48 protein-coding genes are annotated in these 57,114 nt (G+C 71.2%); 31 read left to right on the top strand and 17 right to left on the bottom strand.

Translation table 11 applies throughout. From position 1 onward, the window contains the following. Positions 1-34: 34 nt before the first annotated feature. The 3 genes from ABT001_RS00240 to ABT001_RS00230 all read left to right on the top strand — a co-directional run bounded on the left by ABT001_RS00240 (position 35) and on the right by ABT001_RS00230 (position 3,570). Complete coding sequence (locus ABT001_RS00240) at positions 35-1,936, top strand: hypothetical protein (protein WP_351270016.1); 1,902 nt, start codon at positions 35-37, stop codon at positions 1,934-1,936. A 78-nt stretch (positions 1,937-2,014) separates the two neighbouring features. Next, positions 2,015-2,440 (top strand): hypothetical protein, encoded by a 426-nt coding sequence (locus ABT001_RS00235; RefSeq protein ID WP_351270013.1) that lies wholly within the window; start codon positions 2,015-2,017, stop codon positions 2,438-2,440. Further along, the gene (locus ABT001_RS00230) at positions 2,437-3,570 is read left to right on the top strand and encodes a glycoside hydrolase family 26 protein (RefSeq protein WP_351270010.1); all 1,134 of its coding nucleotides are present in this window, start codon (positions 2,437-2,439) and stop codon (positions 3,568-3,570) included. The genes ABT001_RS00235 and ABT001_RS00230 overlap by 4 nt, the downstream gene beginning before the upstream one ends. Here the strand turns inward: ABT001_RS00230 and ABT001_RS00225 are convergent. The 3 genes from ABT001_RS00225 to ABT001_RS00215 form a co-directional block, all read right to left on the bottom strand. Further along, positions 3,545-5,530 carry a lipopolysaccharide biosynthesis protein gene (locus ABT001_RS00225; protein ID WP_502967388.1) on the bottom strand — a complete coding sequence of 662 codons (1,986 nt, stop codon included), beginning with the start codon at positions 5,528-5,530 and terminating at the stop codon, positions 3,545-3,547. The genes ABT001_RS00230 and ABT001_RS00225 overlap by 26 nt on opposite strands. Then, on the bottom strand, positions 5,523-6,671 hold the full coding sequence (locus tag ABT001_RS00220; RefSeq protein WP_351270699.1) for a DegT/DnrJ/EryC1/StrS family aminotransferase: 1,149 nt from the start codon (positions 6,669-6,671) through the stop codon (positions 5,523-5,525). The genes ABT001_RS00225 and ABT001_RS00220 overlap by 8 nt, the downstream gene beginning before the upstream one ends. Before the next feature lie 200 nt (positions 6,672-6,871). Continuing rightward, the gene (locus tag ABT001_RS00215; RefSeq protein ID WP_351270008.1) at positions 6,872-7,855 is read right to left on the bottom strand and encodes an RNA polymerase sigma factor SigF; all 984 of its coding nucleotides are present in this window, start codon (positions 7,853-7,855) and stop codon (positions 6,872-6,874) included. 291 nt (positions 7,856-8,146) lie between these two features. Between ABT001_RS00215 and ABT001_RS00210 the strand changes: the two genes are divergently transcribed. Both ABT001_RS00210 and ABT001_RS00205 read left to right on the top strand, forming a co-directional pair. Further along, positions 8,147-8,515, top strand: a complete 369-nt coding sequence (locus tag ABT001_RS00210) for an STAS domain-containing protein (RefSeq protein WP_351270006.1) — start codon at positions 8,147-8,149, stop codon at positions 8,513-8,515. Positions 8,516-8,718: 203 nt separating this feature from the next. Further along, positions 8,719-9,213, top strand: a complete 495-nt coding sequence (locus ABT001_RS00205) for an ATP-binding protein (protein ID WP_351270003.1) — start codon at positions 8,719-8,721, stop codon at positions 9,211-9,213. 70 nt (positions 9,214-9,283) lie between these two features. Here ABT001_RS00205 and ABT001_RS00200 read toward each other — a convergent pair whose 3' ends face one another. Next, positions 9,284-10,774, bottom strand: a complete 1,491-nt coding sequence (locus ABT001_RS00200; RefSeq protein WP_351270000.1) for an oligopeptide:H+ symporter — start codon at positions 10,772-10,774, stop codon at positions 9,284-9,286. A 488-nt stretch (positions 10,775-11,262) separates the two neighbouring features. On the opposite strand from ABT001_RS00200, the gene ABT001_RS00195 reads away from it, so the two are divergent. Together ABT001_RS00195 and ABT001_RS00190 are read left to right on the top strand one after the other, a co-directional pair. Beyond that, positions 11,263-11,940, top strand: coding sequence for a response regulator transcription factor (locus tag ABT001_RS00195; protein ID WP_351269997.1), 678 nt, complete (start codon positions 11,263-11,265; stop codon positions 11,938-11,940). Positions 11,941-11,954: 14 nt separating this feature from the next. Further along, positions 11,955-13,223: a sensor histidine kinase gene (locus ABT001_RS00190; RefSeq protein WP_351269995.1), complete on the top strand. Its 1,269-nt coding sequence runs from the start codon at positions 11,955-11,957 to the stop codon at positions 13,221-13,223. A 17-nt stretch (positions 13,224-13,240) separates the two neighbouring features. On the opposite strand, the gene ABT001_RS00185 is transcribed toward ABT001_RS00190, so the two are convergent. Then, positions 13,241-13,759, bottom strand: a complete 519-nt coding sequence (locus tag ABT001_RS00185; RefSeq protein ID WP_351269992.1) for a GtrA family protein — start codon at positions 13,757-13,759, stop codon at positions 13,241-13,243. A 172-nt stretch (positions 13,760-13,931) separates the two neighbouring features. Here ABT001_RS00185 and ABT001_RS00180 point away from each other — a divergent pair, with 172 nt between their 5' ends. Genes ABT001_RS00180 through ABT001_RS00170 form a run of 3 tightly spaced genes read left to right on the top strand, consistent with a single transcriptional unit; the run spans position 13,932 to position 16,807 of the window. Next, positions 13,932-15,071 carry a 5-(carboxyamino)imidazole ribonucleotide synthase gene (locus ABT001_RS00180; protein ID WP_351269989.1) on the top strand — a complete coding sequence of 380 codons (1,140 nt, stop codon included), beginning with the start codon at positions 13,932-13,934 and terminating at the stop codon, positions 15,069-15,071. Beyond that, positions 15,068-15,604 carry a 5-(carboxyamino)imidazole ribonucleotide mutase gene (purE, locus tag ABT001_RS00175; RefSeq protein WP_351269986.1) on the top strand — a complete coding sequence of 179 codons (537 nt, stop codon included), beginning with the start codon at positions 15,068-15,070 and terminating at the stop codon, positions 15,602-15,604. The genes ABT001_RS00180 and purE overlap by 4 nt, the downstream gene beginning before the upstream one ends. Positions 15,605-15,613: 9 nt before the next feature. Next, entirely contained in the window at positions 15,614-16,807 is a 1,194-nt protein-coding gene (locus ABT001_RS00170; protein ID WP_351269984.1) for a dipeptidase, read from the top strand. Positions 16,808-16,857: 50 nt separating this feature from the next. Here the strand turns inward: ABT001_RS00170 and ABT001_RS00165 are convergent, their stop codons facing one another. Next, positions 16,858-18,201 (bottom strand): UDP-glucose dehydrogenase family protein, encoded by a 1,344-nt coding sequence (locus ABT001_RS00165; RefSeq protein ID WP_351269981.1) that lies wholly within the window; start codon positions 18,199-18,201, stop codon positions 16,858-16,860. Between the two features lie 174 nt (positions 18,202-18,375). On the opposite strand from ABT001_RS00165, the gene ABT001_RS00160 reads away from it, so the two are divergent. Next, entirely contained in the window at positions 18,376-19,533 is a 1,158-nt protein-coding gene (locus ABT001_RS00160; RefSeq protein ID WP_351270696.1) for an acyl-CoA dehydrogenase, read from the top strand. 111 nt (positions 19,534-19,644) lie between these two features. Here ABT001_RS00160 and ABT001_RS00155 read toward each other — a convergent pair whose 3' ends face one another. Next, positions 19,645-20,079: an ATP-binding protein gene (locus ABT001_RS00155; RefSeq protein WP_351269979.1), complete on the bottom strand. Its 435-nt coding sequence runs from the start codon at positions 20,077-20,079 to the stop codon at positions 19,645-19,647. Positions 20,080-20,242: 163 nt separating this feature from the next. Between ABT001_RS00155 and ABT001_RS00150 the strand changes: the two genes are divergently transcribed. Both ABT001_RS00150 and ABT001_RS00145 read left to right on the top strand, forming a co-directional pair. After that, positions 20,243-21,121, top strand: coding sequence for a helix-turn-helix domain-containing protein (locus ABT001_RS00150; protein WP_351269976.1), 879 nt, complete (start codon positions 20,243-20,245; stop codon positions 21,119-21,121). Next, positions 21,118-21,327 (top strand): DUF397 domain-containing protein, encoded by a 210-nt coding sequence (locus ABT001_RS00145; protein WP_351269974.1) that lies wholly within the window; start codon positions 21,118-21,120, stop codon positions 21,325-21,327. The genes ABT001_RS00150 and ABT001_RS00145 overlap by 4 nt, the downstream gene beginning before the upstream one ends. 59 nt (positions 21,328-21,386) lie before the next feature. Here the strand turns inward: ABT001_RS00145 and ABT001_RS00140 are convergent, their stop codons facing one another. After that, on the bottom strand, positions 21,387-22,661 hold the full coding sequence (locus ABT001_RS00140; protein ID WP_351269971.1) for an LCP family protein: 1,275 nt from the start codon (positions 22,659-22,661) through the stop codon (positions 21,387-21,389). A gap of 119 nt (positions 22,662-22,780) precedes the next feature. On the opposite strand from ABT001_RS00140, the gene ABT001_RS00135 reads away from it, so the two are divergent. Further along, a complete protein-coding gene (locus ABT001_RS00135; RefSeq protein WP_351269969.1) occupies positions 22,781-23,329 on the top strand; it encodes an acyl-CoA thioesterase in 549 nt (182 codons plus the stop codon). A gap of 131 nt (positions 23,330-23,460) precedes the next feature. Here ABT001_RS00135 and ABT001_RS00130 read toward each other — a convergent pair whose 3' ends face one another. Further along, complete coding sequence (locus tag ABT001_RS00130; RefSeq protein WP_502967387.1) at positions 23,461-24,969, bottom strand: LCP family protein; 1,509 nt, start codon at positions 24,967-24,969, stop codon at positions 23,461-23,463. A gap of 178 nt (positions 24,970-25,147) precedes the next feature. Between ABT001_RS00130 and ABT001_RS00125 the strand changes: the two genes are divergently transcribed. After that, positions 25,148-26,170 carry a glycosyltransferase family 2 protein gene (locus ABT001_RS00125; protein WP_351269964.1) on the top strand — a complete coding sequence of 341 codons (1,023 nt, stop codon included), beginning with the start codon at positions 25,148-25,150 and terminating at the stop codon, positions 26,168-26,170. A gap of 69 nt (positions 26,171-26,239) precedes the next feature. Here the strand turns inward: ABT001_RS00125 and ABT001_RS00120 are convergent, their stop codons facing one another. From ABT001_RS00120 to ABT001_RS00110, 3 genes are all read right to left on the bottom strand, one after another. After that, positions 26,240-27,871, bottom strand: a complete 1,632-nt coding sequence (locus tag ABT001_RS00120) for an LCP family protein (RefSeq protein WP_351269962.1) — start codon at positions 27,869-27,871, stop codon at positions 26,240-26,242. A 374-nt stretch (positions 27,872-28,245) separates the two neighbouring features. Next, positions 28,246-29,550, bottom strand: a complete 1,305-nt coding sequence (locus tag ABT001_RS00115) for an LCP family protein (protein WP_351269959.1) — start codon at positions 29,548-29,550, stop codon at positions 28,246-28,248. Between the two features lie 235 nt (positions 29,551-29,785). Continuing rightward, positions 29,786-30,538, bottom strand: coding sequence for a TIGR03089 family protein (locus ABT001_RS00110; protein WP_351269957.1), 753 nt, complete (start codon positions 30,536-30,538; stop codon positions 29,786-29,788). A 139-nt stretch (positions 30,539-30,677) separates the two neighbouring features. Here ABT001_RS00110 and ABT001_RS00105 point away from each other — a divergent pair, with 139 nt between their 5' ends. The 3 genes from ABT001_RS00105 (at position 30,678) to ABT001_RS00095 (ending at position 34,360) form a co-directional block, all read left to right on the top strand. Continuing rightward, positions 30,678-32,111: an N-acetylmuramoyl-L-alanine amidase gene (locus ABT001_RS00105; RefSeq protein ID WP_351269955.1), complete on the top strand. Its 1,434-nt coding sequence runs from the start codon at positions 30,678-30,680 to the stop codon at positions 32,109-32,111. A 78-nt stretch (positions 32,112-32,189) separates the two neighbouring features. Beyond that, the gene (gene manB / locus ABT001_RS00100; protein ID WP_351269953.1) at positions 32,190-33,281 is read left to right on the top strand and encodes a mannose-1-phosphate guanylyltransferase; all 1,092 of its coding nucleotides are present in this window, start codon (positions 32,190-32,192) and stop codon (positions 33,279-33,281) included. Between the two features lie 80 nt (positions 33,282-33,361). Beyond that, positions 33,362-34,360: a DNA-3-methyladenine glycosylase family protein gene (locus ABT001_RS00095; protein ID WP_502967386.1), complete on the top strand. Its 999-nt coding sequence runs from the start codon at positions 33,362-33,364 to the stop codon at positions 34,358-34,360. A 21-nt stretch (positions 34,361-34,381) separates the two neighbouring features. On the opposite strand, the gene ABT001_RS00090 is transcribed toward ABT001_RS00095, so the two are convergent. The 3 genes from ABT001_RS00090 to ABT001_RS00080 are packed head-to-tail and all read right to left on the bottom strand — an operon-like array spanning position 34,382 to position 37,204. Continuing rightward, positions 34,382-35,707: a coenzyme F420-0:L-glutamate ligase gene (locus ABT001_RS00090; protein WP_351269950.1), complete on the bottom strand. Its 1,326-nt coding sequence runs from the start codon at positions 35,705-35,707 to the stop codon at positions 34,382-34,384. Beyond that, positions 35,704-36,660, bottom strand: a complete 957-nt coding sequence (cofD, locus tag ABT001_RS00085; RefSeq protein ID WP_351269947.1) for a 2-phospho-L-lactate transferase — start codon at positions 36,658-36,660, stop codon at positions 35,704-35,706. Before cofD ends, ABT001_RS00090 begins: the two co-directional genes overlap by 4 nt. A gap of 43 nt (positions 36,661-36,703) precedes the next feature. Then, entirely contained in the window at positions 36,704-37,204 is a 501-nt protein-coding gene (locus ABT001_RS00080) for a cysteine dioxygenase (protein WP_351269944.1), read from the bottom strand. A gap of 652 nt (positions 37,205-37,856) precedes the next feature. Here ABT001_RS00080 and ABT001_RS00075 point away from each other — a divergent pair. The 3 genes from ABT001_RS00075 to ABT001_RS00065 all read left to right on the top strand — a co-directional run bounded on the left by ABT001_RS00075 (position 37,857) and on the right by ABT001_RS00065 (position 43,705). Further along, positions 37,857-38,120 (top strand): WhiB family transcriptional regulator, encoded by a 264-nt coding sequence (locus ABT001_RS00075; RefSeq protein WP_018846780.1) that lies wholly within the window; start codon positions 37,857-37,859, stop codon positions 38,118-38,120. Between the two features lie 279 nt (positions 38,121-38,399). Next, positions 38,400-42,179 carry a glycosyltransferase family 2 protein gene (locus ABT001_RS00070; protein ID WP_351269940.1) on the top strand — a complete coding sequence of 1,260 codons (3,780 nt, stop codon included), beginning with the start codon at positions 38,400-38,402 and terminating at the stop codon, positions 42,177-42,179. Continuing rightward, on the top strand, positions 42,176-43,705 hold the full coding sequence (locus ABT001_RS00065) for a DUF5719 family protein (protein ID WP_351269939.1): 1,530 nt from the start codon (positions 42,176-42,178) through the stop codon (positions 43,703-43,705). The genes ABT001_RS00070 and ABT001_RS00065 overlap by 4 nt, the downstream gene beginning before the upstream one ends. A gap of 21 nt (positions 43,706-43,726) precedes the next feature. Here the strand turns inward: ABT001_RS00065 and ABT001_RS00060 are convergent, their stop codons facing one another. Further along, positions 43,727-44,155, bottom strand: a complete 429-nt coding sequence (locus tag ABT001_RS00060) for a metallopeptidase family protein (RefSeq protein ID WP_351270691.1) — start codon at positions 44,153-44,155, stop codon at positions 43,727-43,729. A 324-nt stretch (positions 44,156-44,479) separates the two neighbouring features. On the opposite strand from ABT001_RS00060, the gene ABT001_RS00055 reads away from it, so the two are divergent. The 9 genes from ABT001_RS00055 to ABT001_RS00015 all read left to right on the top strand — a co-directional run bounded on the left by ABT001_RS00055 (position 44,480) and on the right by ABT001_RS00015 (position 54,551). Continuing rightward, positions 44,480-44,854 (top strand): DUF3499 domain-containing protein, encoded by a 375-nt coding sequence (locus tag ABT001_RS00055; RefSeq protein ID WP_351269936.1) that lies wholly within the window; start codon positions 44,480-44,482, stop codon positions 44,852-44,854. 164 nt (positions 44,855-45,018) lie between these two features. Continuing rightward, entirely contained in the window at positions 45,019-46,635 is a 1,617-nt protein-coding gene (locus tag ABT001_RS00050; protein ID WP_351269935.1) for an L-lactate permease, read from the top strand. Positions 46,636-46,696: 61 nt separating this feature from the next. Then, positions 46,697-48,064: a phosphomannomutase/phosphoglucomutase gene (locus tag ABT001_RS00045; RefSeq protein ID WP_351269933.1), complete on the top strand. Its 1,368-nt coding sequence runs from the start codon at positions 46,697-46,699 to the stop codon at positions 48,062-48,064. A 263-nt stretch (positions 48,065-48,327) separates the two neighbouring features. Then, positions 48,328-48,510: a Trm112 family protein gene (locus ABT001_RS00040; RefSeq protein ID WP_073752985.1), complete on the top strand. Its 183-nt coding sequence runs from the start codon at positions 48,328-48,330 to the stop codon at positions 48,508-48,510. Positions 48,511-48,550: 40 nt separating this feature from the next. Then, entirely contained in the window at positions 48,551-49,687 is a 1,137-nt protein-coding gene (locus ABT001_RS00035) for an SIS domain-containing protein (RefSeq protein WP_351269931.1), read from the top strand. Positions 49,688-49,746: 59 nt separating this feature from the next. After that, complete coding sequence (manA, locus tag ABT001_RS00030; RefSeq protein ID WP_351269929.1) at positions 49,747-50,991, top strand: mannose-6-phosphate isomerase, class I; 1,245 nt, start codon at positions 49,747-49,749, stop codon at positions 50,989-50,991. 87 nt (positions 50,992-51,078) lie between these two features. Beyond that, the gene (locus tag ABT001_RS00025) at positions 51,079-52,074 is read left to right on the top strand and encodes a cation diffusion facilitator family transporter (RefSeq protein WP_351269927.1); all 996 of its coding nucleotides are present in this window, start codon (positions 51,079-51,081) and stop codon (positions 52,072-52,074) included. A gap of 262 nt (positions 52,075-52,336) precedes the next feature. Beyond that, positions 52,337-53,794, top strand: a complete 1,458-nt coding sequence (ahcY, locus tag ABT001_RS00020) for an adenosylhomocysteinase (RefSeq protein WP_351269925.1) — start codon at positions 52,337-52,339, stop codon at positions 53,792-53,794. A gap of 124 nt (positions 53,795-53,918) precedes the next feature. Next, positions 53,919-54,551, top strand: coding sequence for a hypothetical protein (locus tag ABT001_RS00015; RefSeq protein ID WP_351269923.1), 633 nt, complete (start codon positions 53,919-53,921; stop codon positions 54,549-54,551). Positions 54,552-54,577: 26 nt separating this feature from the next. Here the strand turns inward: ABT001_RS00015 and ABT001_RS00010 are convergent, their stop codons facing one another. Further along, positions 54,578-55,501, bottom strand: a complete 924-nt coding sequence (locus ABT001_RS00010) for an RDD family protein (protein WP_351269921.1) — start codon at positions 55,499-55,501, stop codon at positions 54,578-54,580. A 119-nt stretch (positions 55,502-55,620) separates the two neighbouring features. Between ABT001_RS00010 and ABT001_RS00005 the strand changes: the two genes are divergently transcribed. Continuing rightward, complete coding sequence (locus tag ABT001_RS00005; protein ID WP_351269920.1) at positions 55,621-56,628, top strand: stage II sporulation protein M; 1,008 nt, start codon at positions 55,621-55,623, stop codon at positions 56,626-56,628. Positions 56,629-57,114 lie beyond the last annotated feature (486 nt).

Genomic DNA, 57,114 nt, shown 5'->3' with positions numbered 1-57,114 from the left:
CGGCCGCGACCACATCCGTGGGGGGAGTCGCACCGTGCCACAGCATGTGCCCGCACCCGTCAAGGGGGACACCGCGGGAAGCGCCGAGCCGGTGCTCGCGCCCGGGCAGCCACCCGGGGCCGCCCCCGGCGGGACGGCCCGCGGCCTCCCCCGAGCGCTGAGACCCCGGACCCTGCTCACCTGGCTGCCGTTACTCCTGGCGGCCGGTCTCTGGACCTTCTCGCTGCCGTCCGTCGGATTCCGCTCGATGGGCGAGTACGGCCTCCTCGACCGGCTGCCCGTCACCTATTACCTCTCCCTGCTCGCCCTGACGGCGGGCTTCCTGGTCAGCCTCCGCCGCGCGGGTACGGCCCCGTGGTGGCCCGCCGCGTACTGCGCCGGCCTGCTGATGGCCCTCAAGGGCGTACCCGCCGTCCTGTACGACTCGGAGCGCTACCCCTGGGCCTCCAAGCACGACGCCGTCATCAACCACCTGCTGGCCAACGGCGAACTGCGGCCGAACGAGGGCCTGTCGGGCAACATGTCGGCCTACGACCAGTGGCCAGGCTTCTTCACGCTCAACGCCGGACTCGTCCGCGCCTTCGGGGCCGAGAGCGCCGCCACCTATCTGAACTGGGCCCCGGTCGTCCTCGGCCTGCTGATGATGCCCGTCCTGATCCTGATCTACCGCACCTTCAGCGAGGACCGGCGCCTCGTGTGGACCGCCGTCTGGATCTTCCAGCTCGCCAACTGGGTGGGCCAGGACTACCTCGCCCCGCAGGGTCTCGCCTTCCTCCTCCACCTCGCCGTCCTCGCCGTCGTCGTACGGCACTTCGTGCGCCCCGGCTCCGCCGGGCGGCTGGGCTCGCGCGCCTGCCCGGACCCCGCAGCCGCACCTGTACCGCCGCCCACCGGCACCCGGCAGCGCGCGGTCGGCGTCATCGTCCTCGCGCCCTTGGTGCTGGCCGTCAACGCGGTGCACCAGCTGACCCCGGTGATGCTCTGCGTCACCCTGCTCGCGCTCAACCTCACGCGTCGCTACCGCAACCTCGGGCTCCTCTCCGTGGCCGTCCTGCTCATGCTCGCCTGGGACCTCACCCTGGGCCGCCCCCTGTTCGTCGAGACCCTGGGCACCCTGCGCGACTCCCTCGGCGACCTCACCCAGAACTCCAGGGCCGGATACGCGGGACAGCTCACCGGGGCCGGTCCTGAGCTCGCGGGGCGGGCCAACGTCCTGATGGTGCTGGCCGTCGCCGTCCTCGCGGGCACGGCCGTCCTGCTGCGACGCCGCCTCGCGCACAGCGCCCTGCCGCTGCTGCTGACCTCCGTCGCCCCCGTACCGCTGTTCGTCGTCAACGACTACGGCGGCGAAATGCTCTTCCGCGTCTACCTGTTCGCTCTCCCTGGCGCCGCCTTCTTCGCCGCGGCGGCGCTCGTACCGGCGGCCGGAGGCACCGGGACGCACCGGGTGCGGCCGGCCGTACGGAGGATCCGCGCAGTCGCGCTCCCGGTGTCACTGGCCGCCCTGCTCACCGGCTTCATGCCGTCGTACTACGGCAAGGAGCAGATGAACTACACCCCGCCCGCCGAGACCGCCCTCGTCACCCGCGCCATCGACCGGGCCCCCGAGGGCGCACTGATCCTGGCCACCACAGGCTCCTTCCCACGGGCGCTGCACCGGTACGACCGGCTGGAGCACTGGTTCTTCGCCGAGCAGGAACTCCCCGCGAACGTCGAGATGCTGAAGGACCCGGCGCGCTACCTCTCGACCCGGCTGCCGTCCGGCACCACGGCATACGTCATCCTCACCCGCACCCAGGACATCTACACCGCCGGTGAGGGGCTGCTGCCCCCGGGCGGCTTCGCCGCGCTGACCGCCGACCTCATTGCCTCGCCGCTCTTCGGCGTGGTGGAGCGGACCCGGCACGGCGTGGTCCTCCGCTACGACAGCCCCTGAGACCCGTCCGCACGGCAGCCCGCATTCCGCACGCAGCCCGAATTCCGTACGGCAGAACCGGATCAGGAAGGCGACCACGTGTCCGAGAACCGGCAACCGGCGTTCCCCACCCGCCGGACCCTGACCAGAGCCGCCCTGGCGCTGTCCGGCTGGGTGGCGCTCGCGGTGACCGCGCTTCCGGCGGGCTCACCCCTGCGCTGGGCGCCCGTACTCCTCTTCGTCTGCTTCGGCCCCGGCCTCGCCCTGCTGTATCCGCTGCCCGGGCCGCTCAGGCCGGGCGCCCGGCTCGAAGCGGCCGCGCTCGCCGCGCCCTTCGGCCTCTGCGTGGCCGCCATCGCGGCCACGGCGCTGTTCCTGGTGGAGGGCTTCTCGGGGACCGCGTTCCTGGTGTCGCTCGCCGCGTTCACCACCCTCGCCTCCGTCCTCCCGGGCCTTCCGCTGCGCGCCGCCGCCACCCCGGACGCGGCCGGACCGGCCCATGTGACACCTGCGAGGCGCGGGTGACCCGCCGTCGCGCACCGGAGGAGCGCAGCCCCCGTACGTACCTCGTGCTCGCCCTGGTCGCCGTCGCGGCACTGCTGGCCGGGCTCCTCGCCTGGAGCGGCACGCGGTCCTCCGCCGAGGGCGACGGCCCGGCCCCGTCCGTCGACGCGCTCCCCGCCGACGCCGCCACCGGCCCGGTGCCCGGCGGGACGTGCGCCCCCACCGCCACCCTCGTGCCGCCGTGCGGGGCGTGGTGGGGCGCCTATGTGCCGTACGCCGAGAACGGCTCGCTCAAGGACGCGGTGTACGCCTTCGAGGAGAAGATCGGCCGGAAGCTCGACCTCCTGTACACCTACCACGACATGTCGAACACCGACCTCGACGGACAGCTGCTGACCCCCGACGAGCAGATCCTCGGCCGGGACAGGCTGCTGATGCTGGCCTGGGAGTCCACCGTGTGGCGCGAGCCCCACCACGCCGACTGGACCGAGGACCAGCTCGGATGGTCGAACATCGCCTCGGGGAAGCACGACCGCGAGATCATCGACCCGCAGGCGCGCCGCATCAAGGCGTACGGGAAGCGGGTGTTCTTCTCCTTCGACCAAGAGGTCGACGCCCGCGTCGGCGACGCGGGCACCCCCGAGGAGTACGTCGCCGCCTACCGCCACATCCACGACCGGTTCGAGGAGCTGGGTGTGGACAACGTGGTGTGGGTGTGGACGGTGTCCGGCTACCTGCCGTCGGGGAAGCTCTTCGAACGGCTCTACCCCGGCGACGACTACGTCGACTGGATCGGCATGGACCAGTACAACTACTTCACCTGCCACGACACCACGGACTGGAAGGACTTCGACCGCAGCCAGCGGCCGACGTACGAGTGGCTGCGCACGCACATCAGTGCCGACAAGCCGCTGATGTTCGCGGAGTTCGCGACGGTGCCCGATCCGGCGGACGCGGACCGTCAGCGTGAGTGGTACGAGGCGATCCCGGAGGTGGCCAGGACCATGCCCGAGGCCAAGGCCCTGGTGCACTGGAACCGTGCGGTCCCGGGCGAGGGGTGTGACCTCACGGTCGACGAGGGCCCGGGCCTGGAGGGGTACCGCACGGCCGGCCAGGACGACTGGTTCAAGCAGCCGGTGCCCGGCCGCTGACCCGCGCGCGGACGCCGTACGTCACCGCCGTGACCGCGAACAGCCCCACGGACACGGGCAGTCCGGCCGCGGCGAAGGCGTCCTGCGCGACCCACCCGGCCACCCCGAGCACCCACACCGCGGCGGCCGTGACCCGCCAGTGCGCCCCCGCGGCCCGCAGCAGGACCGCGGCGAGCGCCAGACAGAGCAGCTGGAGCACGAACGGCAGGGCGCGCAGCACCGCCACCGGGGAGTCCAGCCCCGCGGCTCCGGCGAGGAAGCCGGCGAGCGTGCCGTGCCACTCCCACGAGGCGGCGGCCGGCCGGATGCCGAGGAACAGCGGGGCGGAGTGCAGGGCCGCCACGGTCACCAGCAGGGCCGCGCCCAGCAGCGCGGGCCTGGGGCGGCGCAGGGAGACGGCCGCGCTGTGCACGACGATCATGAGGACCCCGGCGGTCACGGTGACCGGGGGGAGGGCACCCATCAGCTCCGCACCGGTCAGCCGCGTCCGCCCGGCGTGCGCAGCCTGCGACAACGGCACCCAGAACAGTCCGGCCGCGAGTCCCAGCAGTCCCCACAGCAGGAGCGCGTCGGCCGGCCGTCGAGGGGCGGGCCGCGCCGCGAGCCGGGCCCAGTCCGTCCCGTACCCGTCGCGCTCCGGCGCCCGCCGCCGGGGCCGGCCGGCCAGGGCCGAGCGCATGCCCAGGGCGGACACGGCCGCCACCACGCTCATGGCGATCAGCATCGCCCAGCCGGCCCCGGCGATCCCCAGCGGGCCGAGGAGCACGGCCGCGCTGCCCAGGACGAGGACGCACATCGTGCCCTGCAGGGCGGCGAGCGCCCCGGTGCGGCCCTGCACCCGCAGTACGCCGATGTACAGCTCGACCACGACCCGTGGCAGGGCCGCCGCGGCCAGCAGCCGTAGGACCAGGGTGCCGTGGGCCGCGTAGTCCGCGCCGAAGGGGGCGAGGATCCGCGGGGCGAAGAGGACCAGCAGGAGGACGACGGGAACCAGCAGGACCGCCATGCGGCGCAGCGCCCCGCGTACGCCTTCGGCCAGGTGGCCGGGGCTGTGAGAGGCGTGCGCGGTGAGGGAGGAGGCCATGTTGATGGCCATGAACTCCATGGTGCCGCCTACGGTGTAGGCGATGTAGAAGAAGCCGTTGTGCGCGGCGTCGAAGCGCACGGCCACCATCACGGGCAACAGGTTGATCATGGCCAGGCTGAAGAGCGCGCCGACCGAGTCCCCGGCGAGGAACCTGCCGATCTCGCGCATCCGTGGAGGCTCGCGGTCCCGGTCGGCTCCGGCCTGGCGGGGGATCAGTCTGCGGAAGACCAGCCAGCCGAGCGGCAGCACGGACAGGGCGATCGCCGCGGCCCAGGAGACGAAGACGCCGAGCACGGGCAGGGCGGTCGCGAACGCGGCGAGGAGCAGCAGCTTGCCGACGGAGAACACGGCGTTGCCGACGGGCACCCAGACGGCCTTGCGCAGCCCGGTCAGCACCCCGTCCTGGAGCGTGAGGATCGCCCAGGCGACGCAGGACCCGGTGAAGACGAGCCCGGCGGACAGGGTGCCGAGCGGGGCGTAGGAGTCACCCCACAGGTCCAGGGTGAGCAGGAAGACCACGCAGGCCAGGGTGACGACGACCGAGCTGACCAGGTAGGTACGGGCGACCAGGGATCCGGTGGCGCGCCCGGCGCGGGGCACGTAGCGCACGACGGCGCCGATCATCGTGGTCGCGGTGACCGAGGCGAGGAGCCGCATGGCGGCGATCGCGGCGGAGCCCTGGCCGACGGCCTCCTCCGTGTAGTAGCGGGCGGCGACCAGCCAGAAGCCCAGGCCGAGGGCGGCGGAGACCCCGGTGGAGAGCATCAGGGCGTAGGCGTTGCGGAACATCGAGGCGCCGCTCGCGCCGTCCTCCGGCGTGGGTGGGGGCGCCGCGCCGGCCTGCGGCGGCCCGACTCTCGTGGTGTCAGTCACCGTGCGGCTCTCTCGCCGTCCCGGTGCCCGCGGAGGTGAGGATGTCGATGACGGGACCGGCGCGCAGCGGGTCGACGGGCAGGGCGTGACGGGCGAACCAGGCCGCTCGGGCGGGGGCGGGGGACGGGTCGGTGAACGTCTCGCCCGCGTAGGTGTCGAGCGGCGGGTCGTAGAGATAGCCGGTGGTGACGCGGTGGCGGGCAAGTGCGGCGACGGCCGCGTCCCGGTCGGCCACCAGCAACGGCACGCGGAACAGGGGCTGTACGGTGGCGCCGGCCTGGATCCGAGGCGCCCAGCGGGTCGACAGGAGGCGCTCGGTGCCCGCCCGGTGCGCGGTGAGCCGTTCGTCGAGGCGGCCCAGCAGGTGTCCCAGGCGCCGCAGCCTCAACCGGCCCGGTGCGATGCGGTAGTCGTGCATGTCGACGCGGACCCAGGAGTGGAAGGCGGTCGGCGAGGGCGCGGAGTCCAGTGCCTGTCTCAGCTCCGCGGGCCGTAACGGCATCCGGATCGCGTCCCGTTCCTGGAGACCGAGCAGCCGCAGGACCCACCAGGCGGCCGGGGCGAGCCGCAGCCCGCGTACGGCCGACTCCGCGTACGGGCGAACGGCGTAGGCGAGTTCGGCGGTGAGGCGGGCCGGGTCGAGCAGCGCGTCCCGGGCCCGCTCCAACGGGGCGCGCAGGGCGGGGTCGGCGAAGGCGAGGAAGCCCCCGGCCTTCGCGCCGACGTGTTTGGAGAGGCTGAAGGCGGCCGCGTCCCCGTACGAGCCGACAGGCTTTCCGTCCGTGACGCTGCCGATGGCGTGCGCCGCGTCCTCGATCAGCGGGATGCCGAGGCGGTCGCAGCGCTCGCGGAGCGGCCGGGCCGGGTCGGGATGTCCGTACAGATTGGTGGTGAGGACGGCGGAGAGGCCGTTCCACACGGTGTCGGGGACGGCGTCCATGTCGATCGAACCGTCCGTGGCGGACAGCGGGGCCTGGACGGGCCGCAGGCCGGCGGCGAGGACGACGAAGAGGATGACGTCGTCGTTGACCGGGGACATGAGGATCTTCCCGCCGGGTTCGCACCAGTGGCGGAGCGCCAGATAGAGGCCCAGCCGGCAGGAGGGGACGTACAGGCACTCCCGGCCGAGCCGGGCGCCCATCGCCGCTTCCAGCGCTCCGGCTGCTTCCGCCACGGCACGGTCCGCAGGACCGCTCTCCCCAAGAGCCATGTGTGTTCCCCCCAGAACCCTGCCCAATGTCGCCCAGACCGTGGCACTTCGTCAACAATGCGGAAGGACCCGCCCGTCGGCCTGGGCAGGTCCTTCCGCAACGACGTACCGATGGTTCCGGTGACGCCGGGTCACTCCTCCACGGTCAGGCCCTTCCTGAGCTTGACCAGGGTCCGCGAGAGCAGCCGGGACACGTGCATCTGTGAGATGCCGAGCTCTTCGCCGATCTCCGACTGCGTCATGTTGGAGACGAACCGCATGGAGAGGATCGTGCGGTCGCGCAGCGGGAGCGAGGCGATGAGCGGCTTGAGGGACTCGACGTACTCGATCCCCTCGATGCCGTGGTCCTCGTAGCCGAGGCGGTCCGCGAGGGCGTTCTCGTTGCCGCCGTCGACGTGGTCGTCGGGCTTGGCGTCCAGCGAGCTCGCGGTGTAGGCGTTGCTCGCCGCCATGCCCTCGACGACCTCGTCCCTGCTGAGACCGAGGCGGTCGGCGAGTTCGGCGACCGTGGGCGCCCGGTCCAGCTTCTGGGCGAGCTCGTCGCCCGCCTTGGCCAGGTCCAGCCGCAGTTCCTGCAGTCGGCGCGGGACGCGCACGGACCAGCTGGTGTCGCGGAAGAAGCGCTTGATCTCGCCGACGATGGTGGGCATCGCGAACGTCGGGAACTCGACGCCCCGGCTGAGCTCGAAGCGGTCGATCGCCTTGATCAGGCCGATCGTGCCGACCTGGACGATGTCCTCCATGGGTTCGCTGCGGGTGCGGAACCGGGAGGCGGCGAACTTGACCAGGGCCAGGTTGAGTTCGACGAGGGTGTTGCGCACGTACGCGTACTCGTGGGTGCCCTCGGTGAGGGTTTCGAGCCGCGCGAAGAGCGTCTTGGACAGTGCCCTGGCGTCCAGCGCGCCGATCTCGGCGTAGGGCGGGATCTCGGGGAGTCCGTCGAGGCCCTCGCCACCCTCGCTCGCGAGGTGGTCGTCGGCGGTCGTTTCGGTGGTGCTGATGCTGGTACGCGGGCCGGGTACGGCGCTCGCGGCAGCGGAGTCGGAATCGGTCGGTCCCTGAGGACATGCCGACGTCGCGATGTGGGTACGCGATACGTCGAGCCGGGGTGACATGGTTCTCCTCCATCGTTCTCGGCATATGGCTGCCGATGCCCATACGTGTTCCTGCGGTGAAGCGGCGCCTCCGAAGCCGATCGAATTTCCGGTTGTGGTGTCGCTACTACCCTTACCCGGTTCCAGCCGTGAGTTACAAGCGCCAAATGCGCCTATATGTCTGGTTTGTTGAGTTCTTCGACTACCGTGTGGCGAGGGAAACGCGTAATGTTTTACGCACGTCGGGGGCAGCCACGATGAAGCCGCGTACACAAGGACGCGGGCAGTGACGGACGGCGAAGAGGGACGGGCATGGACCGCGGGACGGTCGGCAGTGCGAACCGGGGTCGGCTACAGGTCGAAGTCCGGTCCGAGGGCCGCAGTGAAGTCGTGACACCGGTGGGTGAGCTCGATCACCACACCGCGGATCTGCTGCGGGAGCCTCTGGAGAGTGCGGTCGAGGCAGGGCGCACGCGCCTGGTGGTCGACTGCTCGCGACTCGACTTCTGTGATTCCACCGGGCTCAATGTGCTGCTCGGTGCGCGTCTGAAGGCCGAGGCGGCCGGGGGAGGGGTCCACCTGGCCGGAATGCAGCCCGTGGTGGCTCGTGTCTTCGAGATCACGGGGGCTGAGGCGGTCTTCACCGTTCATGCCTCTCTCGAAGACGCCCTGCGCAGCTGACAGCGGCGTTCTCCATGTCCGTACCCGGCTCCGCCGAGCCACCGCCGTCGCGCGGATCACGCTCCTGGCGTAGCCGAAGTGGGTGTCGTCACCATGCGACCGGGCAGAAGACACCCCGTCGGGGTCTTGGGACCCGCACACTCTGTACCTGATCAGTATCTGTTCGATGGCAACACACGGTGAATCGGTGAGGTGAAGCGCTGATGAGCACCACCCGGCAGCATCCGCCGGGCGGCCTCGGCCGCGAGCCGGACGGCACAGGCCCCGCCTCTGCCGTGCCCGCTGACCGGCAGTGGCGCACGCTCTCGCTGAGACATGCCAGCGGCATCGTGCCGATGGCCCGCGACTTCGCCCGGCAGGCGCTCTACGACTGGGGCTGGCTCCCCGCGTCGGGAGCCGACCGGCGGGCGGCCGCCGAGGACGTCCTGCTGGTCGTCTCCGAGCTCGTCACGAACGCCTGTCTGCACGCGGACGGCCCCGAGGAGCTCCGTATCGCCTGCTCCTCCAAGGTGCTCCGGGTCGAGGTCGTCGACGGCGGTGCGGGACAGCCCGCGCCCCGCACTCCGCACCGCGCGGGGCGGCCCGGTGGACACGGCATGTTCATCGTGCAGCGGCTCTGCCTGGACTGGGGCGTGGCGCGCACACCGGACCAGCCCGGCAAGACCGTCTGGGCGGAGCTCGCGGCACCGCCCGCGTAACCCTCCCGATGCAGTACGCGTCAGGCCCCGCACCGATCGGTGCGGGGCCTGACGCGTACGAGCGTCCGGGTCAGCGGACGTTGCCCATGAGCGCCTTGACCTTGCCGCGGTACATGAAGACCGCCACGCCGGCGACGACCGCGAGCGTGGCCTGGAGGGCCACCACCCCGGTGCCGTTGAGCTCGACCCCCGCGAGGGACAGCAGGCCCGTGGTGCAGTCACCCGCGGTCACGGCCAGGAACCAGACACCCATCATCTGGCTGGCGTACTTGGCCGGGGCCATCTTCGTGGTGACCGAGAGGCCGACCGGGGACAGCGTCAGCTCACCGACGGTCTGCACGAAGTAGATCGCGACCAGCCACATCGCGGCGGCCTTGTGACCGTCACCCGCGATGGTCAGCGGAGCCAGGAAGAGGAAGAACGATGCGCCGACCAGCACCAGACCGGAGCTGAACTTCACGACCGTGCTCGGCTCCTTGCCCCGCCGGTTCAGCGCCAGCCAGAAGGTGGCGAAGACCGGGGCCAGCGCCATGATCAGGACCGGGTTGACCGACTGGTACCAGGAGACCGGGAAGTTCCAGCCGAACACCGAGTTCTCCGCGGAGGACTCGGCGAAGATCGCCATGGTCGAGCCGCCCTGGTCGTAGATCATCCAGAAGATGGCGGCGGCCACGAAGAACCAGATGTAGCCGGACATCTTCGACTGCTCGGCCTGGCTGAGCTCCTTGTCGCGCTTGATGCGCGCCAGGACCATCACCGGGATGACGAGGCCGGCGACCGTGATCGGGACCAGCAGCCAGTTCAGCGTGTAGACGCCGGTGACGACGGTGCCGAGGTAGAAGACGGCCGCGATGCCCAGCCAGATCATCGACTTGCGCAGCGTCGACGCGCGCTCGTCGGCGGAGAGCGGCTTCGGCACGACGAGGCTGCGCTCGTTCAGGTGACGCGTGCCGAGCAGGAACTGGGCGACACCGAGTCCCATGCCGAGCGCGGCCAGGGCGAAGCCCAGGTGCCAGTTGACGTTCTCGCCGACGGTGCCGATCACCAGCGGGGCGACGAAGGCGCCCACGTTGATGCCCATGTAGAAGATCGTGAAGCCACCGTCACGGCGCGGGTCGTCCGGACCGTCGTAGAGGTGGCCGACCATCGTGGAGATGTTGGACTTCAGCAGGCCGGAGCCGATGGCGACGAGGCCGAGACCGGCGAAGAAGGTGCCCTCGGAGGGCAGCGCGAGCGTCAGGTGGCCGAGCATGATGACGCCGCCCGCGATGGCGACGGTCTTGCGGGGACCCCAGACGCGGTCGCCGAACCAGCCGCCGGGCATGGCGAGCAGGTACACCAGCGACAGGTAGACCGAGTAGATCGCCGTGGCCGTGGCGGGGTTCATGTGAAGCCCGTTGGGAGCGATCAGGTAGAGCGGGAGAAGGGCGCGCATGCCGTAGTAGCTGAAACGCTCCCACATCTCCGTCATGAAGAGAGTGGCCAGGCCGCGGGGGTGGCCGAAGAAGGTCTTCTGCGAACCGGAAGTGCTGGCCGAGTCCTTCGTCAGGCTGGACGCCATGGTCGATCCTTGCTGGTCGGGACGCGCCGCCTCGTGAGCGGGACGCGCCCGGTGGGGGGTAGCCGGCACCGGGCGGACAGGCCCCACCCCTGACGCCTCGAGGGGATTCGATCCGGCCATCCGCTCCGCAGGGAGTTCGGGGACGGGGTCGTGGGACAGACCGCTCCGGGATCCACGCCCGGTGCGCGTCCTCGCGCTCCGGGCCCGGCCCACAGGTCATTCACTGGTCGGGGCCGGCGGGAACCGGCCCGTACACAAAAGAGACCCTTGGCGCGAAAAGCTGCCCAAAGGTCCCTCTGCGGTGCAACAGGCGTCGAGCAACCATACGACACGACACGGGTGGATATGAAAGGACCTGAGAGATGGATCACAGGTAGACATGGAACCGCAGTCTCCCATTCAAAGGAGGATGCCCGATTCGTGGCCCTGACCCGCAGGGCCTGACCAGGGCCTCACCCCACCGGGCCTGTGCGGACTACCATCACTGCATGACCCGTGTACTGCTCGCCGAGGACGACGCATCCATCTCGGAGCCACTGGCCCGCGCCCTGCGTCGTGAGGGTTACGAGGTCGAGGTCCGCCAGGACGGTCCGACCGCACTCGACGCCGGCCTCCAGGGAGGCGTCGATCTCGTCGTCCTCGACCTGGGGCTGCCGGGAATGGACGGTCTGGAGGTCGCCAGGCGGCTGCGCGCCGACGGCCACGCCGTACCGATCCTGGTGCTGACCGCCCGGGCCGACGAGGTCGACACGGTGGTCGGTCTGGACGCCGGCGCCGACGACTACGTCACCAAGCCCTTCCGCCTCGCCGAGCTCCTCGCCCGGGTCCGCGCCCTGCTGCGCCGAGGCGCGACCGAGCCCGCCCCGCAGCCCGCCACGCACGGCGTCAGGATCGACGTCGAGTCCCACCGGGCCTGGATGGGTGACGAGGAACTCCAGCTCACCGCAAAGGAGTTCGACCTGCTGCGGGTCCTCGTACGGGACGCCGGCCGGGTCGTCACCCGTGACCAGCTGATGCGTGAGGTCTGGGACACCACCTGGTGGTCCTCCACCAAGACCCTCGACATGCACATCTCCTGGCTCCGCAAGAAACTCGGCGACGACGCGGCCAATCCGCGCTACATCGCCACCGTCCGGGGCGTCGGCTTCCGGTTCGAGAAGAGCTGACGTACAGAACAGTCATGCGCCGCCGACTGATCAACTCCACCCTCGCCGTGGTGCTCGTCGTGATCGCCGTCTTCGGCGTCTCCCTCGTCATCGTCGAGACCCGCACCATCAGCAACAGCGCACAGGAAAGCGTCGACTCCGAGGCATTCCGGCTGATCAGCGTCGTCGAGAGCCGTCTGCTCGGCGCCGAGCGGATCACTCCCCAGGTCCTCGCCGAGCAGGTCGACACCAGCCGCTACGCCCGGGTCGAGATCCCCGGACGCGCCCCCATCGAGGTCGGCGAACGCCCCACCGACAGCAACGTCACCCGCAGCACGGAGACCGGGGAACAGGGCGAGAAGGTCACCGTCGAGGAGTCACGCTCCGCCGTGACCCGTGAGGTCGGCCGGACCCTGCTGATCATCGGGGCGGTGGCGCTGCTGGCCATCATCTCCGCCGTACTCCTCGCCGTACGCCAGGCCGACCGGCTGACCTCCCCGCTCACCGACCTCGCCGAGACCGCCGAACGCCTCGGCTCGGGGGACCCGCGCCCCCGGCACAAGCGGTACGGGGTGACGGAGCTGGACCGGGTCGCCGACGTCCTGGACTCGTCCGCCGAGCGGATCGCCCGGATGCTGACCGCGGAGCGGCGCCTCGCGGCGGACGCCTCGCACCAGCTCCGTACACCCCTGACCGCCCTCTCCATGCGGATCGAGGAGATCTCCGTCACCGACGACCCGGAGACGGTGAAGGAGGAGGCGAACATCGCGCTCACCCAGGTCGAGCGGCTCACGGACGTGGTCCAGCGGCTGCTGACGAATTCACGTGACCCGCGCACCGGCTCCGCCGTCGTCTTCGACCTCGACGAGGTCGTCAAGCAGCAGATCGAGGAGTGGCGCCCCGCCTACCGCAGCGCCGGCCGCGCCGTCGTCTGCTCGGGCAAGCACGGGCTGGAGGCCGTCGGCACCCCGGGCGCCGTCGCCCAGGTGCTCGCCGCGCTGATCGAGAACTCGCTGATGCACGGGGGCGGCACCGTCGCGCTGCGCACCCGCGTCACCGGCAACCAGGTCGTCGTCGAGGTCACGGACGAGGGCCCCGGTGTCCCCGCCGACCTCGGGGCGCGGATCTTCGAGCGCACCATCAGCGGCCGCAACTCCACCGGGATCGGCCTCGCCGTGGCCCGGGACCTCGCCGAGGCGGACGGTGGCCGGCTCGAACTGCTCCAGCAGCAGCCCCCGGTGTTCGCCCTCTTCCTCAGCCGGGCCGTACCGAGTCGCAGGGACTCCGAACGCCCGGTCCGCTGACGCGCGCGGACCGCGCCTCAGCGGGCCACGGGACCGGGTGTCACCTCGTCGGAGGGTCGTCGCTGCTCCAGAAATCGTTCCGCGTCGAGCACGGCCTCCTTGGCGGGCAGCGCCCTGAACACCCAGGTGCGGTAGGACCAGAAGCGGAACAGCGTGGCGATCCCGATGCCGACGATCTTGAAGACGTTGCTCTGCACCGGGCTGTTCCACCCGAAGCCGTACGTCGCCAGATAGAGGACGCCCGTCTCGATCACCGCTCCCACGGCGCTGAACAGCAGGAACAGCATCAGTTCCCGGGTCCGGCCGGTCTTGTCGCGGTCCCGGTAGGTCCAGTAACGGAAGCCGAGGTAGTTGAAGAGGATGGCGACGATGGTCCCCATCAGCCCCGCCCGCACCACCGGGATCTCCGTGGTGCGCCAGATCAGGTTCGACACGACGATGTTGACGACCAGCCCGAGGGCGCCGACGGCGCCGAACTTGGCGACCTCCCGGGCCAGCAGATCAAGCCGGGCCCGCAGTGCGCCCCGTTCGCTCATGGTGATCGCTCAGCCCCGTCCGGTCGGTTTCGTCAACCCGGCCATGCTAACGACCTCCCCCGTGTGATGCCTGTGAGCCGGCCGGCCCCGTGACGAGGCGTCCTTCCCGCAGCGGCGGGGGCCCGGCCGGAGAGCGTGAGGGGAGTCGCCGCCCGCCCGATACCCTGGACGCGTGACGTTCCCTGTAGTCGGCATGGTCGGCGGCGGCCAGCTCGCCCGAATGACCCACGAGGCGGGTATCCCCCTCGGCCTGAAATTCAAGCTCCTCAGTGACACTCCCCAGGAATCGGCCGCCCAGGTGGTCGGCGAGGTCGTCGTCGGCGACTACCGCGACCTGGAGACGCTGCGCGCCTTCGCACGCGGCTGTGACGTGATCACCTTCGACCACGAACACGTGCCGACCGAGCACCTGCGGGCCCTGGAGGCGGACGGCATCCCCGTGCGCCCCGGCCCGGACGCTCTCGTGCACGCCCAGGACAAGGGGGTGATGCGCGCGAAGCTCATGGAGATCGGCGCGCCCTGCCCCCGCCACCGCATCGTCGCGGACCCGGCGGACGCCGCCGCCTTCGCCGACGAGGTGGGAGGCTTCCCGGTCGTCCTCAAGACGGTCCGCGGCGGCTACGACGGCAAGGGTGTCTGGGTCGTCCGCTCCGAGGCGGACGCCGCCGAGCCGTTCCGGGCCGGTGTGCCCGTCCTCGCCGAGGAGAAGGTCGACTTCCGACGGGAGCTGGCGGCCAACATAGTCCGCTCGCCGCACGGCCAGGCCGTCGCCTATCCCGTCGTCGAGTCCATCCAGGTCGACGGGGTCTGCGACACCGTCATCGCCCCGGCGCCCGACCTGGACGAACGCCTCGCGGGAGAGGCCCAGCAGCTCGCCCTGCGGATCGCCTCCGAGCTCGGAGTGGTGGGCCACCTCGCGGTCGAGCTCTTCGAGACCCGCGACGGACACATCCTCGTGAACGAGCTCGCGATGCGCCCGCACAACTCCGGGCACTGGACCCAGGACGGCGCGGTCACCTCGCAGTTCGCCAACCACGTACGGGCCGTCCTGGACCTCCCGCTGGGCGATCCCCGCCCGCGCGCCCCCTGGACGGTCATGTGCAACGTCCTCGGCGGCGACTACCCGGACATGTACCAGGCGTACCTGCACTGCATGGCCCGCGACCCGCAGCTCAAGATCCACATGTACGGCAAGGACGTGAAGCCCGGCCGCAAGGTGGGCCACGTCAACACCTACGGCGACGATCTGGCGGACGTGCGGGAGCGCGCCCGGCACGCGGCCGACTACCTGCGAGGAACGATCACCGAATGACCGCACCAGGTTCCGCCCCCGTCATCGGCATCGTCATGGGCTCGGACTCCGACTGGCCCGTGATGGAAGCGGCCGCCAAGGCCCTCGACGAGTTCGAGATCCCCTACGAGGTCGACGTCGTCTCGGCCCACCGCATGCCGCACGAGATGATCGCGTACGGCGAGAAGGCCGCGGACCGCGGCCTCAAGGCGATCATCGCGGGAGCGGGCGGGGCGGCCCACCTGCCCGGCATGCTGGCCTCCGTCACCCCGCTGCCCGTGATCGGCGTACCGGTCCCGCTGAAGTACCTCGACGGCATGGACAGCCTGCTGTCCATCGTCCAGATGCCGGCCGGTGTCCCCGTCGCCACGGTCTCCGTCGGCGGCGCCCGTAACGCGGGCCTGCTCGCCGCCCGCATCCTCGCCGCCCACGACAGCGCGCTGCTGGAGCGGATGAAGGACTTTCAGCAGGAGCTCAAGGACCAGGCGGTGGAGAAGGGCAAGCGACTGCGCGCCAAGACCCAGGGCGCGGACTCCTTCGGCTTCGGGAAGTAGGCGTACACGATGGACAACTTGGACCGCGCCCGGCTGCTCCTCGCCGACCACCCCGTCGTCGACGGCCACAACGACCTCCCCTGGGCCCTGCGTGAGCAGGTCGGCTACGACCTCGACGTCCGTGACCTCTCCCAGGACCAGACCGGCACCCTGCACACCGACATCCCGCGGCTGCGGGCCGGCGGCGTCGGCGCGCAGTTCTGGTCCGTCTACGTGGCCCCGAGCCTGGCCGGCGACGACGCGGTCAGCGCCACGCTGGAGCAGATCGACGTGGTCGGCGAGATGCTGGCCCGCTACCCGGACGACCTGCGGCGCGCCCTGACCGCGGACGACATGGAGCAGGCCCGCGCCGAAGGGCGCATCGCCTCGCTGATGGGAGCCGAGGGCGGCCACTCCATCAACAACTCCCTGGGTACCCTGCGCGCGCTGCACACCCTCGGTGTCCGCTACATGACGCTCACGCACAACGACAACACCGACTGGGCGGACTCGGCGACCGACTCCCCGCGCGTCGGCGGTCTGTCGGAGTTCGGCCGTGAGGTCGTACGCGAGATGAACCGCATCGGCATGCTGGTCGACCTGTCCCATGTGGCGGCCACCACGATGCGCGACGCGCTCGCCACCTCCGTGGCGCCGGTGATCTTCTCGCACTCCTCCGCCCGTGCGGTCTGCGAACACCCGCGCAACGTCCCCGACGACGTGCTGCGGATGCTCGCGGCCAACGGCGGACTGGCCATGGCGACCTTCGTACCGAAGTTCGTCCTGCCCGCCGCCGTCGAGTGGACGCTGGCCGCCGACCGCAACATGCGGGAGCACGGCCTGCACCACCTGGACACCACCCCGGCCGCCATGCGGATCCACGCGGACTTCGAGGCGCTCAACCCGCGCCCGATGGCCACCGTGACCACGGTCGCCGACCATCTCGACCACATGCGCGAGGTCGCCGGGATCGACCACATCGGCATCGGCGGCGACTACGACGGCACGCCGTTCCTCCCGCTGGAGCTGGAGGACGTGTCCGGCTACCCGCACCTGATCGCGGAGCTGCTCACGCGCGGCTGGTCGGACGCCGACGTGGCCAAGCTGACGTGGCAGAACGCCGTACGGGTCCTGCGCGACGCGGAGGCGGTCTCCCGGGACCTGAGCATCCGGGTCGGCCCGTCCCACGCGACGATCGAGGAGCTGGACGGCCCGGTGCGCTGAGCGGTACGGAAACGGCAGGAGGCGGCCCCCGGGGCCGCCTCCTGTTCGTGTCAGGCCTTCGGGCGGCCCATCGCCCGGTAGGTCCATCCGGCCGCGCGCCACACCGCCGGGTCCAGGGCGTTGCGTCCGTCCAGGATGATCCGACGCCCCGCGACCTCGCCCAGCGCCGCCACGTCCAGCTCGCGGAATTCGCGCCACTCCGTCAGGTGCAGCACCACGTCCGCACCGCGCACCGCGTCCAGCGCCGTGTCCGCGTAGCCGAGGGTCGGGAAGAGCCGCCGGGCGTTGTCCATGCCCTTGGGGTCGAAGACCGTCACCTGGCCGCCCTGCAGATGGATCTGCCCGGCCACGTTCAGGGCCGGCGAGTCGCGTACGTCGTCGGAGTCCGGCTTGAAGGTGGCGCCCAGCACGGCGACGCGCGTGCCCAGGAACGACGTCCCACCCACGGCCTCGCGGGCCAGCTCGACCATGTGCCCCCGGCGGCGCATGTTGATCGAGTCGACCTCCCGCAGGAAGGTCAGCGCCTGGTCGGCGCCCAGCTCACCGGCGCGCGCCATGAAGGCCCGGATGTCCTTGGGCAGACAGCCCCCGCCGAAGCCGATGCCGGCCCGCAGGAACTTCTTCCCGATGCGCTCGTCGTGGCCGATCGCCTCGGCGAGCTTCACCACGTCACCGTCGGCGGCTTCGCAGACCTCGGCCATGGCGTTGATGAACGAGATCTTGGTCGCCAGGAAGGAGTTGGCGGAGGTCTTGACGAGCTCGGCGGTCGGGAAGTCCGTCACCACGAAGGGCGAGCCCTCGGCGATCGGTCCCGCGTACACCTCGCGGAGCCGCTTCTCGGCCCGCTCGCTCTCGACGCCGACGACGATCCGGTCCGGGTGCAGCGTGTCCTGGACCGCGAAGCCCTCGCGCAGGAACTCCGGGTTCCAGGCGAGCTCCGCGTCCGTACCCACCGGCGCCAGCTCGGCGAGGAGCGCGGCCAGCCGGGCGGCGGAGCCCACCGGGACGGTGGACTTGCCCACGACCAGCGCGGGCCGGGTCAGCTGCGGGGCCAGCGACTCGAAGGCGCTGTCCACATAGCTCATGTCGCAGGCGTACTCGCCGTGCTTCTGGGGAGTGTTCACGCAGACGAAGTGCACATCGCCGAACGCGCCGATCTCCTCCCAGGAGGTGGTGAACCTCAGCCGCCCGGTGGAACCGGGGATGCCCGCGACATGCCTCTGCAGGATCTCCTCGAGCCCTGGCTCGTACATCGGCACCTTGCCCGCCGAGAGCATCTCGATCTTCTCCGGCACGACATCCAGCCCGAGGACTTCGAAGCCCAGCTCCGCCATGGCCGCGGCATGGGTGGCGCCGAGGTAGCCGGTGCCGATCACAGTGATCCTGAGGGCCATGGGTGCTCCTGAACGATGCGGACAGACGTGCGGAGCCGAGCATAACCGTGCGTGCGGAGACCTCGTTTTGCGGTTGTCGGCAAGCTCACGTGCCCCGCCCGTATGCCTCCGCTCGGCAGGGCCACTAAAATCAGGTTACTTAACGGTAGTTAGCATTCTTGGGGAGTGAGCGTCTTGGCGGGTTCGACCGATTTCGACCTGTACCGTCCGGCCGAGGAGCACGACATGCTCCGCGAGACGATCCGTTCGCTCGCCGAGGCGAAGATCGCCCCGCATGCCGCCGCGGTGGACGAGGAGGCGCGCTTCCCGCACGAGGCGCTGAAGGCCCTGGTCGCCTCCGACCTGCACGCGGTCCACGTCCCGGAGGAGTACGGCGGCGCGGGCGCCGACGCGCTCGCCACGGTCATCGTGATCGAGGAGGTGGCCCGCGTCTGCGCGTCCTCCTCCCTCATCCCGGCCGTGAACAAGCTGGGCTCGCTCCCGGTGATCCTCTCCGGTTCCGAGGCCCTGAAGAAGAAGTACCTGGGCCCGCTGGCCAAGGGCGACGCGATGTTCTCGTACGCCCTCTCGGAGCCGGACGCCGGCTCGGACGCGGCGGGCATGAAGACCAAGGCCGAGCGCGACGGTGACTTCTGGGTCCTCAACGGCGTGAAGCGCTGGATCACCAACGCGGGCGAGTCCGAGTACTACACGGTGATGGCCGTCACCGACCCGACGAAGCGCTCCAAGGGCATCTCGGCGTTCGTCGTGGAGAAGTCCGACGAGGGCGTCTCCTTCGGCGCCCCGGAGAAGAAGCTCGGCATCAAGGGCTCCCCGACGCGCGAGGTCTACCTCGACAACGTCCGCATCCCCGCCGACCGCATGATCGGCGAGGAGGGCACCGGCTTCGCCACGGCGATGAAGACCCTGGACCACACCCGCATCACGATCGCGGCCCAGGCCCTCGGCATCGCCCAGGGTGCCCTTGACTACGCCAAGGGCTACGTCCAGGAGCGCAAGCAGTTCGGCAAGCCGATCGGCGACTTCCAGGGCATCCAGTTCATGCTCGCCGACATGGCCATGAAGCTGGAGGCGGCCCGTCAGCTCACCTACTCCGCCGCCGCCAAGTCCGAGCGCCTCGACGGCGACCTGACCTTCTTCGGCGCCGCGGCCAAGTGCTTCGCCTCCGACGTCGCCATGGAGGTCACCACGGACGCGGTGCAACTCCTCGGCGGCTACGGCTACACGCGCGACTACCCGGTGGAGCGGATGATGCGCGACGCCAAGATCACCCAGATCTACGAGGGCACGAACCAGGTCCAGCGCATCGTCATGGCCCGCAACCTGCCGTAGCGGCGGCGCTGCCCCGGTCCACGCGGAAGGCCCCCGACGCCGGGGGCCTTCCGTGCGTGCGCGGGGTCCCTCCTCGGTGAGGACGTCCTCGGCGGTGGTGGCGCGGCTGAACTACTCGAGGTCGAGTTCGGCCCAGACGGTCTTGCGGGGAGCGGGCCCGAGGGCGACGCCCCAGCGGTCGGCGAGTGCCTCGACGATCAGCAGGCCGCGCCCGTGAGCCGCGTCGTCGGCCGGGGCGGGCATGGCGCCGGGTGCGGGCGGCAGCCGCTCGGCCCTCGTGTCGGTCACCTCGATCCGTAGGAGGGTGTCGGGGCGGACGATGAGGCTCAGCCGGAAGTCACGTCCCGGTACGCGGCCATGGACGGTGGCGTTCGCTGCCAGCTCGGCGACGATGTGCGCGGCTGACTCCGTGGGAAGCCCCCAGTCACCCAGATGCGCGGTGGTGAGCAGGCGGGCGAGCCTCGCACCTCGGCGGGTGGGGGAGAGCAGCACGGTGAACTGCCGCGCGGGAGCGGAATGTTCGGTTCGGGTGATTTCTTGGGTCACGTCACTCAGCGTGGCCGCGCTTGCGTACGGTGAAAAGCGACGGAGCCGTTACGTACGGTGACTGTCCCGTCCTTGTCCGGTGCTGTCCCGGCTGTCCGGAGTGACGCGCCGGGGACAGCGCAGGTTGAGCGAGAACGGCATGCACACCGGAGGTGGAGTACGGATGAGCGTGGATGGGGCGGGTGCGGAGCGCAGGGGCGACGAAGCGGACGAGCCCGGCTGGGACGTCGACCCGGACGACGAGTCGGGGGCGGCGGTGGTTGCCGCGGTGGGGCGGCAGATCAAGGCCTGGCGGGAGTCCGCGGGAATGCGGGCCTGCGAGTTCGGGGCCGCGATCGGGTACGGGGAAGACCTCGTCTACAAGGTGGAGGGCGGCAGGCGTATCCCCCGCCCGGAGTTCCTGGACAAGTCGGACGAAGTGCTGGGCGCGGGCGGGAAGATCGCCATGATGAAGGGGGATGTGGCGGAGGTCCGGTACCCGAAGAAGGTGCGGGACCTGGCGAAGCTGGAGGCCAAGGCGGTCGAGCTGCTGTCGTACGGGAGCCATGCTCTGCACGGTCTGCTGCAGACGGCGGCCCATGCTCGTGCGCTCCTGGGGACGCGGCGACCTGCTTATTCAGCTGATGAACTGGAACGCATGTTGGCGGCGCGGATGGCTCGGCAGTCCATTCTCGACCGGCCGGCCGCTTTGGATCTCAGCTTCGTCCTGGAAGAGGCGACACTCCGCCGTCCGACCGGCGGCACAATGGTGCAACGCCAGCAGCTCGAACGCTTGTTGGAAGTAGGGGGGAGGCGGAACATCGAGATTCAGGTGATGCCGATGAGCCGCTGGGACCACCCGGGCACGGGTGGAAGGATTCAGGTACTCAAGTTCGGGGACGGCTCAGCAATGGGCCGAACCGACGACGAGTACGGAGGACGCCCCATTTCCGACCCGAGACAACTCCGAGTGCTTGAGCTGCGGTACGGCATTATCAGGGCTCAGGCTCTCCCGCCGGGAGAGTCCCTGGCCCTCATCGATGAAGTGCTGGGAGAGACATGATCCGCAAGAAAACTGCCGAGGATTCCGGCTCGCTCGTCTGGGTCAAGAGCAGCTACAGCGACACCAGCAATGGCAACGACTGTGTCGAGGTCGCGGCAGCATCGGGTGCGGTGCGCGTGCGCGACTCCAAGAACGTACCGGGCCCCCACGTCGGTTTCGGGCCGGCCGCATGGGCGGACTTCGTGGCGTACGCGGCCGGCGGCTGAGCGAGAAACGGAAAGGTCCGGACGGTTCGCCGTCCGGACCTTTCCTCGGTGCACGCGGGTCAGCTGCCCTTGACCGTGACCTTCTCGTCGTTCTTCAGCTGTTCCACGAGCTTCTTGACCTCGTCCTTGTCCCAGACCAGGTTGCCGTTCACGCTCTGGCCGGAGAGCGGGATGTTCATCGACGTGCCCTCGCCGCCGGTGACGCCCTTCATGGCGAAGAACATGTTGCCCAGCGACCAGAGCGACATGTCCTTGTCGACGATCAGCGTGTCCAGGCCCGCGCCCATCGTCGGGTAGAGCTTGAACGGGTTGAGGATCGTCGACGGGGTCGCCGTCTGGGAGGCGAGGGCCGCGAGGAACTTCTGCTGGTTCTTCGTGCGGTCCAGGTCGCTGCCCGCGAAGGCGTACCGGGTGCGGACGAAGGCGAGGGACTGCTCGCCGTTCAGCGTCTGCTTGCCGGCCTGGAAGTCGGCGCCGGACTTCTTGTCCTTGAACGCCTTGGGGATGTCCATCTCGACGCCCCCGATGGCGTCAACGATGCCGGCGAAGCCGCCGAAGCCGATCTCGACGTAGTGGTCGATGTGCAGGCCGGTGTTGAACTCGACCGTGCGGACCAGCAGTTCCGGGCCGTCCTCGGCGTAGGCGGCGTTCAGCTTCACCTGGCGGCCCGTGCCCGCGAACTTCTTGCCGGACTCGGAGCCGACGAACGAGGGGATCTCGACGTTGGAGTCACGGGGCAGCGAGATCAGCGTCGGGCCGTTGGAGCCGTCGTGGAGGATCATCATCGAGTCGGTCCGCTTGCCCTCGGCGGAGCCGGTGTGCAGCTTCTTCTTGTCCTCGGCCGTCATGCCCTCGCGGCTGTCGGAGCCCACGATCAGGTAGTTCGTGCCGTCACCCTCGCCCGGCCGCTCGATGACCTTGGAGAGGTCGACCTCGCGCTTGAGCTTGCCGTCGGCCCAGAAGTACGTGCCGATGGAGACGGCGAGCAGCACCACGACCAGGGTCAGCGCGCCGACCTTGATCCGCCGGCCCCAGTCGGGCGCCGCGCGGGGCTGCACGTAACCGCTGTCGCCGCCGCGGCCTCCGCCGCGCTGGCCGCCCTGTCCGCCGCCGTAGACCTGGCCCGTGTTGTAGCCGCTGTCGTAGCCGGGGGTCTCGCCGTAGCCGTCCGGGCCCTGGCCCTGCTGCGGCGGGATCCGGGGCGGGGACTGCGGCGGCGCGGGGCGCCGCCTGACGTGCGGCATGGCGCGGGCACTCTCGGGCTGAGAGCCGGCGCTGCCCCGCCCGTACTGCTCGCCGGGTCCGCCGTTCCGTCCTTCGGGCCAATCGCTCATGCGGACCAGTGTGCCGTCTCGACCTGTGCCTCTTACAGGGTGTACCGGGGATCGGGGCACGGCTGTTGCGAAGCTGATGCAATGCAACCCGGCGCAAGCCCCCGCATAAGGTGGACGGCATGACAGATCAGCCCCACTCGCCGGAGAGCGACATTCCGGCGAAGCCGACCTCGGCCTCCCGGACCACCCTCAGCCACATCATGACCGGCAACGACACCAACCTCCTCGGCACGGTGCACGGCGGCGTGATCATGAAGCTGGTCGACGACGCGGCGGGGGCGGTCGCTGGCCGGCACTCCGGAGGGCCGGCCGTGACGGCCTCGATGGACGAGATGGTCTTCCTGGAACCCGTCCGTGTGGGTGACCTCGTTCACGTCCGAGCTCAGGTGAACTGGACCGGCCGCTCCTCGATGGAGGTCGGCGTACGCGTCATGGCCGAGCGGTGGAACGAGTCGACCCCCGCCCAGCAGGTCGGCAGCGCCTATCTGGTGTTCGCGGCGGTTGACGAGGACGGCAAGCCGCGCCGCGTACCGCAGGTCGCCCCGGAGACGGAGCGTGACAAGCGGCGCTACCAGGAGGCCCAGATCCGCCGTACGCACCGGCTCGCCCGGCGTCGCGCGATCAAGGAGCTGCGCGAACAGCGGGCCGCCGAAGGCATCGACGACTGACCGCCCTCCCGCCGGGCTCGGGTCGTCATAGGGAAAAGACGGTCAGGTAAAAGGTGGTAAAACGGGCGCTCGGCTGTCGGTACCTTCCCTATGACCGGCCAGGGGCCAAGGGCCCCGGGCCCGGGCCGGGGTCACGGGCAGACCACCTCGTCGCCCGTCACCGTGCCGAATTCGCCACGCTGCGTGTCCTCCGCCTTCACCCGCTGCACCTCGGTGAAGTCCGAGCCCGCCGTGACCTTCATCGTCGCGCCCTGCCCCTTCACCGCCTTGAGCTCGCACCCGGGCAGCGCGGTGGCCAGGGACTTCGCCGACCGGTCCCAGCGCGGGTCGTAGGTGACCAGGGTCCGCCGCAGGTCCTGCGGTCCGCCGTTGAGCGGGGCGCGGGTGGTGTCGAAGCCGGTGCCGCGCAGTGCCGCGTCGACCTTCTGGCCGAGCCCGTCCTTCGGTGTCCCGTTGTAGACCTGCACGCGGATCTGTTCCGGGGCCACGCCGACGGGCGTCGCCCGGGGCCGCTTCGGCAGGTGCGGGGCGAGCGGCTGGTCCTCGCGCAGCGACTGGAACATCTTCTTCGACTTCTCGGCGTCCCACTTCACGGTGGAGCCGATGCCCTTGACCTGGTAGCTCTCGTCCTCGACGGGGACGGAGGCGAATTCGGAGGAGGCCGGGGTGAAGCCGCGCATGGCCTTGCCGAGCTCCAGCATCTGGTCCGTGCCGAACCCCTTGTCGGCGCGGACCGATTCGAGCATCGTCGAGGCGACCCGCTGGAATTTCATGGGGTTCATCAGCACACCGCTGCTGGTCGTCTGCTCGATCAGCGCGGCCATGAACTTCTGCTGGCGCTGCATCCGGCCCAGGTCGGCCGCGCCGTCGAGATGCCGGGAGCGTACGTACTGGAGTGCCTGGCCGCCGTCGAGTTCGTGGGTGCCCGCGGCGAGGTCCAGGCCGGTGTAGGAGTCCTTGAGCGGCTTGGCGGTGCAGATCTCCACCCCGCCGAGGGTGTCCACCGTCTTCATGAAGCTGGTGAAGTCGATCTCCAGATAGTGGTCGATCTTGACCCCCGTCATCTGCTCGACGGTCCGCACCGTCAGATGGGGGCCGCCCTCCGCGTAGGCGGCGTTCAGCTTCACCGGATGGGAGGCGTGCTCCTTGCCGGTGGTGCCGTCGGTGTGGGCCGGGAGCTCGGCGTAACTGTCGCGCGGGAGGCTGACGACGCTGGCCCGCTGCTTGTCGGCGGAGACATGGACGAGCATCAGGGTGTCGGTGCAGTGGCAGGGTGCGCCGCCCAGCTTGTACTTCTCCTTCTCGGCCGCGCTGATCCGGTCGCGGCCGTCGGTGCCGACGAGCAGGAAGTTCATGCCGTGGCCGCCCTGGGGGCGGTTCTTCATGTCCTTGAACGGGTCGACCCGGCCGATCCCCGTCTCCAGACCGCTGACCACGGCATGGCCGATCCCGCCGGCGCCGAGCACCAGCACGGACAGCCCGGTGACGACCCGCATGCCCCACCGGGGCGGCGGCTTACGCCCGCCGGCCCGGCTCCGACCGGCGGCGCGGCCGCGGGTTCCGGGCCGCCGTGACGGACCGCGCTGCGGGGGAGCGGTCCGGGGGTGCGGTGGACGGGGCGATCGGTGCGGCGTGGGCACGAGGGACACCTCCGCGGTACGAGTGGGACTTTCGCACCGTAGGCCCATACGATCTACAGACTGGGAGGCGCGCGCCGCCGTCCCCCGTTCGCGGTAACGTGGCGGCCGAGTCACGCCGCCTCCTGGGGTGCGAGAACCCCCGGAACCCTGGCACCCCCGAGGACCCCCCGAGGACCACATGTCTGCCGCGCAGTACCCCGCCGTCTCCGTGATCATGCCGGTGCTCAACGAGGAACGCCATCTCAGGAACTCGGTCCGGCACATCCTGGAGCAGGAGTACGCCGGTGAGATGGAGGTGGTGATCGCCCTCGGCCCGTCGAACGACCGTACGGACGAGATCGCCGCCGAGCTGGTCCGGGAGGACTCCCGGGTCCACACCGTCCCCAACCCGACCGGCCGGACCCCGGCCGCGCTCAACGCCGCGATCAAGGCGTCACATCACCCGATCGTGGTACGGGTCGACGGCCACGGCATGCTCTCGCCGAACTACATCGCGACGGCGGTCCGGCTCCTGGAGGAGACGGGCGCGCAGAACGTCGGCGGCATCATGCACGCCGAGGGCGAGAACGCCTGGGAGGACGCCGTCGCCGCCGCGATGACCTCGAAGATCGGTGTCGGCAACGCGGCCTTCCACACCGGGGGCAAGGCGGGCCCGGCCGAGACCGTGTATCTGGGGGTCTTCCGCCGCGAGGCCCTGGAACGCGCCGACGGCTACAACGTGGAGTTCATCCGCGCCCAGGACTGGGAGCTGAACTTCCGGATCCGTGAGGCGGGCGGCCTGATCTGGTTCTCCCCCGAGCTGAAGGTGCAGTACCGCCCGCGGCCCAGCGTCCGCGCCCTCTCCAAGCAGTACAAGGAGTACGGCCGCTGGCGTCACGTCGTGGCCCGCTACCACCCCGGTTCGATCAACCTGCGCTACCTGGCCCCGCCGACCGCCGTCTGTGCCATCGCTGCGGGCATCGTCGTGGGCGCAGCCGTCACCCCGTGGGCGTTCGTCGTGCCGGCCGGGTACGTCGCGGCCGTGGTCGCGGGGTCGCTGCCCGCCGGGAAGGGGCTGTCGCTGAAGGCACGGGCACAGATCCCGGTGGCGCTGGCCACCATGCACATGTCCTGGGGATACGGCTTCCTGACCAGCCCCCGCTCGCTGGCGAAGAAGGTCATCGCCAGCCGCCGCCCGTCCCTGCGGGAGCAGCCGGCCTGATCGCCGTACCCACGTGAAGGGAGAAGGGCCCCGCCGTCGCCGGTGGGGCCCTTCCTCATGTCGAAGCCGTCACCAGGTGAAACTCGGGTTGACCTGCATGCAGGCCTGCTCGTCCGCCCCGTTGAGGGGGTTCGCCGAGTCCGGCGTCTTCTCCTCGGCGGCCTTCGCGGGGTACGCCCCGTCCTCGCGCCAGTCGGCGCCCACGGCCAGGACGATGCCCGAGACATCGGTCGACTTCTTCACCTGCGACACCGGGATCCCGAGAGCCTTGGCGACCGCCTGGGCGTCGCCCTCCATGTCCGCGCTGGGGTACAGGAGCCCGGTCGTGGCAGCCGCTTCGACGTTCTGCGAGTCGACCGTCGTCTTGGCGAAGCCCGCCTCCGTGAGCAGCCCCTGGACCGCGCTCGCACGGCCCTGGACGGTGCCGAGGGTGTCCGTGGAGGTCGCGTTGCGCACACTGACCGCGATCTCGGCGGCCGGTGCGGCCTCGTCCTTCACCACGGGCGTCTTGCGCTTAGACGCCTTGCCGTCCAGCGGGACGTCCTCGCGGATCATGCGGAACACCTGCTCGGCCTCGTCGGGCTTCGGATACACCCGGCCCGCGAAGTTGCCCGTGCCGTAGACGTTCGGCATGGTCGTCATGGTGATGCGGTCGGTCGGGGCCTTCTTGAGCTCCTCGGCCAGGTCGTACAGCTTCTTGACGGTGTCGAGGCCCTTGTCCACCGTCAGCGCGCTGGTGGCCGCCTCGGCGAGGTCCATCAGCTTCACGGGGTCGGTGAGCTTGGTGCCCTTGCGGAGCTCACGGACCATCGAGTTCAGGTACTGGTGCTGGGCCTTGGTCCGGCCGAGGTCCGTGTTGTCCTCGAAGCCGTACCGCGTGCGCAGCCACTGGAGGGCCTGCTTGCCCTTGACGGAGGTGGTGCCCTTCTCCAGCTTCAGCCCCGAACCCTTGCCGTCGCTGGTGTGCGAGTACACGTTGGCGTCGACACAGACCGGGACGCCGCCGACCGCGTCGGCCATCGAGACCACACCCGCGAAGTCGATCATCATGAAGTGGTCGATGGTGATGCCGGTGAGCTCGTACCAGGCGGCCACCGTGCACCCCGGGCCGCCGCGGCCCAGGCTCTGGTTGGTCTGGACGTCGACGGTGCTCGCCGGGTAGACCTTGCCGGACTCGGGGTCGGTGCACTTGGGCATCTTCAGCATGGTGTCGCGCGGCATGCTGATGACCGAGATGTTGCTGCGGTCCGCGGAGAGGTGGAGCAGCATCTGCACGTCGGCGAGCGGGGTACCGCCGAAGGTCTCCTTCGCGCCGCCCAGCTTCTGGTTGGCCGTGGAGTCCCGGGCGTCGGATCCGATGAGCAGGATGTTCAGAGGTGTCTGCCCGGCGGCGTTGGCCTTGTGGTCGGCCATCTGCTTGTCGCCGAGGGTCAGGTCCTCTTTCTTGATGTTGCCGTTGAGGTGCTTGTAGTACACGTAACCGGCGCCGCCGGTGCCGAGTATGAGCAGGGCGAGAACGGATGACGCCCAGCGCAGCACCCGTCGTCTACCGCCTTTGGCGGCCCGCCGCGCACTGCGGTCGTTCTCCGCCGCCCCCTGTCCGGGCACCGGCGGAGCCGCGTCGTCCCCGCCGTCGCCCGGCGGCTCGTCGTGCCGGCCGCGCGGCCGTGTCTCCTCCCCGCGCATGCTGCTCCGTCCCACCAGGACCCCCCTGTTCCTCAGAATTCCGTTGTGGCGCGAGGACCCGTTGTCACTTCGCGCTTTCCGCCTCGTCGGCGCTTTCCTCTGTATGTCTTCCGGCGTGTACGCCGAGGTGGTCCTGTCGGTCCGTGTCGTGTCGTGGGGAGTCGCGGACAGGCCCCCGCGACCGGGGCGATGCGGTGTACGGGAAAGACCGGGTCGATTTCCTTCGCCCGCCCACGGCCGTGCGCTGCCTGATGGCCGCGTCCGCCGGATCGCGTCACACTATCCGGCGGAATCGACCACGGGGGATGCGCGTGACCCCCTCCACGCCCTTTGAACCCGGGCATTCCGCCTATTCCGCTCCGATTGCCGTCCATGACGTGCGAATTGTTTTACGAGCCGCACAGGTCATCCGCGGCATTCGACCCTGAATAGGTGGGTGCGGGGGTCGGGCCGGCCTCCGATTCTGCGGGCTTCCGACCGGACGCCTCCTTGTCGGAGCTGTGATCTGCCTGTGAATCCCCGGAATTGATATCGGTGCCCGGGACCACGGTGACGGGCTGGTCCTTGCGCAGCTGCGTGAACAGCCGGTCCGCGTCCGGCTGCACGAGTTCGTCGCGGTTCGCGTTGGCGTGGTACGCCCTCCGGGGCACGGTCAGGAACTGCACCTTCTCCGTCGGCACGTTCCGCATCCCGCGCACCAGGTCGTAGAGGTCCCTCAGGGAGTCGAGGCCCGGGTCCGTGGTGAGTGACTTGGTCGCCGCGTCCAGCACCGGATAGAGCCGCGTCGGGTTCAGCAGCACCCCGTTGCTCTGCATCTTGTTGACGAGGGCACCCAGGAACTTCTGCTGACGGTCCATGCGCTCGGTGTCGCTGCCGTCGCCGATCGACTTGCGGGCCCGTACGTATCCCAGGGCCTCCTCGCCTTCGAGTGTCTGGCGGCCGGCGGGGAGCCGGAGGTGGGCGTCGGCGTCGTCGACCGGTTCCTTGAGGCAGACCTCGACACCGTCCACGGCGTCGACCATGTCCTTGAAGCCGTTGAAGTCGATGACCATGTGGTGGTCGACGCGAATGCCCGTCATCTTCTCGACCGTACGGATCGTGCAGGCCGTGCCACCCAGCTCGAAGGCTGAGTTGAACTGGGCGAACCGCGCCCCCGTGGCCTTGTCGTCGGTCGTGTGGCAGCTGGGGATCTCGGCCATCAGATCGCGCGGGATCGACACCGCCGTCGCACTCCCGCGGTCGGCCGCGAGGTGCAGCAGGATCGTGGTGTCCGACCGCTGACTGCCGCCGTCGTCCCGCCCGTACGCGCTGTTGTCGCCGGAGCGGGTGTCGGAGCCGATGAGGAGGATGTTCTGGGCGTCCCGCGCGATGGGCAGCGGGCGCTCCTTCTCGTACGCCTTGAGCTCGGCGGCGGCGCTCGTGTCGGTCGTGATGTTGCCGTCGAGCTTCTTGTACAGCCACCACCCGGCCCCGGCCGCGACCAGCACCAGGAGCGAGGCCCCGAGGGCGGTCCACCGGAGCCAGTGGCGCCTGGGGGGCCGCGGTCCGCGCTCGGGCCGCCGTCCCCAGGTCCCGGCGGCCCCGGTGGTCGTGGCGGCGTCCCGCGACCCGTCCTCCGGTGCGTCCCCGGCCGGGTCGTCCGGGCGGTCCTGTTCGGCCGGGGTACCGGGGCTGTCGCTCACGTCTGCGTCCATCCTTCACGTTCGGCGGCACGAGGGGCCGCCGGTCGCAGGAGTAGACGGCTGAACCTCACGCTTGGTTGTGCATGTCAGGTGGCGTTCCCGGCGGTGCTTCGTACCGCCCGATCATGTACCGCCGTCGATGCCCAGGCCCGGGGGCTCGGCCCGACCTGGGCCGGACGAGTGGCCCTCAGGAGGTTTGTCATACCGCGCACCTGTCATGCGGCCCGTCCGCCGGGCCCCGTGTCCGTCAGACCGCGGTCCCGGTGACCCGTTCGCTCTCGACGCGCTTGGCCAGTCCGTCCTCGTCCAGCCGGTCGAGGTGACGGCACAGGACCACGGAGGCGCCTGCGGCCAGCGGCGCGAAGAGCCCGGCGGACAGCCCCTCCCAGGTGTCGTACGTACGCCCCGTCAGCAGCCTGGATCCCGGGCCCAGTCCCAGCTCCGCGGCGTCCTCGCGGGCCCGCGCGACCAGCTGGTCCGCCGTCAGGACGGAGCCGCCGACGGTCAGCGCGGGGGCCGCCGGGTCCACCGGTGCGTACGGGGCGAAGCGGTCGCCCTGGCCCGGCACCTCCACGGCGTAGTCCCCGAACCCCTCGGGAGGCTGCGGGAATCGGCCGCCCAGCGGGCGCAGGGCCAGCGCGATCCGCTCGCCGCGGCAGGCGCGGGCCCGGTCGAGCGTGTCAGGTCCGCTGACGACGAGGTCGGCGGACGCCGGGTCGCCCTGTACCTCGGCGACGACGCCCACCGAGGAGCAGGCGAGCAGCCAGACGGCCGACTGCCAGTGGGCGGGGAGCAGCAGAGCGAGCCGGTCGCCCGGCTCGGCGGCCAGGTCGCCCTGGAGCAGATTGGCGGTCTTGGCCACCCAATTGGCGAACGTGGCCACCGACAGTTCGACGCGCTCTCCGGTTGCGTCGTCGTAGAAGGTGACGAGGGGGCGGGCCGGGTCCGCGGCGAGCGCGGATCGCAGCAGGTCGGCGGGGGTGCGATCACTGGCGTTCATCCGCGCAAGGGTACGCGGCGGCGCCGGGCCGGCAGGGCGTGACGGGTACCCGGTACACCGGTTCGGCAGACGGTGCGTCAGGTGGGGGCGCCCTTACTCCAGTAGCCGGAAATGCCTGACTCTGACAAGGATTTCCTGTATGCGTGCACTTCTTGCAACCTCGATCGGCGTCACCTGCGCGACGGCACTCACCCTCCCGCTCGCCGCGCCCGCACCCGCCGCCCCCGTCCAGGCCCCGGTCGCACAAGCGCCCGCGGCCGCACCCGCCGAGCCCGCGGGCTCGACCCAGTCCCTGCCCCTGCGGCCGCTCACCGACGCGACGCCGCGGGCCTCCGGCCGGCCCACCGGATCCATGGACCCCACGGCGCCGCAAGGGCTGCTCCGGCGGGACTCGCACCGCTTCTCGCTCGTCGGCGTGGTCTGGGACGACGCCGACACCGAACTGCACGGCACCGTCCAGGTCCGTACCCGAGCGACCGGCACCACCACCTGGTCCGGCTGGCAGTCGCTGGAGACCCACAACACCGACCACGCAGCCGACGCGGGCAGCCCGGAGCGTGAATCGGGCACGGTGCGCGGCTCCACCGCCCCCCTCTGGGTCGGCGACTCGGACGGTGTGGAGGTACGCGTACGGTCCGGGAACACCGGGCCGAGAGGCGCCGCCGCACCCCTGCCCTCGGGCCTCCAGGTGGAACTCGTCGACCCGGGTGAGGACCCGGAGCAGCCGCGCGCCGACGGCACCCCGGCCCCCGGCACACCGTCGGCCGTCGCACCCTCGCCGGGTACCGCGACGCCCGCCACGGCCATCCAGCCCGGAGCCCTCCCGGAGTCCGCGGGTCTCATCCTGGCCGCGGCGGAGAGCTCCGCGGTCAACGCCGACCTCGCCCCGCTGGGCGCCTCCGAGATCGCCCCGCTGAGCAAGGCCGAGTCGGAGGAGCAGGCGGTCGTCGCGGCCGGTGCCAAGCCGTACGTGGGGCCGCGCCCGGGCATCGTCACCCGTAAGGGCTGGGGCGCCGACGAGAGCCTGCGCGAACGGAACTTCGCCTACACCTCGACAGTCAAGGCCGCGTTCGTCCACCACAGCGCCACCGGCAACAACTACACCTGCGCCCAGGCACCGTCCGTCCTGCGCAGCATCTACCGCTACCACGTCAAGAGCAGCGGCTGGCGGGACTTCGGCTACAACTTCGCCATCGACAAGTGCGGCAAGATCTACGAGGGACGCGCCGGGGGCGTGTCGAGAGCGGTCCTCGGGGCCCACACCCTCGGTTTCAACACGAACAGCATGGGCATCGCCGTACTCGGGACCTACAGCTCGAAGAATCCGCCCGCCGCCGCGGTCACCGCGGTCGCCAAACTCACCGCGTGGAAGCTCGGTCTGTTCGGCCGCAACCCCAGGGGCAAGGTGACGCTCGTCTCCGGGGGCAGCGGCAAGTACAAGAAGGGCGCGAAGGCCAATCTGCACGTCATCTCCGGGCACCGCGACGGGTTCGCAACCGAATGCCCCGGAATTCGTCTCTACAAGAAGCTCGGCACGGCCCGGACCACTTCGGCGAAGCTGCAGGGCCGCTGACCGGGAGGGCTCCGAACGGTCTGCATACACTGGCCAGCCGAACGAGGCCCGGCCCCAGCAGGAAGCAGAGACGGTGCTGTGACAGAGGCAAAAGAAGCGATCCTCCTGGTCGGTGGCAAGGGCACCCGGCTGCGTCCGCTCACGGTGCACACCCCGAAGCCCATGGTGCCCGCGGCGGGCGTGCCGTTCCTCACGCACCAGCTGGCGCGCGCCAGGGCTGCCGGGGTGGAGCACATCGTGCTCGCGACGTCCTACCTCGCGGAGGTTTTCGAACCGTACTTCGGTGACGGTTCGTCGCTCGGCCTCTCCATCGAGTACGTCACCGAGGACGAACCCCTCGGTACCGGCGGAGCCATCCGCAACGTGGCGTCGCGGCTGGCCTCGGGCCCGGACGAACCCGTCATCGTGTTCAACGGGGACATCCTCACCGGCCTCGACATCCGGGCCTTGGTCGCCGCGCACGCCACCTCGGGGGCGGACGTCTCCCTGCACCTCACGAGGGTGGAGGACCCGCGCGCCTTCGGTCTCGTACCGACGGACGGCACCGGCAGGGTGACGGCCTTCCTGGAGAAGCCGCAGACACCCGAGGAGATAGTCACCGACCAGATCAACGCGGGGGCGTACGTCTTCCGCAGGTCGGTCATCGACACCGTCCCGGCGGGGCGGCCGGTCTCCGTGGAGCGCGAGACCTTCCCCGGCCTGCTGGCCGACGGCGCCCATCTGCAGGGCATGGTGGACTCCACGTACTGGCTGGACCTCGGCACCCCGCAGGCGTTCGTACGCGGCTCGGCCGACCTGGTCCTCGGCCGCGCGCCGTCGCCCGCGATCCCCGGCCGCTGCGGCGACCGTCTCGTCCTGCCCACCGCCTCCGTGGCCGCCGACGCCAAGCTCACCGGCGGTACGGTCATCGGCGAGGGCGCGCTGATCGGCGCGGGCGCCAGGATCTCGGGCTCCACCGTGCTGGAAGGCGCCGTCGTGGAACCGGGCGCGGTGATCACCGACTCGCTGGTCGGAGCAGGCGCCCGCATCGGCAGCCGCTCGGTCCTCACGGGCGCGGTGATCGGCGACGGCGCCCAGGTCGGCGCGGACAACGAGCTGCGCGACGGCATCCGCGTCTGGTGCGGCGCGGTCCTCCCGGCCGGCGCGGTCCGCTTCTCGTCCGACCAGTGAACGGTCCCGGCGCCGGGACCGCCGCCGCAGGTGAGGCCGTACCCTCGACAGGTACCCCCTGACGACCGAGGACCTCACCCGTGGCAGGACGCTTCGTACCCCGCACCACCGCCGTGCCCCGACAGGAGCCGGCGTCGGCGGAGGACTGCGCACCGCCGCGGACCCGGACCTGGACCCCGCCGGGGCCGCTCGACCTCCGGCTGGTCCTGAGCCCCCTGCGGCGCGGCCCGGCGGACCCCGCCTACCGGGCGCTGCCCGACGGAACGTTCTGGCGTGCCACCCGCACGCCCGCCGGTCCCGGCACCCTGCGCGTCTCGGCGTCCCGCGACGGCGTGATCCACGCGGCGGCCTGGGGCCAGGGCTCACAGTGGCTCCTGGACGGGCTCCCGGCACTGCTCGGCGCGGACGACACCCCGGAAGCCTTCCGCCCCCGCCACCGGCTGCTCGCGCTGACCCAGCGCGGCAGGCCCGGTCTGCGTCTGCTGCGCACCGGGCTGGTCATGGAGTCGCTGATCCCCTCGGTCCTGGAACAGAAGGTCACCACCGACGAGGCCTACCGCGCCTGGCGGCTGCTGGTCCGCACCTACGGCACCCCCGCCCCCGGCCCCGCGGACCAGGCGTTCGGCACGTACGGCCTGTACGTCATGCCGGACGCCAGGGCCTGGTCGCTGATCCCGTCCTGGGAGTGGCACCGCGCGGGTGTGGACGCCAAGCGCTCCGCCACGATCCTGCGCGCGGTCCGGGTGGCCCGGCGCATGGAGGAGGCGGCCGCGATGGAGCTCCCGGAGGCGATGGCCCGGCTGCAGCTGATCCCGGGCATCGGCCCCTGGACGGCGGCGGAGACCCTGCAGCGCTCGAACGGCGCGGCCGACGCGGTGACGGTCGGCGACCTCCACCTGCCGGGCATCGTGGGCCACGCGCTCGCGGACAACAGGAACGCCGACGACGAGGAGATGCTGGCGCTCCTCGCCCCGTACGAGGGCCAGCGCCACCGCGCGACCCGCCTGATCATGCTCTCGGGCCGCACCCCGGCCCGCCGGGCCCCCCGGATGACACCGCGTGACATCGCCCGGCTGTGACCGGCGGGCCCGGGGCCGGTGTCAGCGCACCGTGATGAAGGTTTCCACGTCCCGGGCGGCCCGCGCCGGGGGCGTTCCCAGCGGGTGGCCCACGGCCACCGCGCCCAGCGGGTCCCAGGATTCCGGCAGGTCCAGCACCTCACGCACCACGGACCGGCAGAACATCGTCGAGGACACCCACGCCGACCCGAGCCGTTCACCCGCGAGCGCCACCAGGAAGTTCTGCACGCCCGCGCCGGCCGAGACCACGAACATCTCGCGTTCCGCGGCGTCCCGGCGCTCGTCCCCGTAGGTGTGCGAGCCGTCCATCACGAGGCACGGGACCGCCAGGTACGGCGCGTTGCGCAGGACGTCGCCCCGACGCACCCGCTTGGCGATCGACTCCTCGCTCCTCCCGTCCCGCCGCAGATCCGCGATCCACGCGTCCCGCATGGCGTCGAGCAGCCGGTGACGCGACGTCGCCGACTCCAGCAGGACGAACCGCCACGGTGTCGTGTGGTGCGGCGCCGGAGCCGTCACCGCCGCCGCCACCGCGCGCCGTACGGCCCCGGGGTCGACCGGCTCGTCGGCGAACTCCCGCACCGTGCGCCGGAGGTGCAGCGCTTCCCGCACCGCCTCGGACGTCCCCAGCCGGAACATGTCGTCGGCCGCGACCCGCACCAACGCGCGGGCACCCCCGTCCGCCTCACCGGCGTCGGCCACGACGTGCGGGAGTCCGCGCACCACCGCCACGGGCAGCCCGGTGGCCTTGCCCTTCACCAGGTCACCGGCCGAGGCGAGTTCGTCGGCCGTGGCCACGACGGTGGCGCTCAGCGGGTTGCCGTATCCGTCGGTGCCGCCCCGCAGGTCGTCGAGGACCCTGACCCCCGCCGCTCCGATCGCGACGTCCGTCAGGCCGCTGCGCCACGGGCGTCCGAAGGTGTCCGTGACGACGACCCCGACCTCGATCCCGAGCGTGTCCCGCAGACCGTCCCGGATCAGCCGGGCCGACGCGTCGGGGTCCTCGGGCAGCAGCAGCACCGTGCCGGCCGGGGTGTTCGAGGCGTCGACCCCGGCGGCCGCCATGACGAGCCCCTGCCGGTTCTCCACGATCCTGAGCGTCCCGCGCCGGGCGACCACCCGGACGGTCTCGGCGTCGATCGCCGCCTCCCGGTCCGTGGCCTCGACGATCCGGCCCTCGGCCTTGGAGACGATCTTCGAGGTGACCAGCAGGACATCACCGTCCACGAGGCCCGGCTCGGTGCCGGCGATCAGCTTCGCGAGGTCGTCGCCCTCCTGTACCTCGGGGATCCCGGGCAGGGCCCACACCCGGTAGGAGGGAGCCCCGTCGGCCGGTCCGCCGCTCATACCCGTACCTCCTCGGCCAGCGCCAGGGCCTGCCGGGCCATCTCGGCGGTGGCGTCGACGTCCGTCATCATCAGCGGGACGGCGCGGCAGCGGATCCCCGCCGACTCGACCTCGTCGACCACTCCGGCGTCCACGCTGTCGACGAGCCACCCGTCGAGCAGCCCCGAACCGTAGTGCCGGGCGACGGCCGCCGCGGTGGACTCGACACCCACCGCGGCCAGCACCTTGTCGGCCATGCCGCGCACGGGTGCGTCGCCGACGATGGGGGAGAGCCCGACGACGGGGACCCCGGCCTCGGCGATCGCCTCCCGGATACCGGGCACGGCGAGGATGGTGCCCACCGACACGACGGGGTTGGACGGCGGGAAGACGATGACGTCGGACTCGGCGATGGCCTCCAGGACGCCCGGCGCGGGCGTGGCCTGCTCCGCGCCCACCGGCACGACGGCCTGCGCGGGCACGGACGCGCGCATCTTCACCCAGTACTCCTGGAAGTGGACGGCCTTGCTCTCGCCGTCGACGTCCACCGCCACATGCGTCTCGACACGGTCGTCGGACATCGGGATCAGCCGGACCCCCGGCTTCCACCGTGCGCAGAGCGCCTCGGTGACCGCGCTCAGCGGATAGCCCGCGCCGAGCATCTGCGTACGGACGATGTGGGTCGCGAAGTCACGGTCGCCGAGGCCGAACCACTCGGGCCCCACGCCGTACGCCGCGAGTTCCTCCTTGACCTGGAAGCTCTCGTCGGTACGCCCCCAGCCCTGGTCCTCGTTGATGCCACCGCCGAGGGTGTACATCACGGTGTCGAGGTCGGGGCAGACCTTCAGCCCGAACAGATGGATGTCGTCGCCGGTGTTGCCGATCACCGTGATGTCCGCGTCGGGCGCGGCCTGTTTGAGGCCACGCAGGAAACGAGCACCACCGATACCGCCGGCCAGAACCACAATGCGCATGCGGAACAGTGTGGCAGGCGGGGCCTGGCCCCAGGGCGCGGGCTCAGGCCCGTACGACGTCCTCGGCCGCCGGGGAGCACCGTGCCGTGTGCATCGGCATGTCGGTCAGGCCGGGGAAGTAGACGTGCAGGCTGACGGCGGGTTCGAGGGAGTCGTTGACGACCTCGTGGACGTATCCCGGGGCGAGGACGCGCTGCGCACCGCCGTGCAGGGAGTGCGCGCCGCGCGCCGTGTGCTCGGTCAACTCGCCCTTCAGGACCGTGAGTACGCCGGAGGAGAGGCCGTGGTCGTGGCGGCCGCTGCCCTGGCCGGGGACCCAGCTGAGCAGCCACACCTCGTAGCCGGGCCCGGCTTCCAGCCGGTGGTACCAGCGGGTCGTGGTGTCGTACCGGACGAGCGGGGCCCACCGGGCGCGGTCGGCGGCGACGGAGCGGGCCAGTCCGACGAAGCCGGCCACGGTGGAGGGATGGGGGGCGGCCGGACGGAGGAGGTGCTGGACCTCGAGGATGTCGCCGGCGATGGAGAGGTCGCTGTCGCTGTTCATGGATGCGGTGGTTCCTCGGCATGTGGGTGCGCGTGCAGGGGGTGTCGCGGAGACCGGAATGCGGTGGGAGTGAGCTGGATCAGAGCTGGAGCGTCAGGGCTTCAACAGCTGTGACAGCTGGAACAGCAACAGCGGGCCTGGACAGCCGTACGGAACCCACGGGTGCGGGTCGTGTACGTGGCTGCGGTCGCTGGCATGAAGTCAAGAAGACCGGCTCGATCCGCCCTCTGTCAACCCGATGCCCGATTTGGCGGCAATGTTTCACTCCATCCGGTTGTCGAGGATGGAGAAAGGTTTTGGCAGCCGCAGGAGAGGCAAGGTGGCGCATCAGTCGGGGCCGTAAACGCGCCCGAAGCTTCGTGACCTTACTGTGATCTTGGTCGCTCCGGTGATCAAATCGAAACATCAGGGCGATTTCGTTCGTCCCACCCGGTGGGTGAGTGGTGGCGGATCGCGCCCATGGCATATGTCAGGTTTTTGGTGATTTGAACACTTTCTGCATACGCTTGGTTCCGCAGAGTGAATACCGAGGCCAATAGCAGATCTTCGCTTGACTGGCCCAGAGCTACACACTTGTAATTTCACTCGTGTCGTTCGGCCGCATCGATAACGGCCGCATCACGGGGACGCAAGAGACAGACGAGGGGCGCACATGACCGAGCTGTTCCAGCAACTGCTGGTCGAGGACGCGGACGAAGAGCTCGGCTGGCAGGAGCGCGCGTTGTGCGCCCAGACCGACCCCGAGTCCTTCTTCCCTGAGAAGGGCGGCTCCACCCGCGAGGCCAAGAAGGTCTGTCTCGCCTGCGAAGTCCGTTCCGAATGCCTTGAGTACGCCCTCAACAACGACGAACGGTTCGGGATCTGGGGCGGCCTCTCCGAGCGTGAGCGGCGACGCCTGAAGAAGGCGGCCGTCTGACGAGCCGTACCCGCACGCCCCGGACACCGGGACCACGGTGGCCCGGGCCCACCCTGTACGCAGGGCGGGCCCGGGCCATCGGCATGTCCGGCCATGTCCGGCCATCTCCGGCCGCCCCCGGTTCCCGCCGGTCAACCGCTCGGCGCGGGGCGGACATCCGTACCGTTAGTGTGGGGCCCCGTCCGAGAGACGCGCCAACGCCCCGCCGCGGCGCGCGTGTACACCGATGCAGCCCCCGGGGGGACCCCCTCCGGACCCGGCCGGAGGGCCCGTACCCCGATGTCCGTGCACAGCCACACGGCGGCGCCGAACGAGGCCGCCGCCGCCCCAGAGTTCCCCCGGCACGTCGTCACCGCCGTGCTCGTCTCGCACGACGGAGCACGCTGGCTGCCCCGCGTGCTCGGCGGACTGCTCGGGCAGGAACGCCCCGTGCAGAACGTCGTCGCCGCCGACACCGGCAGCGCCGACGACTCCGCCCGCCTGGTCACCGAGGCGCTCGGCGATGACCGGGTCCTCCACCTGGCGCGGCGTACGAGCTTCGGCACCGCCGTCGAGGAGGCGATCCGCACGGCGGGCGTCCTCACCCCCGACGAGCTGCCCTACCTGAAGCGGCCGAGCGGCTGGGACCCGGTCACCCGGAGCTGGCGCGACGACGCGTACGACCTGCCGGAGCTTCCGCACGGCGAACCCGTCCAGTGGCTCTGGCTGCTGCACGACGACAGCGCCCCCGAACCGGACGCGCTCGCCGAGATGCTGCGCGTCGTCGACGACGACAAGCACGCCGCGATCGTCGGCCCCAAGCTGCGCGGCTGGTACGACCGCAAGCAGCTCCTCGAGGTCGGCGTCTCCATCGCCAACAGCGGGCGCCGCTGGACCGGACTGGACCGCCGCGAACAGGACCAGGGCCAGCACGACCAGGTCCGTACGGTGCTCTCCGTCTCCTCCGCGGGCATGCTGGTGCGCCGCGACGTCTGGGAGGAGCTCGGCGGCTTCGACCGCAGGCTCCCGCTGATGCGCGACGACGTCGACCTCTGCTGGCGCGCCCACATGGCCGGCCACCGGGTGCTCGTCGCCCCCGACGCCGTCCTGCGGCACGCCGAGGCCTCCGCCAGGGAACGCCGTCCCATCGACTGCGCCGGACGCTCCGTCACCAGCCCGCACCGCGTCGACAAGGCGGGCGCCGTCTACACGATGCTCGTCAACGCCCGTGGCAAACAGCTGCCGTGGGCCCTGGTCCGCCTCGTCGTCGGCACCCTGCTCCGCACCCTCGCCTACCTCGTCGGCAAGGTGCCAGGACAGGCACTCGACGAGGTCGCAGGCCTCTTCGGCACCCTGCTTCGCCCCGGGCGGATCATCGCCGCACGCCGTGCGCGCGGCAAGGGAACGGTCGACCCGGCCGAGCTGCGCTCGCTCTTCCCGCCGGCCGGCGCCACGGTCCGCGCGACCGTCGAACAGGTCGCGGGCAACTTCGGCGACCGCACCGACTCCGACTCAGGCGGTTCACGGCACGGAGCGGTCGAATCCGGGCCCGGCGGTGACGACGCCGACTTCCTGGAGATCGAACAGTTCGCGCGGCTCAAAAAGCTCGGCCGCAAGCCCGGCCCCGTGCTCTTCGCGCTCCTCCTCCTCGTCTCGCTGGTGGCCTGCCGGGGCCTCCTCAGCGGCGGCGCCCTCGCGGGCGGCGCGCTGCTGCCCGCCCCCGCCGACGTCTCCGACCTCTGGGGCCGCTACGCGGACGCCTGGCATCCGGTCGGAACCGGCGGAACCCAGGTGGCACCGCCCTACCTCGGCGTGATCGCCGCCCTGTCGGCGCTGTTCCTCGGCTCCACGGGCCTCGCGCTCACCGTCCTGCTCGTCTGCTCCGTCCCACTCGCCGGAGTCACCGCGTACTTCGCCTCCAGGCCCCTGCTCGAGTCCCGGCTCCTGCGGGCCTGGGCGAGCGTCGCCTACGCCTTCCTCCCCGCCGCCACCGGAGCGCTGGCCACCGGGCGTCTCGGCACAGCGGTCCTGGCCGTCCTGCTCCCGCTGATCGCCCGCGCGGCCGTCGCCGCGCACGGGCTGCGGGGCGACGGCTCCGGCGCACGCGGCAGCTGGCGCGCCACCTGGGCGTACACCCTGCTGCTCACCGTCGCGACGGCCTTCACCCCGATCGTCTGGCCGCTCGCCGTGGTCCTCGGCATCGGCGTGCTCGTGCTGCGCCGGGGCGACATCGCCGCGTACGGGCTGCGCTTCCTGGCGACCGTCGGCACCCCGATGCTGATCCTCGCGCCCTGGTCGCTGTCCCTCCTGACCAGCCCGTCCGGCTTCCTGAAGGAGGCCGGGCTCGACATCGGTGCGGGTACGGCTTCCGCCCTCGACCTGCTCGGCATCAGCCCCGGCGGCCCCAAGGCCGCCGGCGGTGTCCTGCTCCTCGGTATCGTGCTGGCGGCGCTGGCCGCCCTGCTGCGTGGGGAACGGCAGTTCGCGATCCGTTCCGCGTGGGTCGTCGTGCTCGTCTCCCTGGTCTTCGCGGGGATCTCCAACGGCTCCACCTGGGCGGGACCCGCCACCCTTGTCTACGGCATCGCGCTGCTCGCCGCCGCGCTGCTCGGCGCGGACGGCGCCCGGATCCGGGTCGCCGCACTGAGCTTCGGCTGGCGTCAGCCGGTCGCCGCGCTGATCGCCCTGGCCGCCGGGCTCGCCCCGGTCCTGGCCGCCGCCGGCTGGATGATCGGCGGCGCGGCCGGTCCGGTGGAGCGCCGCGACCCCGTGCAGGTGCCCGCCTTCGTCGCGGAGGAGAGCAGTACCCGCGACCAGGCGCGCACCCTGGTGCTCGGCGGCACGTCACCGTCCGCCGTCTCCTACAGCCTGGTCCGCGGTTCGGGCGCCCGGCTGGGCGACGCGGAGCTCACCGAGGCGGGCGGCGGCAACACCCACCTCGACAAGGTCGTGGCCAACCTGGTCGCGGGCTCCGGCGCCGACCAGGGCAGCCAGCTCGGCGGTTTCGCGATCCGTTACGTCCTCGTACGGGACGGAGCGCCCCGGCAGATGAGCCGGGTGCTGGACTCGACCCCGGGGCTGAGCCGGCTCAGCCAGCTGGACGGCAGCTCCCTGTGGCGGGTCGACCGTCAGGTCTCCCGGCTCGCGATCGTCCCCGCCGGGGACGACGGGGGCGAGCACGTCCCGGTCGGTTCGCTGGCCGTCGAGGCGCACACCGAGATCCCCGAGGGCGACTCCGGCCGGGTGCTGCGCGTCGCCGACGCGGCGGCCCCGGGCTGGCAGGCCACGCTGAACGGCCGGGCGCTGACCCCGAAGACCCTGGACGGATGGGCGCAGGGCTTCGAGCTGCCCGCCGAGGGCGGCACGCTGGACCTGACGTACGACGCGCCCGTCACGCACACCGTCTGGGTCTGGGCGCAGGTGGCGCTCGGCGTCGTCCTGGTGGTGCTGGCCCTGCCGGGCCGCCGCCGGGAGATCGACGACGACCTGCCCGAGGAGACCGAGGCGGTCACGGCCGAGCCGGTCGCCGGAGAGGGGCGCCGCGCCCGCAGGCTGCGCGCGGCGGCCCGGACGGAAGCGGCGCCCGTGGACGACGACGCCACCCCGACGGCGGCGTACGCGAAGGAGGGCACCGTGCCCGGATACGTCGAGGCGGCCCCCGAGGCGCCGGAGCAGTACGTCCCCGCCCAGCAGGACACCGATGCGTACACGGCGGTCCCGGGTGACCAGGACTCCACGGGGACGTACGCGGCGGTCCCGCAGCAGAACTACGGCGAGTGGGAGGCGCAGCAGTACCAGGGCGCCGACCCCGGCCAGTACCAGGCCGGGCAGGACACCGGCCAGTACTACCAGGCCGCCCCCTATCAGCAGGACCCGTACCAGCAGGACCCGTACCAGCAGCAGGGCGCCTACGATCCGTACGGCTACGCCCAGCAGCAGCCCTACGCCACGGGGACGGGCGAAGCCGCCCCGTACGGCGGGCAGGACGGGCACGACGAGAACACGGCCCCGGGCCAGGACCCGTGGCCGAACGGCAACGGCAACGGTCACGGCAACGCATCGCGAGGCGAGTCCGAGTGAAGTCCACCCCCCTGTCCCTCATCGCGGGCCTAGTCGCCCTCGCCGCCGTCACCGGTTTCGCCGCGGTCACCGCCCCAGGTGACGAGGGCGTGACGGAGACGAAGGCCGCGGCCCGGCTTCCCGTCGAACGCTCCAGCCTGCTCTGCCCGGCGCCGAGCACGTCCGAAGTGGCGGAGACGACGTACACGTCCTTCACCCCGTCGGGGGAGAGCGGTGGGGAGACCGGTGCCGCGGAGCTGAAACCGGCCGAGCCCCTCCCGGCGGACGAGGAGGCGCCGGCGGGCGAGGACGAGGAGAAGGAAGAGGAGAAGGAGGAGAAGCCGGCGGACGACAAGCCCGTCGCCTCCCTGAAGGACCTCGGCAAGCCGGCCACGGCCGACACCTCCGCGCCCGGCGCCCCCGCACTCGTCGGCACCGCGACCGGGAAGTTCGCCCCTGGCTGGACCGCCCAGCAGACCACCACGGCCGCCGCCGGTGGCGCCCGTGGCCTGCTCGGTGTCAGTTGTACCGCCCCCGACACGGACTTCTGGTTCCCGGGCGCGAGCACGGGCGCGGACCGTCAGGACTACGTCCACCTGACCAATCCCGACGACACCGCCGCCGTCGCCGACATCGAGCTGTACGGCGCCGAGGGCCCCCTCGATTCCGGTGTGGGGGAGGGCATCACGGTCCCGGCGAGGTCGAGCGTCCCGATGCTGATCTCGACCCTGACCGGCGAGGCCGCCGAGAACGTCACCGTCCATGTCACCACCCGCTCGGGACGCGTCGGCGCGGTCGTGAGCGCCGCCGAGGACGGGGTGGGCAGCGACTGGCTGCCCGCCTCCGCCGATCCGGCCGGCACCCAGGTCCTGCCCGGCATCCCGGCCGACGCCACCTCCGTACGCCTGGTGGCGTTCGCACCGGGGGAGGACGACGCCGATGTGAAGGTCCAGCTCGTGGGCAAGAGCGCGACGTTCTCACCGGCGGGCAACGCCACCCTGCACATCAAGTCGCGGATGACCGCGAGCGTCGACCTCAAGGACGTCACGCGGGGCGAGCCCGGTTCGCTCCGGCTGACTCCGGTCGACGGCAGCGGGACTCCGGTGGTCGCCGCGCTGCGCGTGGTGCGCGGTACCGGAGCCAAGCAGGAGGTCGCGTTCATCCCCGCTACCGCCCCCGTGGGTGAACGGGCGAGCGTCGTCGACAACCGGGCGAAGGGCTCGGAGCTCTCCCTGACCGCCCCGGGTGAGACGGCCGAGGTCAAGGTCACGGCGTCGGCCGGCAGCGAGAGCGGCGAGGCGACCGTCAAGACGTACACGGTCAAGGGCGGGACGACGCTCGCGGTCACGCCCGAGACGCCGTCCGGCCTCAAGGGCGGCTACGCCCTGACGGTGGAGACGGAGTCGGGGGGCCCGGTGTACGCCGCCCGCACACTGAGGATCGCGGAAGGCGGCGTCGACATGTTCACCGTGCAGGCGATGCCGGACGACGGGGGCACCGTCGAGGTGCCCTCGGTGGAGCAGGATCTGTCGGTCCTGGACGACTGAGGGGCGCGCGCTGCGGGTTCCTCAGTCCTGCCCGTAGCGCGGGTCGACCGACTCGGGTGAGAGACCGAGCAGCTCCGCGACCTGCTCCACGACGACTTCGTGCACCAGCAGGGCCCGCTCGTCCCGGCTCTTGGTACGGATCTCGACGGGGCGCCGGTAGACGACGATCTGGGCGGGCTGCCCCTTCGCGGCGGGCAGCGCGCGCCCCAGTGGCACCGTCTCCTCGATCGACCCCGGTACATCGAGGACCAGGAAGTCGACATCGGTCAGCTGCGGCCAGCGCCGCTCCAGCCGTTCCACCGAATCCTGGACGAGGTCGCGGAAACTCTCGCCCCTGCTGACGGACAGCGGTACCTGGGGTGGGGCGACCGGTCCGCGCATGCCGCGGCCATGGCGGTCGCGGCGGCGGGGCCGGGGCTCGGGCGGGTGGGGCGGTACGGGGCTGTCCATCACCGACGCAGCGTAACTCTCCTCGGGCCGGGGCGATCACGGCTTCTCCAAGGGTCCGCCGGATGTCCCGGCGGATGCCCCCGGATGAATATTCCAGCCAGGATTGGGTGCGGTTTTGCGCCGTGCTCCGATCGCGGACCCTCCGGGGAACGACCGCTCCGTCGCTCCCCGGCGACCGTGGTTCCGCCCGTGCGCACCGGCTGCCGCGCAGGTCGGAGGGGTTGTGCCGGAGCCGCCTGCGGCCCGGCTTCCGGGGCGACACGAGGGGGTGAGCCGGGGGACGGTCGTCGCAGCCCGCTCAAGAGTGCGGTACCGTCCAACATCGTGAGCCCTGTACGTCGCTGTTCGCGAACCGCGTGCGGCCGTCCCGCCGTCGCGACACTGACGTACGTCTATGCCGACTCGACCGCGGTCCTCGGCCCGCTCGCCACCTATGCCGAGCCCCACTGCTACGACCTCTGCGCCGAGCACGGTGAGCGGCTGACCGCGCCGCGCGGCTGGGAAGTCGTCCGGCTCTCCGACCCCTCGGCCCCCGCCCGCCCGAGCGGTGACGATCTCGAAGCGCTCGCCAACGCCGTGCGCGAGGCGGCGAGGCCCCAGGACCGGCAGCAACAGGGCGGCAGGGGACCGCGCGCCGCGGACCCGGTGGAGGTCGCGCGCCGGGGACATCTCCGGGTGCTGCGCTCGCCGGACTCCTGACGCGTCCCGCCCGCATCTCCCGCCCCGCCCGTCATCTCTCCGTCCGGTCTCCGGTCCGACAGGACTTTCCCCGGACGGGGCATTGACGGCGGCTTGTCGCGGACACGACCATTCCCCCACCCGTGAGAGATCGCTTCCGCATCACGGAATCCGGGGAGGTCTGTGTGTTTGTCCAGCAACTCGAACCCGTAGCCGATTCGCTCGCCCTGTCCGCTCTCGCCGCTTCCCTGCCACTGGTGACCGTCCTGGTGCTGCTCGGCGCAGTCCGCATGAAGGCCCACCGCGCCGGACTCATCGGACTCGCCGTCGCCGTGCTCGTCGGATGGCTGGCGTTCGGCATGCCCGTCGGACAGACGCTGTCCGCAGGGGCGCAAGGCGTCCTCTTCGGGCTGTTCCCCATCATGTGGATCGTCGTCAACGCCCTCTGGGTGTACCGGATGACCGTCCGCACCCAGCACTTCGACATCCTGCGGCGCTCCTTCGGCCGGGTCTCCGACGACCCCCGCATCCAGGCACTGGTCATCGCCTTCTGCTTCGGCGCGCTCCTGGAGGCACTGGCCGGCTTCGGCGCCCCCGTCGCGATCTGCTCGGTCATGCTCGTCGCCCTCGGCTTCGACCCCGTGAAGGCCGCCGTCGTCTCACTGGTCGCCAACACCGCGCCGGTCGCCTTCGGCGCCATGGGCACGCCCGTGGTGACACTCGCCCAGGTCACCGGACTGCCGCTCGACGACGTCGCCACGGTCGTCGGCCGCCAGACGCCGCTGCTCGCGCTCGTCGTCCCGCTGATCCTGGTCTTCCTGGTCGACGGCAGGCGAGGACTGCGGGAGACCTGGATGCCCGCGCTCGTCTGCGGAGTGGCCTTCGCCGTCGCGCAGTTCGCCGCGTCCAACTACGTCTCCGCGCAACTCGCCGACATCGCGGCGGCGCTGGCGGGCGCGGGCGCGCTGATCGCGGTCCCCGGCGCCCGCAGGCCCGCCGACGAACCCGTACGCGCGGCCGTGCTGACCGGCGCGCGCAGCGATGACCTGGACCAGGAGGACCCACGCCGCGAGGTGCTGCGCGCCTACGCCCCGTACGCACTGATCGTCGCGGTCTTCTCCGTCGCCCAGATCCCGCCCGTCAAGCGCCTGCTCGCCGAGGCGACACAGGTCTTCGACTGGCCGTTCCTCGATGTGGCGGGGCCAGGCGGCGAGCCGGTCGGCGCCAACGTGTTCTCCCTCCCGCTCCTCGGTACCGGCGGCACCCTCGTCCTGCTCGCGGGACTGATCACCGCCGGCGTCCTCGGCGTACGGGCCGGCAGCGCGGCGCGGGAGTGGGCGGCCACCGTGCACGAACTGCGCTACGCGATCCTCACCGTGACCTCCGTGCTCGCCCTCGCCTACGTCATGAACCTGTCGGGTCAGGCCGCCACCATCGGACAGTCCGTCGCGGCGGCGGGCGCGGGACTCGCCTTCCTCTCCCCGGTGCTCGGCTGGTTCGGCGTCGCCGTCTCCGGCTCGGACACCTCGGCCAACGCGCTCTTCGGCGCCCTCCAGGTGTCCGCCGCACGGGAGTCCGGCCTCTCGCCGGAACTCCTGGCCGCCGCCAACAGCTCCGGCGGGGTGCTGGGAAAGATGATCTCCCCGCAGAACCTGACGATCGCCTGCGCGGCCGTCGGCCTCGCCGGGCGCGAGGGCGATCTGCTGCGCAGGGTCCTGCCGTGGAGCCTGGGTCTGCTCCTCGTGATGTGCCTGGTCGTCATGGCGCAGAGCACGGCGGTACTGGGCTGGATGCTCCCCTGACCTGGACTTCGTCCGCGCCGGGTAGTTTGGGCGCTCCGCAATACCCCCAGGAGGACCGGCCGTGGTTGCTGACCTGTCGCAGCTCGTGAAGGCGTACGACGTGCGCGGAGTCGTGCCCGACCAGTGGGACGAGCCGCTCGCCGAACTGTTCGGCGCCGCCTTCGTCCACGTCACCGAAGCGGACGCGATCGTGATCGGCCACGACATGCGGCCGTCCTCACCCGGCCTGGCCGCGGCCTTCGCCCGCGGTGCCACGGCCCGCGGCGTCGACGTGACCCTCATCGGGCTCTGCTCGACGGACCAGCTGTACTACGCCTCCGGGGCGCTGGACCTGCCCGGAGCGATGTTCACCGCCTCGCACAACCCGGCGCGGTACAACGGCATCAAGCTGTGCCGCGCCGGCGCCGCGCCCGTGGGTCAGGACACCGGGCTGACCGAGATCCGCACGCTCGTCGAGCAGTGGTCGGAGCACGGCCTCCCCGCCACGGCCGTCACCGCCCCGGGCACGGTCACCGAGCGCGACACCCTCACCGACTACGCCGCGCACCTGCTGGGCCTCGTCGGGCTCTCCGGGATCCGGCCGCTCAAGGTCGTCGTGGACGCGGGCAACGGCATGGGCGGCCACACCGTCCCCACCGTCTTCGCGGGCCTGCCCCTCGACCTCGTACCCATGTACTTCGAGCTCGACGGAACCTTCCCGAACCACGAGGCCAACCCCCTCGACCCGAAGAACATCGTCGACCTCCAGGCCCGCGTCCTGGCCGAAGGAGCCGACCTCGGCCTCGCCTTCGACGGCGACGCCGACCGCTGCTTCGTCGTCGACGAACGGGGCGAAGGCGTGTCCCCGTCCGCGATCACCGCCCTGGTCGCCGCCCGCGAGCTGGCCCGCAACGGCGGCAAGGGCACCGTCATCCACAACCTGATCACCTCCTGGTCGGTCCCCGAAGTCGTGCGCGAGAACGGCGGCACCCCCGTCCGTACCCGCGTCGGCCACTCCTTCATCAAGGCCGAGATGGCCGAACACGGCGCGATCTTCGGCGGCGAGCACTCCGCGCACTACTACTTCCGCGACTTCTGGAACGCTGACACGGGCATGCTCGCCGCCCTCCACGTCCTGGCCGCGCTCGGCGGCCAGGAGGGCCCACTCTCCGGACTCCTCGACCGGTACGACCGCTACACGGGCTCCGGCGAGATCAACTCCACCGTGGCCGACCAGGCAGGCAGCCTGGCCGCGATCAGGGCGGCGTACGACGGCCGCGACGACGTGCGGTTCGACGAGCTCGACGGACTCACGGTGACCGGCGACGACTGGTGGTTCAACCTCCGCGCGTCCAACACCGAGCCGCTGCTGCGCCTGAACGTCGAGGCGCGGGACGGGAGGACGATGACGGCGGTACGGGACGAGGTCCTCGCCCTCGTCCGTGCGTGACCGGTGCGCGCCGCGCGGCCGGTGCGTGGGTGATGTGGAGCGTGGGAGCGGGTGTGCGGTGCGTGCCCGCGGGTGCGTGACACGGTGTGCCGCGGGGGCATGTGGCGCGGCGTGTACGGGCCGCCCGACGCATGCCCCGTCGGGCGGGGCCCGCCGGGCCGCGACCCTCCCGGCCCGGCGGTAGGCTGACCACGCCCCAAGCTCCGCCGACCCGAACCGGGTCCGGACCGGATCCGCACCGCACGCCCGAAGGGACCCACCCCATGCCGCTCGAAGCCGGCCTCCTGGAGATCCTCGCCTGCCCGGCCTGCCACGCCGGGCTCGACGACAGGTCCGCGGCCGAAAGCCCCGAGCTGGTCTGCACCGGCGCGGACTGCGGCCTCGCCTACCCCGTCCGGGACGGCATCCCGGTGCTCCTCGTCGACGAGGCCCGCCGCCCCGCGTAACCCGCACCCTGATCAGCACGGTGATCGGAGGCCCACCACCATGCTCGACGAGTCGCTGCTCGACGCACCGGAAGCCCTGGCCCGAGCCGACAGGCGAGGCCTGCTGCGCGGTGCCGCCGAGGCCGGAGCCCGCGTCCGCACCGCCACCCGGCACGCCGCCGACGCGGGAATCGGCGCCCTGGCCCCCGAGGGGCGGCCCCGAGCCGTTCTCGTCGCGGGCCCCGGCACCGCCGCTTCCGGCGTCGCCGACCTGATCGGAGCCCTCGCGGGCGCCTCGGCGCCCGTCACCGCGATCCGTCCCACCGGGGTCGCGGCAGCCGCCGGAGCACTGCGCTGGACCCTGCCCGGCTGGGCCGGATCCGTGGACCTGCTGCTCATCGCCACGGCCGACGGCTCGGAACCCGGCCTGGCCCTGCTGGCCGAGCAGGCGTACCGCCGCGGCTGCACCGTCGTCGCCGTCGCCCCCGTCCGGTCCCCGCTGCGCGAGGCCGTCGACGGGGCCCACGGGCTCGTCGTACCCATGGCGACCGCCCCGTACGGCGAGTACGACGCGGAGACCTCGGCGGCGGGCCCCGGCACGCTCTGGGCCCTGCTCACCCCGCTGCTCGCGCTGCTGGACCGGGTGGGCCTGATCGACGCGTCCCCGGAGACGCTGCAGAAGGTCGCCGACCGCCTCGACCGCACCGCCGAGCGCTGCGGTCCTGCCATCGCCACGTACAGCAACCCGGCCAAGACCCTCGCCGCGGAACTCGCCGACAGCCTGCCCCTCATTTGGACGGAGGGCGAGGCCGCCGGACCTGTCGGGCGGCGGTTCGCCGCCGTCCTGGCCGAGCTCGCCGGCCGCCCCGCGCTCGTCGCCGAACTGCCGCAGGCGCTGCCCTCCCACGGGGGCCTGCTCGCCGGAGCCTTCGCCGCCGGGGGAGACCCCGACGACTTCTTCCGGGACCGGGTGGACGAACCCGAAGCGATGCGCGCCCGAGTCGTCCTGCTCCGCGACCGTCCCACCGGCGGTCTGACCGCGAGCCCGGCCGCCCGTGAGCTCGCCCTGAGCCACGACACGGCCATCAGCGAACTCGAACCGGAGGAGGGCAGCGAGCTCGAAGCCCTCGCCGAGCTCCTCGCGGTCACCGACTTCGCCGCCGTCTACGCCTCCCTGGCCTCCCACGGCCAGGCCTGACCGCCACCTCTCCGCCCCGGGCACCCAAGCCCCCGCGCATCCCACGAGGACACCTCTCCATGGACCGGCTCTCCAACACCGTGCGCCCCTACGCCTGGGGGTCCACCACCGCCATTCCCGAACTGCTCGGCACGGTCCCTACCGGCGAGCCCCAGGCCGAGATGTGGATGGGGGCCCACCCGGGCGCCCCCTCCCGGCTCCGACGCCCTTCCGCTTCCGCCGTCTCGGGGCCGGTCTCGGACCCGGACCCGGACCCGGTCTCGGTCTCGGACGAGGTGTCCCTCACGGACGTCATCGCGGCCGACCCCGAACGCGAACTCGGTCCCGCGGCCGTCCGCGCCTTCGGCCCCCGCCTCCCCTTCCTGCTCAAGCTGCTCGCGGCCGGAGCGCCGCTGTCCCTCCAGGTCCACCCCGACCTCGCGCAGGCACAGCAGGGCCACGCGGACGAGGAGCGCCGGGGCGTCCCGGTGAACGCTCCCCACCGCACCTACAAGGACGCCAACCACAAGCCCGAGCTGATCTGCGCACTCACCCCCTTCGACGGCCTGTGCGGCTTCCGCAGGCCCGCCGAGGCCGCCGATCTGATAGCCGCCCTCGAAGTCGACCCGCTCAAGCCCTATGTTGACCTGCTCCGCGCCCAGCCCGAGGAGGAGGCCCTGCGCGAGGTCCTCACGGCGATCCTCACCGCGGACCCCGTCGCGATGGCACACACCGTCGCCGACGCGGCCGAGGCGGCGGAACGACTCGGCGGAGCCCATGCGCCGTACGCCCAGATCGCCCACCACTACCCCGGCGACCCGGGCGTCATCGCGGCCATGCTGCTGAACTACGTACAACTCCAGCCCGGCGAGGCCATGTTCCTCGGAGCGGGAGTACCGCACGCCTACCTCGGCGGCCTCGGCGTCGAGATCATGGCCAACTCGGACAACGTGCTGCGCTGCGGCCTCACCCCGAAGCACATCGATGTCCCCGAGCTGCTGCGCATCGTCCGCTTCGAAGCCACCGAGCCCGGCATCCTGCGTCCCGAGGCATCGTCCACCGGCGAGGAGCTCTACGAGACGCCGGTGGACGAATTCAGGCTGTCGCGTTACGTCCTGCCCGGCGGCGGCGCCCCCGTCGACCTCACGGCGGCCACCCCGCAGATCCTGCTCTGCACGGCGGGCGCCCCGCGAGCCGGGGGGACCGGCGCGGGGGCCGGCGAAGGGATCGGCCTCGCACCCGGCGAGTCCGTCTTCGTCCCGGCGGGCGAAACGGTCGAAGTGTCCGGTACGGGCACGCTCTTCCGCGCGACCGTGGTGGTCTGACGTACCGTCCGCACCAACGGCTGCAACAATGTCCGGCCGTAACGCGGCGCCCGTGCCGCAGCACCGAGGAAGGGACACCAGGCACCCATGAGCGCGTCAGGCGGAACCAAGGCGATCGTGGCGGCACTTGCCGCCAACCTCGCGATCGCAGTCGCCAAATTCGTGGCGTTCCTCTTCAGTGGCTCGTCATCGATGCTGGCGGAGAGCGTCCACTCACTGGCGGACTCGGGCAACCAGGGACTCCTGTTGCTCGGAGGGAAGAAGGCCCAACGGGAGGCGACTCCCCAGCACCCCTTCGGCTACGGCCGGGAGCGCTACATCTACGCCTTCCTCGTGTCCATCGTGCTGTTCTCGGTCGGTGGAATGTTCGCGATCTACGAGGGCTACGAGAAGATCAAGCACCCGCACGAGATCGAGGCCTGGTACTGGCCGGTCGGCGTGCTGGTCTTCGCGATCATCGCCGAGAGCTTCTCCTTCCGTACGGCCATCCAGGAGTCCAACCAGACCCGCGGCAAGCTGACCTGGACCCAGTTCGTCCGCCGCGCCAAGGCGCCCGAGCTCCCCGTCGTCCTCCTCGAGGACCTCGGCGCCCTCGTCGGCCTGATCCTGGCCCTCGCCGGCGTCGGCCTGGCACTGGGCACCGGCAACGGCGTGTGGGACGGCATCGGCACCCTGTGCATCGGCATCCTGCTGATCGTCATCGCCGTCGTCCTCGCCGCGGAGACGAAGTCGCTGCTGCTCGGTGAGGCGGCCGGCACGGAGGACGTGGAGAAGATCCAGGCCTCCGTGGTCGACGGCGACACCGTCACCCGGGTCATCCACATGCGCACGCTCCACCTCGGTCCGGAGGAGCTCCTCGTGGCGGCCAAGATCGCGGTGCGGGCCGAGGAGTCCGCCGCCGAGGTCGCCGAAGCGATCAACGCCGCCGAGAACCGGATCCGTGCGGCCGTCCCGATCGCGCGGGTCATCTACCTCGAGCCGGACATCTACGACGAGGCGGCCGCCGCGTCCGGCACCAACCCGGGCAAGACCCCGGTGGACCCCGCGTCGCCGGGGGACGCACCGGCTGGATCCGGACACTGACCTGCCGCGGATCAGCCCCGAACGGCCCTGTGACCCTTCCCGCCACCCAGGCGGGCTGGGGCTCGCTGGGCCGTTCGGTGTAGATTCGGGGAAGTACCAGACGTCGCTGCTGATGGCGGTCGATCGGTCCGCGCGAGCGGGCCGGCCGAGGGAGAGAGGGCCTCCGACGGACTGCACTGCGGATCGCCCGGGCATTCGTGTGCCCGTGGCCGCCGCAGAGCCAGCCAGTCCACCCTCGACCCACTACGAGGAGCAGCCCGTTATGACGACGGCCGCCAATCGCCAGGACTTCAAGGTCGCAGACCTCTCCCTCGCCGCCTTCGGGCGCAAGGAGATCACCCTCGCCGAGCACGAGATGCCCGGCCTGATGTCGATCCGCAAGGAGTACACCGCCGCCCAGCCGTTGGCCGGTGCCCGGATCACCGGCTCCCTGCACATGACCGTGCAGACCGCGGTGCTCATCGAGACCCTGGTCGCCCTGGGCGCCGAGGTCCGCTGGGCCTCCTGCAACATCTACTCGACCCAGGACCACGCCGCCGCGGCGATCGCGGTCGGTCCGAACGGCACCCCGGACGCCCCCGCGGGCGTCCCGGTCTTCGCCTGGAAGGGCGAGACCCTGGAGGAGTACTGGTGGTGCACGGAACAGGCGCTGACCTGGCCGAACACCCCCACCGGCGGCCCGAACATGATCCTCGACGACGGTGGTGACGCCACCCTCCTCGTCCACAAGGGCGTCGAGTTCGAGAAGGCCGGCGAGGCCCCGGACCCGTCGACGGCGGACAGCGAGGAGTACGCCTACATCCTCACCCTGCTGAACCGCACCCTCGGCGAGGCGCCGCAGAAGTGGACCCAGCTGGCGTCCGAGATCCGCGGCGTGACCGAGGAGACCACGACGGGTGTGCACCGGCTGTACGAGATGCACCGAGACGGCACCCTCCTTTTCCCGGCGATCAACGTCAACGACGCGGTCACCAAGTCGAAGTTCGACAACAAGTACGGTTGCCGTCACTCGCTGATCGACGGCATCAACCGTGCCACCGACGTTCTGATCGGTGGCAAGACCGCCGTCGTCTGCGGTTACGGCGACGTGGGCAAGGGCTGCGCGGAGTCCCTCCGTGGCCAGGGTGCCCGGGTGATCATCACGGAGATCGACCCGATCTGCGCGCTGCAGGCGGCGATGGACGGTTACCAGGTCACGACGCTGGACGACGTGGTGGAGACCGCGGACATCTTCGTCACGACGACGGGCAACAAGGACATCATCATGGCCTCGGACATGGCCCGGATGAAGCACCAGGCCATCGTCGGCAACATCGGCCACTTCGACAACGAGATCGACATGGCCGGCCTGGCGAAGATCGACGGCATCGTCAAGGACGAGGTCAAGCCGCAGGTCCACACCTGGAAGTTCCCCGACGGCAAGGTCCTGATCGTGCTGTCCGAGGGCCGCCTGCTGAACCTCGGCAACGCCACCGGTCACCCCTCGTTCGTCATGTCCAACTCGTTCGCGGACCAGACCCTGGCCCAGATCGAGCTGTTCACGAAGCCCGAGGCGTACCCGACCGATGTCTACGTGCTGCCGAAGCACCTGGACGAGAAGGTCGCCAGGCTCCACCTCGACGCGCTGGGCGTGAGGCTCACGACCCTGCGCCAGGAGCAGGCCGACTACATCGGTGTCCCGGTCGAAGGACCGTACAAGTCCGACCTCTACCGCTACTGAGCCGGCCGTCGGCCGACGGCCGGCACAGCTCTCAGCAGCAGGTCCGAGCGCAGGCCCCCGCACCCCCGTGTCGGGGGCCTGCCCCGTACCGCACCCGCACAGCCCGAGGAACCCGAAGGACCCCATGCCCCGCGGCCGTTATTCGCTCCACGATGTCCACGACCACACCCCCCTCGGCGAAGAACACTTCCACTGCGCGCCCGGCCCTTCCGGCTGGCGCTACGTCTCCCAGACCACGGCCCCCTCGGGCGCCCACCTGGGTTCCGTCGATCTGGCCCTGGACGAGCTCGGCCGCCCCATCCGCCTCGAACTGCATGCCGCGAGCTGGCAGATCCGGGGCGCCGCCCTCGACGGGGTCACCTGGGTACGGAACGATCCCACCGGCGCCCATGCCACCGAAGGCAACGTCCGGGCCCACACTTTTTCCGGCACATCCCCCGCTTTCCTCGTCGCCACCGCTCGGCTTCTGCGCCTCACCCCCGATTCCCCCACGACCCGCGTCCGTCTGGTCACCTTCACGGACCCGGTTCTCGCCCCCCGTACCGTCGACCAGTCCTGGTCTCTGCTGAACAGTGAAGCGCACGCCACTGACAACGGTCCCCTGATCGTGGACGAGTACCAGGTCAACGCACTGGACACCGGTGATCAGCACGCCGTGCACATCGCGGGTGACGTGGTGCTGGCGGCGCCGGGCATCGAGCTGGAGCACCTCGAATCCCCGCCCTCGGCGAAGCCCGGCCCGGAGGGCGGGGCTTGAGGACGTGAGCGGGCTCGGGCCCGCCTTCAGGCGGGCGGCGCGAACCCGGTCGTGGGCGGCGGGACGGGCCCGTTCGTGTCCTCGCCGTCCACGTGAGGTGCCGAGGAGGTGCCCGCGACCTCCGGTCGGCCCCGGGTGTCCTCCCGGTACATGGGCAGGGGCTCCGGCACAGGTGCCCCCGGGGCCGGGCTACGACGACGGACCGCCCCGGTCACCCGCCGGGCGTCCCTCGTCTGCCGCTCGTTCACCACGGCCGTGAGGTAAGCAGCGGCCGGTACGCCCTGCGGTACCGGAGCGCCCGTGCACACGGCGAGATCCGTGGACAGCCGCTGGGCCAGGGACTCGCGTACCGCCCCGTCGAGCTGGTTCATCCGCGTCAGGTACTGCCGGATCGCCAGCCACAGACCGTCCGGCACGCCCGAGAGGTCCAGCTGCGTGAAACGCCCCACGAGCCAGGGAGGAGGCGGCGGCACGGCGAGAGCCCGCCCCGCCGGCACCCGCTCACGTACGACGAGTGTTCCCGCGAAGACATCGCCGAGCCGGCGGCCACGGGCGGACACCAGGGAGGCGATACAGCCCACGACTCCGAACGTTCCCAGGATCTCGACGACTCCCATCGCCCCCCGCACGAGGGCGTGGCGGAACCGGATCGGCCCACCGTCGTCCCGCACCACGCGAAGTCCGCAGGCAAGCTTCCCGAGCGAGCGACCGTGGGTGAGCGTCTCGACCGCGACCGGCCCACCCACCAGGACGAGAAGAAACGAGGCGACGCCTGTCGCGGCGGTTGCGGCGTCGTCGAGCGTCGCGGTCGCCACGGCCAGCACGAGGGACAGCAGCACGAAAACGGTCAGAAGTACCGCAAGATCAATCGCGATCGCCAACGCCCGGCTGGGCAGCCTCGCCGGCCGCACCCCCAGTACGACCGCGTCCCCGGTCACGAGCTCATTCATCGCCACCCACCCCTCGCCGCCCTTACCTGCCCCTAGGGACCACAGTCTGCCAAGCTGACCCGCAGCGCGCCGCCGTAGTACGGACCCGTACGCCCCCATGCCTGGAGCAGCAGCCGACCATGGATCTCGACGTCTTCGTGACCACCCACCGCATCGAGTGGGACCGCCTGGACCATCTTCTGCACCGAGGGCGCAGCCTGACAGGTGAGGAGGCGGACGAACTCGTCGCCCTGTACCAGCGCACAGCGACCCATCTCTCCTTGATCCAGTCCAGCGCCCCGGATCCCCTGCTGACCGCCCGCCTCACCCAGCTCGTGGCGCGCGCCCGTTCCACCGTGACGGGGACCCGACGCGCTTCGTGGCGTGACGCCGCACGTTTCCTGACCGCCGGCTTCCCCGCGGCTGTCTATCGCTCACGGCACTGGTGGATTCCCACGGCGGTGCTCTCCGCGCTGCTGGCGGCAGTGATCGGCTGGTGGATCGGCACGCACCCGGAGGTCCAGGCGTCGATCGCGGCTCCGGAGGACCTGCGCGCTCTGACCCGGCCCGGCGGCGAGTACGAGACCTACTACTCGAGCCACCCGGCCGCTTCGTTCGCCGCCCAGGTCTGGACGAACAACGCCCAGGCGGCAGCCATGTGCCTGGTGCTGGGGGCGTTCCTCTGCATACCCGTGATCTGGATCCTCTTCGTCAACGTGCTCAACCTCGCCGTCGGCATCGGCCTGATGTCCTCGGCCGGCCGTCTGGACACGTTCCTCGGGCTGGTCCTGCCCCACGGCCTCCTCGAGCTCACTGCCGTCTTCGTCGCAGCGGGCACAGGACTCCGCCTCGGCTGGACGGTCATCGACCCGGGCCCACGCACCAGGCGCGAGGCACTGGCCCAACAGGGCCGCGCCGCGATCGGCATGGCGATCGGTCTGGCGCTGGTCCTGTTCGTCTCCGGCGTCATCGAAGGCTTCGTCACCCCGTCGGGCCTCCCCACCTGGGCACGCATCACCATCGGCGTCGTGGCTGAGCTGGCCTTTCTCGCTTATGTCCATGTCCTCGGAGGCAGGGCCGCCCGTGCCGGCGACACCGGAGACCTCGAAGCCGGGGAGCGAAGCGCGGAGCTCCCGACCGCCGCCTGAGGCCGATGTGCGTGGGGAAGCGCTGAGCTGCTAGTCTTCTGGTCGCCCACAAAAACTGTTGACACGGTTGGTGTGGAGAGGTAGATTTTAACGGTTCGAGCGAGCTGGACAGCCTGCTCGAGAACGTCTAAAGTTCATCTCGCTCGTGCGGAGGACATGGTCCTCGCGGAGCCGATCGATTCTTCTCTTTCAAGCAGACGCCGGATTCGCTTCGGCTGAATTGCTTCTGATAAAGTCGGATCAGCCGAAAGGTAAAGACCACTCCATGGGTCGCCGGAATCAAATTCGGACCGGAAACGGAACGAAAAAGAGTCTGGTAAAGTTGGAACCGCCGGAAAGGGAAACGCGAAAGCGAAGAACTGGAAAGCGAAACAGCAAGAACCCGCTTCGACCGGGAATCGGACACGAAAGAGTCTGATAGAGTCGGAAACGCAAGAACGAAGGGAAGCGCCCGGAGGGCCCCGGTGAAACGGGACCGAAGGAAGC

This window comes from Streptomyces sp. NPDC002793 (assembly GCF_040295485.1).
Classification (GTDB): Bacteria; Actinomycetota; Actinomycetes; order Streptomycetales; family Streptomycetaceae; genus Streptomyces.
The sequence above is the reverse complement of the archived record's forward strand: the minus strand, read 5'-3'. Positions and strand labels throughout refer to the sequence as shown.

Bases quoted from the DNA above. Each gene is read 5' to 3' on its own strand.
- ABT001_RS00220 (WP_351270699.1), bottom strand. From the start codon at position 6,671: ATGGGCGCCCGGCTCGGCCGGGAGTGCCTGTACGTCCCCTCCTGCCGG.
- ABT001_RS00215 (WP_351270008.1), bottom strand. From the start codon at position 7,855: ATGTCACCCCGGCTCGACGTATCGCGTACCCACATCGCGACGTCGGCA.
- ABT001_RS00210 (WP_351270006.1), top strand. From the start codon at position 8,147: ATGGACCGCGGGACGGTCGGCAGTGCGAACCGGGGTCGGCTACAGGTC.
- ABT001_RS00205 (WP_351270003.1), top strand. From the start codon at position 8,719: ATGAGCACCACCCGGCAGCATCCGCCGGGCGGCCTCGGCCGCGAGCCG.
- ABT001_RS00200 (WP_351270000.1), bottom strand. From the start codon at position 10,774: ATGGCGTCCAGCCTGACGAAGGACTCGGCCAGCACTTCCGGTTCGCAG.
- ABT001_RS00195 (WP_351269997.1), top strand. From the start codon at position 11,263: ATGACCCGTGTACTGCTCGCCGAGGACGACGCATCCATCTCGGAGCCA.
- ABT001_RS00190 (WP_351269995.1), top strand. From the start codon at position 11,955: ATGCGCCGCCGACTGATCAACTCCACCCTCGCCGTGGTGCTCGTCGTG.
- ABT001_RS00185 (WP_351269992.1), bottom strand. From the start codon at position 13,759: ATGAGCGAACGGGGCGCACTGCGGGCCCGGCTTGATCTGCTGGCCCGG.
- purE (WP_351269986.1), top strand. From the start codon at position 15,068: ATGACCGCACCAGGTTCCGCCCCCGTCATCGGCATCGTCATGGGCTCG.
- ABT001_RS00170 (WP_351269984.1), top strand. From the start codon at position 15,614: ATGGACAACTTGGACCGCGCCCGGCTGCTCCTCGCCGACCACCCCGTC.
- ABT001_RS00165 (WP_351269981.1), bottom strand. From the start codon at position 18,201: ATGGCCCTCAGGATCACTGTGATCGGCACCGGCTACCTCGGCGCCACC.
- ABT001_RS00150 (WP_351269976.1), top strand. From the start codon at position 20,243: ATGAGCGTGGATGGGGCGGGTGCGGAGCGCAGGGGCGACGAAGCGGAC.
- ABT001_RS00145 (WP_351269974.1), top strand. From the start codon at position 21,118: ATGATCCGCAAGAAAACTGCCGAGGATTCCGGCTCGCTCGTCTGGGTC.
- ABT001_RS00140 (WP_351269971.1), bottom strand. From the start codon at position 22,661: ATGAGCGATTGGCCCGAAGGACGGAACGGCGGACCCGGCGAGCAGTAC.
- ABT001_RS00135 (WP_351269969.1), top strand. From the start codon at position 22,781: ATGACAGATCAGCCCCACTCGCCGGAGAGCGACATTCCGGCGAAGCCG.
- ABT001_RS00125 (WP_351269964.1), top strand. From the start codon at position 25,148: ATGTCTGCCGCGCAGTACCCCGCCGTCTCCGTGATCATGCCGGTGCTC.
- ABT001_RS00115 (WP_351269959.1), bottom strand. From the start codon at position 29,550: ATGGACGCAGACGTGAGCGACAGCCCCGGTACCCCGGCCGAACAGGAC.
- ABT001_RS00110 (WP_351269957.1), bottom strand. From the start codon at position 30,538: ATGAACGCCAGTGATCGCACCCCCGCCGACCTGCTGCGATCCGCGCTC.
- ABT001_RS00105 (WP_351269955.1), top strand. From the start codon at position 30,678: ATGCGTGCACTTCTTGCAACCTCGATCGGCGTCACCTGCGCGACGGCA.
- ABT001_RS00090 (WP_351269950.1), bottom strand. From the start codon at position 35,707: ATGAGCGGCGGACCGGCCGACGGGGCTCCCTCCTACCGGGTGTGGGCC.
- cofD (WP_351269947.1), bottom strand. From the start codon at position 36,660: ATGCGCATTGTGGTTCTGGCCGGCGGTATCGGTGGTGCTCGTTTCCTG.
- ABT001_RS00080 (WP_351269944.1), bottom strand. From the start codon at position 37,204: ATGAACAGCGACAGCGACCTCTCCATCGCCGGCGACATCCTCGAGGTC.
- ABT001_RS00075 (WP_018846780.1), top strand. From the start codon at position 37,857: ATGACCGAGCTGTTCCAGCAACTGCTGGTCGAGGACGCGGACGAAGAG.
- ABT001_RS00070 (WP_351269940.1), top strand. From the start codon at position 38,400: ATGTCCGTGCACAGCCACACGGCGGCGCCGAACGAGGCCGCCGCCGCC.
- ABT001_RS00060 (WP_351270691.1), bottom strand. From the start codon at position 44,155: ATGGACAGCCCCGTACCGCCCCACCCGCCCGAGCCCCGGCCCCGCCGC.
- ABT001_RS00040 (WP_073752985.1), top strand. From the start codon at position 48,328: ATGCCGCTCGAAGCCGGCCTCCTGGAGATCCTCGCCTGCCCGGCCTGC.
- ABT001_RS00035 (WP_351269931.1), top strand. From the start codon at position 48,551: ATGCTCGACGAGTCGCTGCTCGACGCACCGGAAGCCCTGGCCCGAGCC.
- manA (WP_351269929.1), top strand. From the start codon at position 49,747: ATGGACCGGCTCTCCAACACCGTGCGCCCCTACGCCTGGGGGTCCACC.
- ABT001_RS00025 (WP_351269927.1), top strand. From the start codon at position 51,079: ATGAGCGCGTCAGGCGGAACCAAGGCGATCGTGGCGGCACTTGCCGCC.
- ahcY (WP_351269925.1), top strand. From the start codon at position 52,337: ATGACGACGGCCGCCAATCGCCAGGACTTCAAGGTCGCAGACCTCTCC.
- ABT001_RS00015 (WP_351269923.1), top strand. From the start codon at position 53,919: ATGCCCCGCGGCCGTTATTCGCTCCACGATGTCCACGACCACACCCCC.
- ABT001_RS00010 (WP_351269921.1), bottom strand. From the start codon at position 55,501: ATGAATGAGCTCGTGACCGGGGACGCGGTCGTACTGGGGGTGCGGCCG.
- ABT001_RS00005 (WP_351269920.1), top strand. From the start codon at position 55,621: ATGGATCTCGACGTCTTCGTGACCACCCACCGCATCGAGTGGGACCGC.